General features: G+C 35.9%; 53 protein-coding genes, 1 pseudogene and 2 other annotated features (1 of these 56 running past the window's edge). Of the genes and pseudogenes, 49 read left to right on the top strand and 5 right to left on the bottom strand.

Annotated elements, in window-relative coordinates; genetic code table 11:
* The first annotated feature begins 140 nt into the window (after positions 1 to 140).
* The 8 genes and pseudogenes from CCC20_RS01700 (at position 141) to rpsU (ending at position 9,595) form a co-directional block, all read left to right on the top strand.
* On the top strand, positions 141 to 1,166 hold the full coding sequence (locus CCC20_RS01700) for a LacI family DNA-binding transcriptional regulator (protein ID WP_058692324.1): 1,026 nt from the start codon (positions 141 to 143) through the stop codon (positions 1,164 to 1,166).
* A gap of 165 nt (positions 1,167 to 1,331) precedes the next feature.
* Positions 1,332 to 2,873 carry a 4-alpha-glucanotransferase gene (malQ, locus tag CCC20_RS01695; protein ID WP_003065475.1) on the top strand — a complete coding sequence of 514 codons (1,542 nt, stop codon included), beginning with the start codon at positions 1,332 to 1,334 and terminating at the stop codon, positions 2,871 to 2,873.
* Positions 2,863 to 5,127: a glycogen/starch/alpha-glucan family phosphorylase gene (gene glgP / locus CCC20_RS01690; protein WP_058692323.1), complete on the top strand. Its 2,265-nt coding sequence runs from the start codon at positions 2,863 to 2,865 to the stop codon at positions 5,125 to 5,127. Before malQ ends, glgP begins: the two co-directional genes overlap by 11 nt.
* Before the next feature lie 168 nt (positions 5,128 to 5,295).
* Positions 5,296 to 6,135, top strand: coding sequence for an ABC transporter substrate-binding protein (locus tag CCC20_RS01685; RefSeq protein WP_390578204.1), 840 nt, complete (start codon positions 5,296 to 5,298; stop codon positions 6,133 to 6,135).
* A 6-nt stretch (positions 6,136 to 6,141) separates the two neighbouring features.
* Positions 6,142 to 6,734, top strand: a pseudogene (locus CCC20_RS01680) (transporter substrate-binding domain-containing protein); the annotation flags it as partial.
* 85 nt (positions 6,735 to 6,819) lie between these two features.
* Positions 6,820 to 7,932, top strand: coding sequence for an aminotransferase (locus tag CCC20_RS01675; protein WP_003065464.1), 1,113 nt, complete (start codon positions 6,820 to 6,822; stop codon positions 7,930 to 7,932).
* Between the two features lie 115 nt (positions 7,933 to 8,047).
* On the top strand, positions 8,048 to 8,869 hold the full coding sequence (locus CCC20_RS01670) for an ABC transporter substrate-binding protein (RefSeq protein WP_013852026.1): 822 nt from the start codon (positions 8,048 to 8,050) through the stop codon (positions 8,867 to 8,869).
* A gap of 549 nt (positions 8,870 to 9,418) precedes the next feature.
* Positions 9,419 to 9,595 carry a 30S ribosomal protein S21 gene (gene rpsU / locus CCC20_RS01665; RefSeq protein ID WP_000048058.1) on the top strand — a complete coding sequence of 59 codons (177 nt, stop codon included), beginning with the start codon at positions 9,419 to 9,421 and terminating at the stop codon, positions 9,593 to 9,595.
* Between the two features lie 62 nt (positions 9,596 to 9,657).
* Here the strand turns inward: rpsU and mscL are convergent, their stop codons facing one another.
* The gene (gene mscL / locus CCC20_RS01660) at positions 9,658 to 10,035 is read right to left on the bottom strand and encodes a large conductance mechanosensitive channel protein MscL (protein ID WP_003065458.1); all 378 of its coding nucleotides are present in this window, start codon (positions 10,033 to 10,035) and stop codon (positions 9,658 to 9,660) included.
* Positions 10,036 to 10,352: 317 nt separating this feature from the next.
* Between mscL and dnaG the strand changes: the two genes are divergently transcribed.
* The 19 genes from dnaG (at position 10,353) to CCC20_RS01565 (ending at position 36,032) form a co-directional block, all read left to right on the top strand.
* Complete coding sequence (gene dnaG, locus CCC20_RS01655; protein WP_069788994.1) at positions 10,353 to 12,161, top strand: DNA primase; 1,809 nt, start codon at positions 10,353 to 10,355, stop codon at positions 12,159 to 12,161.
* An 8-nt stretch (positions 12,162 to 12,169) separates the two neighbouring features.
* Positions 12,170 to 13,279, top strand: coding sequence for an RNA polymerase sigma factor RpoD (gene rpoD, locus CCC20_RS01650; protein WP_003065454.1), 1,110 nt, complete (start codon positions 12,170 to 12,172; stop codon positions 13,277 to 13,279).
* A 22-nt stretch (positions 13,280 to 13,301) separates the two neighbouring features.
* Positions 13,302 to 13,637, top strand: a complete 336-nt coding sequence (locus tag CCC20_RS01645) for a metal-sulfur cluster assembly factor (RefSeq protein WP_003065452.1) — start codon at positions 13,302 to 13,304, stop codon at positions 13,635 to 13,637.
* 310 nt (positions 13,638 to 13,947) lie between these two features.
* Positions 13,948 to 14,802, top strand: a complete 855-nt coding sequence (rfbD, locus tag CCC20_RS01640; protein WP_270619522.1) for a dTDP-4-dehydrorhamnose reductase — start codon at positions 13,948 to 13,950, stop codon at positions 14,800 to 14,802.
* A gap of 210 nt (positions 14,803 to 15,012) precedes the next feature.
* The gene (cps2T, locus tag CCC20_RS01635; protein WP_013852023.1) at positions 15,013 to 16,167 is read left to right on the top strand and encodes a beta 1-4 rhamnosyltransferase Cps2T; all 1,155 of its coding nucleotides are present in this window, start codon (positions 15,013 to 15,015) and stop codon (positions 16,165 to 16,167) included.
* On the top strand, positions 16,157 to 17,092 hold the full coding sequence (locus CCC20_RS01630) for a glycosyltransferase family 2 protein (RefSeq protein ID WP_069788906.1): 936 nt from the start codon (positions 16,157 to 16,159) through the stop codon (positions 17,090 to 17,092). The genes cps2T and CCC20_RS01630 overlap by 11 nt, the downstream gene beginning before the upstream one ends.
* Positions 17,089 to 17,895 carry an ABC transporter permease gene (locus tag CCC20_RS01625; protein WP_069788907.1) on the top strand — a complete coding sequence of 269 codons (807 nt, stop codon included), beginning with the start codon at positions 17,089 to 17,091 and terminating at the stop codon, positions 17,893 to 17,895. Before CCC20_RS01630 ends, CCC20_RS01625 begins: the two co-directional genes overlap by 4 nt.
* Positions 17,895 to 19,124, top strand: a complete 1,230-nt coding sequence (locus CCC20_RS01620; protein ID WP_069788908.1) for an ABC transporter ATP-binding protein — start codon at positions 17,895 to 17,897, stop codon at positions 19,122 to 19,124. The genes CCC20_RS01625 and CCC20_RS01620 overlap by 1 nt, the downstream gene beginning before the upstream one ends.
* Positions 19,125 to 19,159: 35 nt before the next feature.
* Entirely contained in the window at positions 19,160 to 20,575 is a 1,416-nt protein-coding gene (locus tag CCC20_RS01615) for a glycosyltransferase family 2 protein (RefSeq protein ID WP_069788995.1), read from the top strand.
* Positions 20,575 to 22,353, top strand: coding sequence for a rhamnan synthesis F family protein (locus tag CCC20_RS01610; protein ID WP_117566897.1), 1,779 nt, complete (start codon positions 20,575 to 20,577; stop codon positions 22,351 to 22,353). Before CCC20_RS01615 ends, CCC20_RS01610 begins: the two co-directional genes overlap by 1 nt.
* Positions 22,337 to 24,826, top strand: coding sequence for an LTA synthase family protein (locus CCC20_RS01605; RefSeq protein ID WP_069788910.1), 2,490 nt, complete (start codon positions 22,337 to 22,339; stop codon positions 24,824 to 24,826). Before CCC20_RS01610 ends, CCC20_RS01605 begins: the two co-directional genes overlap by 17 nt.
* Positions 24,827 to 24,828: 2 nt before the next feature.
* Positions 24,829 to 26,094: a hypothetical protein gene (locus CCC20_RS01600; protein ID WP_069788911.1), complete on the top strand. Its 1,266-nt coding sequence runs from the start codon at positions 24,829 to 24,831 to the stop codon at positions 26,092 to 26,094.
* Between the two features lie 31 nt (positions 26,095 to 26,125).
* Positions 26,126 to 27,658: a glycosyltransferase family protein gene (locus CCC20_RS01595; RefSeq protein ID WP_117566899.1), complete on the top strand. Its 1,533-nt coding sequence runs from the start codon at positions 26,126 to 26,128 to the stop codon at positions 27,656 to 27,658.
* 117 nt (positions 27,659 to 27,775) lie between these two features.
* Entirely contained in the window at positions 27,776 to 28,702 is a 927-nt protein-coding gene (locus tag CCC20_RS01590; protein ID WP_003065433.1) for a glycosyltransferase family 2 protein, read from the top strand.
* 83 nt (positions 28,703 to 28,785) lie between these two features.
* Positions 28,786 to 30,426, top strand: a complete 1,641-nt coding sequence (locus CCC20_RS01585) for a GBS Bsp-like repeat-containing protein (protein ID WP_069788913.1) — start codon at positions 28,786 to 28,788, stop codon at positions 30,424 to 30,426.
* Between the two features lie 115 nt (positions 30,427 to 30,541).
* Positions 30,542 to 33,514 (top strand): GBS Bsp-like repeat-containing protein, encoded by a 2,973-nt coding sequence (locus CCC20_RS01580; protein ID WP_270619525.1) that lies wholly within the window; start codon positions 30,542 to 30,544, stop codon positions 33,512 to 33,514.
* A gap of 12 nt (positions 33,515 to 33,526) precedes the next feature.
* A complete protein-coding gene (locus tag CCC20_RS01575) occupies positions 33,527 to 34,108 on the top strand; it encodes a DUF6287 domain-containing protein (RefSeq protein ID WP_003065429.1) in 582 nt (193 codons plus the stop codon).
* A 161-nt stretch (positions 34,109 to 34,269) separates the two neighbouring features.
* Complete coding sequence (gene pepT, locus CCC20_RS01570) at positions 34,270 to 35,487, top strand: peptidase T (RefSeq protein WP_270619527.1); 1,218 nt, start codon at positions 34,270 to 34,272, stop codon at positions 35,485 to 35,487.
* 53 nt (positions 35,488 to 35,540) lie between these two features.
* Positions 35,541 to 36,032 carry an EbsA family protein gene (locus tag CCC20_RS01565; RefSeq protein ID WP_003065427.1) on the top strand — a complete coding sequence of 164 codons (492 nt, stop codon included), beginning with the start codon at positions 35,541 to 35,543 and terminating at the stop codon, positions 36,030 to 36,032.
* Here CCC20_RS01565 and CCC20_RS01560 read toward each other — a convergent pair.
* On the bottom strand, positions 36,019 to 36,216 hold the full coding sequence (locus tag CCC20_RS01560; RefSeq protein WP_003065426.1) for a ferredoxin: 198 nt from the start codon (positions 36,214 to 36,216) through the stop codon (positions 36,019 to 36,021). The two genes, CCC20_RS01565 and CCC20_RS01560, sit on opposite strands and share 14 nt — an antisense overlap.
* Positions 36,217 to 36,260: 44 nt before the next feature.
* Between CCC20_RS01560 and CCC20_RS01555 the strand changes: the two genes are divergently transcribed.
* The 5 genes from CCC20_RS01555 to rplT all read left to right on the top strand — a co-directional run bounded on the left by CCC20_RS01555 (position 36,261) and on the right by rplT (position 38,784).
* Positions 36,261 to 36,743, top strand: a complete 483-nt coding sequence (locus CCC20_RS01555; RefSeq protein ID WP_003065425.1) for an SAG1386/EF1546 family surface-associated protein — start codon at positions 36,261 to 36,263, stop codon at positions 36,741 to 36,743.
* 15 nt (positions 36,744 to 36,758) lie between these two features.
* Positions 36,759 to 37,439, top strand: coding sequence for a (d)CMP kinase (gene cmk / locus CCC20_RS01550; protein ID WP_003065424.1), 681 nt, complete (start codon positions 36,759 to 36,761; stop codon positions 37,437 to 37,439).
* 23 nt (positions 37,440 to 37,462) lie between these two features.
* Positions 37,463 to 37,590, top strand: a sequence feature (ribosomal protein L20 leader region).
* Between the two features lie 14 nt (positions 37,591 to 37,604).
* The gene (infC, locus tag CCC20_RS01545; RefSeq protein ID WP_003065423.1) at positions 37,605 to 38,135 is read left to right on the top strand and encodes a translation initiation factor IF-3; all 531 of its coding nucleotides are present in this window, start codon (positions 37,605 to 37,607) and stop codon (positions 38,133 to 38,135) included.
* A gap of 37 nt (positions 38,136 to 38,172) precedes the next feature.
* The gene (gene rpmI, locus CCC20_RS01540) at positions 38,173 to 38,373 is read left to right on the top strand and encodes a 50S ribosomal protein L35 (RefSeq protein WP_003065422.1); all 201 of its coding nucleotides are present in this window, start codon (positions 38,173 to 38,175) and stop codon (positions 38,371 to 38,373) included.
* A 51-nt stretch (positions 38,374 to 38,424) separates the two neighbouring features.
* The gene (gene rplT, locus CCC20_RS01535; RefSeq protein WP_000124839.1) at positions 38,425 to 38,784 is read left to right on the top strand and encodes a 50S ribosomal protein L20; all 360 of its coding nucleotides are present in this window, start codon (positions 38,425 to 38,427) and stop codon (positions 38,782 to 38,784) included.
* A gap of 368 nt (positions 38,785 to 39,152) precedes the next feature.
* On the opposite strand, the gene CCC20_RS01530 is transcribed toward rplT, so the two are convergent.
* Positions 39,153 to 41,297 carry an LTA synthase family protein gene (locus tag CCC20_RS01530; RefSeq protein ID WP_041973134.1) on the bottom strand — a complete coding sequence of 715 codons (2,145 nt, stop codon included), beginning with the start codon at positions 41,295 to 41,297 and terminating at the stop codon, positions 39,153 to 39,155.
* A gap of 134 nt (positions 41,298 to 41,431) precedes the next feature.
* On the opposite strand from CCC20_RS01530, the gene CCC20_RS01525 reads away from it, so the two are divergent.
* The 8 genes from CCC20_RS01525 (at position 41,432) to CCC20_RS01490 (ending at position 48,938) form a co-directional block, all read left to right on the top strand.
* On the top strand, positions 41,432 to 42,595 hold the full coding sequence (locus CCC20_RS01525; protein ID WP_117567038.1) for a class I SAM-dependent rRNA methyltransferase: 1,164 nt from the start codon (positions 41,432 to 41,434) through the stop codon (positions 42,593 to 42,595).
* A complete protein-coding gene (aroD, locus tag CCC20_RS01520; RefSeq protein WP_003065401.1) occupies positions 42,592 to 43,269 on the top strand; it encodes a type I 3-dehydroquinate dehydratase in 678 nt (225 codons plus the stop codon). The genes CCC20_RS01525 and aroD overlap by 4 nt, the downstream gene beginning before the upstream one ends.
* Positions 43,259 to 44,128 (top strand): shikimate dehydrogenase, encoded by an 870-nt coding sequence (locus tag CCC20_RS01515; RefSeq protein ID WP_003065398.1) that lies wholly within the window; start codon positions 43,259 to 43,261, stop codon positions 44,126 to 44,128. Before aroD ends, CCC20_RS01515 begins: the two co-directional genes overlap by 11 nt.
* Before the next feature lie 22 nt (positions 44,129 to 44,150).
* The gene (gene aroB, locus CCC20_RS01510) at positions 44,151 to 45,218 is read left to right on the top strand and encodes a 3-dehydroquinate synthase (protein ID WP_003065397.1); all 1,068 of its coding nucleotides are present in this window, start codon (positions 44,151 to 44,153) and stop codon (positions 45,216 to 45,218) included.
* Position 45,219: 1 nt separating this feature from the next.
* On the top strand, positions 45,220 to 46,386 hold the full coding sequence (gene aroC / locus CCC20_RS01505) for a chorismate synthase (RefSeq protein WP_003065395.1): 1,167 nt from the start codon (positions 45,220 to 45,222) through the stop codon (positions 46,384 to 46,386).
* 80 nt (positions 46,387 to 46,466) lie between these two features.
* On the top strand, positions 46,467 to 47,573 hold the full coding sequence (locus tag CCC20_RS01500; protein ID WP_058692178.1) for a prephenate dehydrogenase: 1,107 nt from the start codon (positions 46,467 to 46,469) through the stop codon (positions 47,571 to 47,573).
* 11 nt (positions 47,574 to 47,584) lie between these two features.
* On the top strand, positions 47,585 to 47,923 hold the full coding sequence (locus tag CCC20_RS01495; protein ID WP_003065391.1) for a YlbF/YmcA family competence regulator: 339 nt from the start codon (positions 47,585 to 47,587) through the stop codon (positions 47,921 to 47,923).
* Positions 47,924 to 48,020: 97 nt separating this feature from the next.
* A complete protein-coding gene (locus tag CCC20_RS01490; protein WP_003065389.1) occupies positions 48,021 to 48,938 on the top strand; it encodes an L-lactate dehydrogenase in 918 nt (305 codons plus the stop codon).
* 37 nt (positions 48,939 to 48,975) lie between these two features.
* Here CCC20_RS01490 and CCC20_RS01485 read toward each other — a convergent pair whose 3' ends face one another.
* Positions 48,976 to 50,220 (bottom strand): bifunctional folylpolyglutamate synthase/dihydrofolate synthase, encoded by a 1,245-nt coding sequence (locus CCC20_RS01485; RefSeq protein WP_048791411.1) that lies wholly within the window; start codon positions 50,218 to 50,220, stop codon positions 48,976 to 48,978.
* A 132-nt stretch (positions 50,221 to 50,352) separates the two neighbouring features.
* Positions 50,353 to 50,820 (bottom strand): DUF6556 family protein, encoded by a 468-nt coding sequence (locus CCC20_RS01480; RefSeq protein WP_003065386.1) that lies wholly within the window; start codon positions 50,818 to 50,820, stop codon positions 50,353 to 50,355.
* A gap of 196 nt (positions 50,821 to 51,016) precedes the next feature.
* On the opposite strand from CCC20_RS01480, the gene CCC20_RS01475 reads away from it, so the two are divergent.
* From CCC20_RS01475 to lspA, 9 genes are all read left to right on the top strand, one after another.
* The gene (locus tag CCC20_RS01475; protein WP_041973141.1) at positions 51,017 to 52,162 is read left to right on the top strand and encodes a cysteine desulfurase family protein; all 1,146 of its coding nucleotides are present in this window, start codon (positions 51,017 to 51,019) and stop codon (positions 52,160 to 52,162) included.
* A gap of 37 nt (positions 52,163 to 52,199) precedes the next feature.
* On the top strand, positions 52,200 to 53,414 hold the full coding sequence (gene thiI / locus CCC20_RS01470) for a tRNA uracil 4-sulfurtransferase ThiI (protein WP_041973144.1): 1,215 nt from the start codon (positions 52,200 to 52,202) through the stop codon (positions 53,412 to 53,414).
* Positions 53,415 to 53,506: 92 nt separating this feature from the next.
* Positions 53,507 to 54,721, top strand: a complete 1,215-nt coding sequence (locus CCC20_RS01465) for a CapA family protein (protein ID WP_003065378.1) — start codon at positions 53,507 to 53,509, stop codon at positions 54,719 to 54,721.
* A complete protein-coding gene (locus CCC20_RS01460) occupies positions 54,712 to 55,257 on the top strand; it encodes a GNAT family N-acetyltransferase (RefSeq protein ID WP_003065374.1) in 546 nt (181 codons plus the stop codon). The genes CCC20_RS01465 and CCC20_RS01460 overlap by 10 nt, the downstream gene beginning before the upstream one ends.
* An 84-nt stretch (positions 55,258 to 55,341) precedes the next feature.
* Positions 55,342 to 55,417 (top strand) — a sequence feature (ribosomal protein L21 leader region).
* A gap of 34 nt (positions 55,418 to 55,451) precedes the next feature.
* Entirely contained in the window at positions 55,452 to 55,766 is a 315-nt protein-coding gene (gene rplU, locus CCC20_RS01455; RefSeq protein ID WP_003065371.1) for a 50S ribosomal protein L21, read from the top strand.
* A gap of 12 nt (positions 55,767 to 55,778) precedes the next feature.
* Complete coding sequence (locus CCC20_RS01450; RefSeq protein WP_003065368.1) at positions 55,779 to 56,114, top strand: ribosomal-processing cysteine protease Prp; 336 nt, start codon at positions 55,779 to 55,781, stop codon at positions 56,112 to 56,114.
* A 21-nt stretch (positions 56,115 to 56,135) separates the two neighbouring features.
* Positions 56,136 to 56,429 (top strand): 50S ribosomal protein L27, encoded by a 294-nt coding sequence (gene rpmA, locus CCC20_RS01445; RefSeq protein ID WP_003065365.1) that lies wholly within the window; start codon positions 56,136 to 56,138, stop codon positions 56,427 to 56,429.
* Between the two features lie 221 nt (positions 56,430 to 56,650).
* Entirely contained in the window at positions 56,651 to 57,568 is a 918-nt protein-coding gene (locus tag CCC20_RS01440; protein ID WP_048791322.1) for a LysR family transcriptional regulator, read from the top strand.
* Positions 57,565 to 57,671: the start of a signal peptidase II gene (gene lspA / locus CCC20_RS01435; protein ID WP_003065359.1), read on the top strand. The gene runs 367 nt beyond the window's last position; the window shows 107 of its 474 coding nt (coding positions 1–107); its start codon is at positions 57,565 to 57,567; its stop codon lies beyond the right edge, outside the window. Before CCC20_RS01440 ends, lspA begins: the two co-directional genes overlap by 4 nt.

Here is a 57,671-nt window from a genome sequence, read left to right as displayed (position 1 = left end):
AAAAAGTTGTAAGATATAAAGGCAAACAATTGCAGAAAATCTGCTTTTATGTATAATAGGGAGTAAAATAAGATTTTACAAGTAAAATCTTGTCAGTACTGTAAATCTATTATAAAATGAAAAGTGAAAAGGAGACATAAATGGTTACAATAAAAGATGTAGCGGCTGAAGCTGGCGTGAATCCTTCAACAGTTAGCCGCGTTTTAAAAGATAATAAATCCATTTCTCAGAAAACAAAAGATAAAGTTCGGAAAGCGATGGCAGATCTTGGTTATGTGCCCAATGTTGCCGCGCAAATGTTAGCAAGCGGTTTAACTTATAACGTTGGTTTGATTTTTCCACCATTAATTACTCCAGATCGTTTGAATGAACCTTTCTTTATGCAAATTTTGTCAACAATTACAAGTGAAGCAAAGCTAAATGATTTTACGGTATCAATCGCAACAGGGATGACGGTTGATGAACTTGAAGAACAGGTTAAATTGATGTATCGTCAGAAGCGTGTTGATGGTTTTATTATCCTTTACTCTGACCCTGATGATCCTGTTCGTAAGTATTTAATGGACAATGACGTGCCATTTGTTATCGTAGGAGCACCAGAAGGTTTTGAAAACGACATTACTTATATTGATAATGATAACCAATTAATGGGGAAAAAAGCAGTAGAATACCTTTACCAAAAAGGACATCGTGAGGTTCTTTTTGTAACAGATGATTTAAAATCTGAAGTGTCATCAGAACGTTATTTTGGTTACCTACGTGGCATGGAGAAATTAGAGCTTGATAGCAATCCTGCACTCTTATTTGACCGTAGAGATCCTATGGTATTAGAAGAACTAATTCAAAAAATCGAAGAGAGCAAAGCAACCGCTTTAATTGTTATTGCAGATACGATTTCGGTTAGAATTACGCAGTTTTTATCTTATTATCAATTGAGTGTACCTGATGATATTTCGATTATTACTTTCAATAACTCAGCATATTCAACCCTAGTTCACCCGTATTTAACAACCTTTGATATTAATGTTTCAAATCTTGGACGAATAAGTTTTAGAAGATTGGTAGAGTTGATTAAATCGCCTAAAACAGCTATTACTGAAAAAATTATTGTTCCATTTACGCTTAGAGAACGTGAAAGTGTACGCCAATTACACGTTGATGATTAACTAAAAAGGGTTTAACAGCTTTTTAGCTTTGTTTTAATACCCTATATCGCCTTATTAGCTAATAAGGCGATTTTTTTGTGAAAATTTTTTAAGAAAATAGTTGACTAGCGCAAACGGTTGCGTTATAATTTGCAATGTAAAGATAGTTGATAAAGGAGAAAACGTATGAAAAAACGTGCAAGTGGTGTATTGATGCATATCACATCGCTACCTGGAAAGCAAGGGGTGGGAACATTCGGACAAGAAGCCTATGACTTTGTTGATTTCTTAGTTGAAACTGACCAAACATACTGGCAAATTTTACCACTAACAACGACAAGTTATGGTGATTCCCCTTATCAATCGTTCTCAGCTACTGCGGGAAATACGCATCTGATTGACCTTGAACTCCTTAGTGAACAAGGTTACCTTGATAAAAAAGATTTTGAAACCGTTAATTTTGGTGATGATTTAGAGTCTGTTGACTACGCTCGTATTTTTGAATTGCGCCGTCCTATTTTGGAAAAAGCAGTTAAAGCCTTCTTGAGTCAAAAGGAAAATATTGAAGCCTTAGCTGAATTTGAAAAAGATACGAGTTGGCTACAAGATTTTGCAGACTTCATAGCAATTAAAGAATTCTTTGATAACAAAGCTCTACAAGAATGGGACGATAAAGCGGTTGTTAGACGAGAAGAAAAGGCTCTTGAAACTTACCGTGCTAAATTAAAAGACGCTATTCTTTACCATAAAGTCACTCAATATTTCTTCTATCAACAATGGGCTAAACTCAAAGCTTATGCTAATGAAAATGGTATTGAAATTATTGGTGATATGCCAATTTATGTTTCAGCTGATAGTGTTGAAGTATGGACAATGCCTGAACTCTTCAAAGTAGATAGTGATAAAAATCCAATTTGCATTGCCGGTGTTCCTGCGGATGAATTCAGTGATGATGGTCAGCTCTGGGGAAATCCAATTTATGATTGGAAAAATCATGCTAAGACAAATTACGCTTGGTGGGTTTACCGTATTCAAGAAGGCTTCAAATTGTATGACCTTCTTCGTATTGACCATTTCAAAGGCTTCTCAGATTATTGGGAAATCCGTGGTGACTACGAAACAGCAAATGACGGTAGTTGGGAACCAGGTCCAGGACGTGCTTTATTTGATGTTGTCAAAGACAAACTTGGTGACCTTCCGATTATCGCTGAAAACCTTGGTTACATCGACGAAAAAGCTGAACAGTTATTGACAGATACAGCTTTCCCAGGCATGAAAATTCTTGAATTTGGCTTCTATGACACCGAAGGAAAGAGTATTGATGCTCCTCATAACTGTAATAAAAATAGCGTTGCTTATACAGGAACACACGATAATGAAGTTATCAACGGTTGGTATGACAACTTGACTGCCGAGCAAAAAGCATTTGTGAATGCTTACACTCACCGTAGTGACGATGAACCGATTACACAAGCTATGCTTCGGACATTGTTTGTGACTGTTAGTGATGTTGCGATTGCGACAATGCAAGATCTACTTGATAAACCAGCTGATAGCCGTATGAATATTCCAAATACTGTTGGTGGCAACTGGCAATGGCGTATGCTTAAAGAAGATTTGACAGATGAGCGCAAAGCTTTCTTGAAAGATATTACAGCACTTTACTGCCGCAAAAATACATTTAAAACGATAACTAAAGAAGAAAAGGCGACTAAAAATGACAACTAATTTCATAAACTATCTCCAATCAAAAGGGCAAATACTTGCTGAATTGAGCAATGAAGATATTTACGTAGCACTTTTACATTACGTTAAAGACTTGGCAGCTGAAAAACCAAAAAACACAGCAAAACGCAAAGTTTACTACATTTCTGCTGAATTCCTTATCGGAAAACTATTGTCAAACAACCTTATCAACCTTGGCATCTACAAAGATGTTAAAGCTGAATTAGCAGCAGCTGGTAAATCAATTGCCGAAGTAGAAGATGTTGAACTTGAACCATCTCTTGGTAACGGTGGACTTGGTCGTTTAGCATCATGTTTCATTGATTCGATGTCAACACTTGGTATTAACGGTGAAGGTGTTGGTCTTAACTATCACTGCGGACTTTTTAAACAAGTTTTCGTTGATAACCAACAAGAAGCAGAAGCTAACTACTGGATTGAAAAAGATTCATGGCTTGTTCCAACTGATATCAGTTATGATGTGCCATTTAAAGATTTCACACTTAAATCTCGTCTTGACCGTATCGATGTTTTGGGTTATAAACGTGACACTAAAAACTATTTGAACTTGTTTGATATTGACGGTCTTGATTATGGTTTGATTCATGATGGTATTTCATTTGATAAGACGGAAATCAGGCAAAACTTGACACTTTTCCTTTATCCAGATGATTCAGATAAGAACGGTGAATTGCTTCGTATTTACCAACAATATTTCATGGTTTCAAATGCGGCACAGTTATTGATTGATGAAGCTATCGAACGTGGGTCAAACTTGCATGACTTGGCTGATTATGCTTATGTGCAAATCAATGATACTCACCCATCAATGGTCATTCCAGAACTTATCCGTCTTTTGACTGAAAAACATGACATTGACTTTGACGAAGCTGTTTCAATCGTGAAAAATATGGTTGGTTACACTAACCACACTATCTTGGCAGAAGCGCTTGAAAAATGGCCTCTTGACTACCTTAACGAAGTTGTTCCTCATTTGGTAACAATCATTGAAAAATTGAATACATTGATTGCTAGCGAATACTCTGATCCAGCTGTTCAAATTATTGACGAAGCTGACCGTGTTCACATGGCACATATGGATATTCATTTCTCAACATCTGTCAATGGGGTAGCTGCGCTTCACACTGAAATCCTTAAAAACAGTGAGTTGAAACCGTTCTATGATATTTATCCTGAAAAATTCAACAACAAAACAAACGGTATCACATTCCGTCGCTGGCTTGAATTTGCCAACCAAGATTTGGCTGACTATATCAAAGAACTTATCGGCGATGACTACTTGACTGATGCGACTAAGCTTGAAAAATTACTTGCTTTTGCTGATGATGAAGCTGTTCATGCTGAATTGGCTGAAATCAAGCACAATAATAAACTTGCTCTTAAACGTTACCTCAAAGAAAATAAAGGTATTGAACTTGACGAAAACTCAATTATTGATACACAAATCAAACGTTTCCACGAGTACAAACGTCAACAAATGAATGCTCTTTATATTATTCATAAATACCTTGAAATTAAACGTGGTAATTTGCCAGAACGTAAGATTACTGTTATCTTTGGTGGTAAAGCAGCACCTGCTTACATCATTGCCCAAGATATCATTCACTTGATTCTTTGCTTGTCAGAAGTGATTAACAACGACCCAGAAGTTAACCAATACCTAAATGTTCACTTGGTTGAAAACTATAACGTTACCGTTGCTGAACACTTAATTCCTGCGACAGATATTTCTGAACAAATCTCTCTAGCATCAAAAGAAGCTTCAGGGACTGGTAATATGAAATTCATGCTCAACGGTGCATTGACTCTTGGTACAATGGACGGTGCCAATGTTGAAATTGCTGAATTAGCAGGAATGGATAATATTTATACATTTGGTAAAGATTCTGATACTATCATTGATCTTTATGCAACGGAAGGTTATATATCAACTGATTACTATGAAAATGACCCAGTTATCAAAGAAGCTGTTGACTTCATCGTTAGTGATGAATTAGTGAAACATGGTAACGCAGAACGTCTTGAGCGTCTTTACAATGAATTGATTAACAAAGACTGGTTTATGACTTTGATTGACCTGAAAGAATACATTGCTGTTAAAGAACAAATGCTTGCTGATTACGAAGACCAAAAAGTTTGGATGACAAAAGTCGTTAAAAATATTGCCAAAGCTGGTTTCTTCTCATCAGACCGTACAATTGAACAATACAACGGCGAAATCTGGCACAGCAACTAAGACAATAACGCGCAATGTGAAAATACAAAAAAGGCTGATTTCTCAGCCTTTTTGCTATTTTATACAGAAATAATGTAAAAATGTTGAATTTTTATAAATTTACAGGTTGACAAATGTATAAATATTAAATATAATGTATTTATATCAAAAAGAAAAGAGAAAATGATTATGAAGGTAAGTAAATTATTTGGTGGTTTAGCAGTAGCGGCGGCTTCGCTTTTCCTATTGTCAGCTTGTGGTTCTAGCAGTTCAGAAGATACATCAGTATCAGATATCAAAGACAAAGGAATACTTGTTGTTGCGTTGAACCCAGAGTTCGCTCCGTTTGAATTTAAAACATTGGTGGACGGCAAAGATACTATTGTTGGGGCTGATGTTGAGATTGCTAAAGCTATTGCAGAAGAACTTGGTGTGGATGTCAAATTTTCATCAATGTCATTTAATAACGTTCTTGCGAGTCTTCAATCTGGCAAAGCAGACATTGCCATCTCAGGAATTTCAGCAACAGAAGAACGTAAGAAAGCTTATGATTTCTCAGATCCTTATTATGAAGCTGAGAATGTTGTTCTTATCAGAAAAACAGATGTTGATAAATATACAGATACAGACTCTTTAGACGGTCTATCAGTTGGTACTCAAAAAGGAAGTATCCAAGAAACAGTTGCTTCTGAACAATTAGCAGGTGCAAAAGTCGTTTCATTGACACAAAACAGTGAAATGATTAACGAATTAAAAAATTCACAAATTGAAGCAGTTGTCCTTGAAAAACCAATTGCCGAAGGTTATGTGGCAAATAACAGTGACCTTACTATTTCAGGTATCACGTTAACGTCAGATGATGCTGATGCCTACGCTGTTGCTCTTCCTAAAGGCAGTACAAAATTAACTAAGAAAGTTAATAAAGTTATCAAGGAATTAAAAGAATCTGGAAAAATTGATCAGTTCATTCAAAATGCTTATGAATTATCAGTAAGTGACTCTAGCGATTCTAGTGCTTCTGACGACTAAGATACTCTTGGTGTAGATGTAGATTTTTCGCTAATGTCATTTAACAATGTATTGGCTTCGGTGACTTCTGGGAAAGCAGATATTGCAATCGCAAGAGTTTCAGTAACGGACGAACGTAAGAAAGCTTATGATTTTTCGGACGCTTACTATGAGGCTGAAAATGTTGTCATCATCAAAAAATCGGACGAGGCAACCTATACCACACTTGAAAGTTTGGCAGGAAAAGCAGTTGGTGCGCAAAAAGGTTCAATCCAAGAAAACATTGCGAAAGACCAATTGCCAGATTCGAGCCTCGTTTCCTTAACATCAAACGGCGAAATGATTAATGAATTGAAAAATAATCAGCTTCAAGCAGTTGTTTTGGAGAAAGCTATTGCTGAAGGCTACGTTTTACAAAATGATGATTTGATGATTGCAGATATGACCTTGAAATCAAACGATATAGATGCTTATGCGGTCGCATTGCCGAAGGAACAGGCCAAGATTTAATTGATACCGTCAATAACGTTGTCAAAAAAGCCAAAGGTTCTGGTGATTTTGATGCTTGGCTTGAAAAAGTAGCGACTTACACACAAAGTAGTTCAAGTTCAGATGAATAATGTCAAGACTGAGAGTTTTTTACTCCCAGTTTTTATGTCATCATGGTAAAATGATGATAGTAATAGAAAGTTCGTGAGGTTTGAGATGAAATTACCACGTTTTGGCGTTGAAGAATGGCTCAATGTCCATGAAAAGGAAGCAGTCTATGATATTGCAGGCGTTTCGATTGAGGCGCTAACCTTGCAGGAATTATTTGAATTGACTGGCGTTTCGCAAGAAGAATTTTACCAAGAATTATTAACTAAAAAGTTAAATTATGGTTGGATTGAAGGCTCACCTGACTTTAAAAAAGCAGTTAGTAATCTCTACCATTCTGTATCAGAAAGTCAGATTCTTCAGACGAATGGGGCGACGGGAGCGAACATGTTGGTTTTATATGGATTGATTGAACCGAAAGACCATGTGATTTCTATCTATCCAACTTACCAGCAGTTGTACGATATTCCGAAATCATTGGGAGCCGAAGTTGACCTTTGGCAAGTCAAAGAGGAAAATGATTGGTTGCCTGATTTAGATGAGTTGCGCCAGTTGATTCGCCCAAATACTAAAATGATTTGCATTAATAATGCCAATAATCCAACAGGAGCTGTTATGGACGATGAGTATCTGCAGGAGTTAGTTGCGATTGCTAAATCGTGTGGTGCTTATATTTTGGCAGATGAGGTTTATTGTTCGTTTACGACTAAAAGAGTTTCCTCTATTGTAGATTTATATGATAAGGGAATCTCGGTTAATAGTCTCTCAAAAACATTTTCACTACCTGGCATTCGTGTTGGTTGGGTAGCAGCTTGTGGTGAGGTGACTGATATTTTACGAGGGTATCGAGATTACACCATGATTTGTGCGGGTATTTTTGATGATATGGTAGCTAGTTTAGCGCTCAAACATAGGGAAGCTATTTTGGCACGAAATCGCCATATTATCAGAGAAAATTTGGCAATTCTTGACCAATGGATTGCCTCAGAACCCAAAGCGTCTTACATTCGTCCTGCTGAAGTGCCGACATCTTTTGTTAAGCTTGATGTTAATGTTCCAATCGAAGCATTTTGCTTAACGTTATTGCAAAAATATGGTGTTCTATTGGTTCCAGGAAATCGTTTTGACAGAGAAGGCTATGTTCGTTTAGGCTATTCTTGCCAGCAAGAAACACTAAAACAAGGCTTGCAGTTATTATCTGCATGTTTGAAAGAATTTTAAGGAAATGCCGTAAAATACGAGCAATTCACAAAATGAATTTTTATTCAAAAAATCGTTGACGTATTGCAAAAAAATAGCTAAAATAGAGATAAGTTTAAGAGAAAAGAGAATAAATATGAAAATCAAAAAAATATTTTTAGGGATTCTTGCGCTTATTTCTGTGCTGACGTTAGCTGCTTGTGGCTCGTCATCAAATGAAAATTTACAAGAAAAAATTGTCAAAAAAGGAAAATTAGTCGTGGCTATCAGCCCAGACTACGCCCCGTTTGAGTTCAAGGCTTTGGTTGATGGCAAAGATACCATTGTTGGTGCTGATGTGGAATTGGCACAAGCTATTGCTGATGAACTTGGTGTCGAGTTAGAACTATCATCAATGAGTTTTGATAATGTTCTTTCAAGTCTTCAAACAGGAAAAGCTGACATGGCAATCTCTGGTTTGTCTTATACTGAAGAACGTGCCAAAGTCTATGACTTTTCAGATGCCTATTATGAGACTGAAAATGCTATCTTAGTTAAAGCGAGTGATGTTGATACTTATACATCAGTTGACAGTTTGTCAGGTTTAAAAGTGGCAGTTCAAAAAGGAACGATTGAAGAAGGTTTGGCAAAAGATCAACTATCAGATTCTAACATTGTTTCGTTAACAGCTATGGGCGAAGCTATTAATGAATTAAAATCTGGTCAAGTTCAAGCTGTCGATTTGGAAAAACCAGTCGCAGAAGGTTACCTTTCACAAAATTCTGACTTAGCCCTAGCAAGCTTTGCTCTTGAAACAGGCGAAGGTGATGCCAAAGCAGTAGCTATGCCAAAAGATAGCGGCGAATTGGTAAAAACGGTTAACAAAGTCATCAAAAAATTAGCCAAAGAAGATAAATACAAACAATTCATTTCAGATGCAGCTCAACTCACAGGTGATGCGGTTGATGAAGACGAATAAGAAAGGGAGTGAGACAGAAATCAGTAGTTTCGTAGAAACTTGATTTTCAGCAAGTCTTAATTTCTTATTGCTGAGTAAAACAATTCATTGAATTGTTTTACTCTCACCCTCCGAATAGCTTAAAAGGGTGGGGAAACTTTTGAGGTGGAAGATAAAGTCAAGTGAAGCTTGACATCCAAAAAGAGGGTTATAAAAGCTGATTTGTCAGCGTGTTAGAATCTACTTAGTCGCTGCGCTTTGCAATTGTGACTCAATAATAGAGGAGGGTGGGAACTTTTTGTCTCAACCTCTTTTATATCCCTCCCCCCAAAAAAAACGACCGCCATTGGCAGTCGTCTTTTAGGAGATTATGAAAAAGAAAAGTTTTAGAATTGTTAATATATGGCGAGAAAGCCTTAAAAAATCATAAGCATGGTGAAAATTTTACCGAAAATATTTTTTAAAATTTTTATGGCATTTTAATGCGTGTAAGGATTGACTTTTTTTGATAAATTAGGTATCCTATTAGGGAACGTGTAAATGTTACAATATCTTGAGGAGGTGAAACATATGTCAAAAACAGTAGTACGTAAAAACGAATCGCTTGACGATGCACTTCGTCGTTTCAAACGTTCTGTGACTAAAGCTGGGACTCTTCAAGAATCACGTAAGCGTGAATTCTACGAAAAACCTTCTGTAAAACGTAAACGCAAATCAGAAGCAGCTCGCAAACGTAAAAAATTCTAATTAAATTTAGATACAAGAAAAGAGGCGCCAAGCGTCTCTTTTTATTACTCTAGATTGAAAAATTATTTTTCTTTCAACAAATCGCGGATTTCTGTAAGAAGTTCTTCTTGTGTAGGTGCAGTTTCTTCTTCCACTTCATCGTATTTTTTACCAAAATCAGAAGCAGCCTTAGCGGCTTTGACGATGAAGAAGAGGGTTGTACCAACAATTAGAAAATTAATAATAGCGCTTAAGAAACTACCATAGGCAACACCATGCCAAGAAAGCTCTGCAATTTTTTCCACACCAGCAGCTTTCAAAGCAGGGTTAAGAAAAAGTGGAGTGATAACATCTTCAACAAGCGATGTTACAATAGCGTTGAAAGCTGCACCAATAACAACAGCGACAGCAAGGTCAAGGACATTGGCCTTGAACAAAAACTTTTTGAGTTCTTTAATCATAGAAAACCTCCTAAATGAAACATTAACAGCACTATTCTATCAAAAAAAGTATACAAAAAGCAGTTATTTGTCTGGAAATTTGAATAAATCTATTATTTATTTAGAGAAATATTCAAAATTGATATTCTTATTCATTAAATACTAATTTTGAGCACTTCAGTAAAAATACTTTTTATACTGGAAATAGTTTTGTTGAAATGAAAATATCAAGAAACTAAAGTGAAAAAAGATTTCGATTTTCTAAAATCATTGCAACTATTCGGAGCTTTAGATTTACAAATGCTGCTCAAAATGTTATAATGAAATACAAAACTAAAATGGGGTTAGTGCGTGGAGGTGATCTTTTGGCAATTGACAAAGAATTAATTTCCGAGATAAAAAATAGCGTTAATATTGTTGATGTTATTGGCGAGGTGGTTAGTCTTACACGTGCTGGTCGCAACTATATTGGGCTTTGTCCATTTCACAAGGAAAAAACGCCATCTTTTAATGTCATAGAAGACAAGCAATTTTTTCATTGTTTTGGTTGCGGAAAATCTGGTGATGTTTATAAGTTTTTGGAAGAATATCGTCAGGTTAGCTTTTTAGAAAGTGTTCATCTGGTAGCTGAGCGCGCTGGAATCTCTTTGAAAATTGATGTTCAACAGACGCAAACAAAGCCACAAAATCCTAATCAGATATTGATTGACATTCATAAAGATGCGGCTAAGTTTTACAATGCTGTTTTAAAGACAACAAAAGAAGGGCAAGAAGCAAAAAGATATCTAGCGCAACGTGGTTTGACAGATGAGCTGATTGATTATTTTAATATTGGATTGTCGCCAAACGAACCTGATTTTTTATATCAATCTCTAGCGAAACGCTATGATGAGAATGTTTTGATGGGTTCAGGTCTTTTTAATTTGTCCGAAAGAACAAATCATGTTTATGATGCTTTTCAAAATCGGATTATGTTTCCGTTGACCGATGACAGTGGCCAGATTGTTGCATTTTCGGGACGGATTTGGACCAAAGAGGACCTTGAAAATAAGCAAGCAAAGTATAAGAATACTCGTTCTACAGCGCTGTTCAATAAGTCGTATGAACTTTATCATTTAGATAAAGCTCGTCCAGTAATGTCGAAAAAACATGAAGTCTATTTGATGGAAGGTTTTATGGACGTTATTGCTGCCTACCGTGCTGGTATTGAAAATGCTGTCGCTTCTATGGGAACGGCATTGACCCCAGATCATGTTAGACATCTGAAGCGTTACACCAAAAAAGTGATTTTGACTTATGATGGTGATAACGCTGGTCAAAATGCGATTGCCAAGTCTTTGGAACTTCTAAAAGACTTTAATGTTGAGATTGTGCGTGTTCCTGAGCAAATGGATCCTGATGAATTTATCAAAAAAAATTCACCACAAGCTTTGGCAAATTTGCTTGAGAATAACAGGATAAGTAGTACAGAATTTTTTATTCATTATTTGAAACCTGAAAATAACGATAATCTCCAAGCTGAGATTGCTTATGTCGAGCAAATTTCAAAAATTATTGCGCAATCGCCGTCAATTACAGCACAAAATTCGTATATTAATATGGTCGCTGATTTATTGCCTGACTTTGATTACTATCAAGTCGAGCAATCGGTAAATAGTGAACGTCTGCAAAATCGCTCAAATATGCAAGCAGAAGTAGTTAAGCAACGAGCGACTGTTGTAGAATTACCTATGTCTAAGAATATATCTGCAATTATCAAAGCAGAAAGTCAGTTAATGCACCGACTTTTGACACACGATTATCTCCTCAATGAATTTAGAAATCGTGGCGAATTTATCTTTGATACCCAAGAGTTGCAAGCTTTGTATGATTTATTAGTGCAGCAAGGTGAGGTGAATTCCTATGATTTGGCGCAACTTGATGACCAAACGTGCCAGATGTATTATCGCGTGTTGGAGGAAAATTTACCAGACGAAATTGCGAATAATGAAATAGAGGAAATTATTGACAAGCGTGATCAGCTTCTTCAAGAAAGAGATTTGCAAAAGCAAAGTAAACTCATTCGTGAGTCTAGCAATCTTGGAGATGTTGATGCAGCTTTAGCGGCTTTGGAAAATCTCATTGCCCAAAAAAGAAATATGGAATAGAGGAAAATATGGCAAAAGAAAAAGAAATTACAACCTTTAATGTTCAAGTTGCAGAATTTATTCGTAATCACAAAAAGAACGGCACTGCCGTCGATGATGAAGTAACTGAAAAATTAGTTATTCCATTTTCATTAGATGCCGATCAAATAGATGACCTTTTGGAACGTTTGACAGATGGTGGTATTTCAATCACGGACAAAGAAGGAAATCCATCAACAAAATACATCGTTGAAGAACCAAAACCAGAAGAATTGACAGACGAAGAATTGCTTGGTAGTAATTCCGCCAAGGTTAATGATCCAGTTCGTATGTACCTCAAAGAAATTGGTGTTGTGCCATTGCTCACTAGCGAGGAAGAAAAAGAATTGGCTGTTGCCGTTGCTACTGGTGACCTTCAAGCAAAACAACGTTTGGCTGAAGCTAACTTGCGTTTGGTTGTTTCAATTGCAAAACGTTACGTTGGGCGGGGTATGCAATTTCTTGACCTTATTCAAGAAGGAAACATGGGATTGATGAAAGCTGTTGATAAATTTGACTACTCAAAAGGATTCAAATTCTCGACCTATGCAACATGGTGGATTCGTCAGGCTATCACACGTGCTATTGCTGACCAAGCTCGTACGATTCGTATTCCTGTTCACATGGTTGAAACTATTAATAAACTTGTTCGTGAACAACGTAATCTCCTTCAAGAACTTGGTCAAGACCCAACACCTGAACAAATTGCGGAGCGTATGGATATGACACCTGACAAAGTTCGTGAAATTTTGAAAATTGCTCAAGAACCTGTTTCATTGGAAACACCAATTGGTGAAGAAGATGACAGTCATCTTGGTGATTTCATTGAAGATGAAGTTATTGAAAATCCAGTAGATTACACAACTCGTGTCGTGCTTCGTGAACAATTGGACGAAGTTTTGGATACGTTGACAGACCGTGAAGAGAATGTTTTACGTTTGCGTTTTGGTCTTGATGATGGTAAAATGCGTACATTAGAAGATGTTGGTAAAGTTTTCAATGTGACGCGTGAACGTATTCGTCAAATTGAAGCCAAAGCTCTTCGTAAACTACGCCACCCAAGCCGTAGTAAACAACTCCGTGATTTTATCGAAGATTAATTATTAATTGTGAGGTTCGCTTGTGTCAGGACAAAAATATACTGAAGAAGAAGTAGCAAAAATTAAAGACCGTATTCTTGAAGCTTTGGAAATGGTTATTGACCCAGAATTGGGCATTGATATTGTCAATCTAGGTCTTGTTTATGAAATACGTTTTGAGCAAAATGGTCATACTGAAATTGATATGACATTGACGACAATGGGGTGTCCACTCGCTGACCTTCTTACAGATCAAATTCATGATGTGATGCGTGAAATTCCAGAGGTAACAAATACCGAAGTGAAGTTGGTTTGGTACCCAGCTTGGACGGTAGATAAGATGAGCCGCTACGCTCGCATTGCTTTAGGGATTAGATAACTATTAACAAACAGTAAAAGACCGGCAATCGTTAGATTGTTGGTCTTTTTTATAAATAAATATAATTTTTTATTGAATATGAATTAGTGGAAATTCGGATGTTTATTGGTATCATATCGAAAATATGCCTAGTAATACAAACTTTAATAATGTTCTTAAAATGAAAGAGCAAACAGCTATTTCGTGTGGAAAACATGATTCTGAAAAAGAAAAATATAATTAAGGAGGAGTGAAGCTATCCTCTTTTTCTAGTGCTTTTTCTGAAAAAATAGTGTAAAATATTAGGGAATGAATTTAAAGGAGTTCTAACATGATTTTAGTTACAGGTGCCAATGGGCAATTAGGAACAGAATTACGCTATTTATTAGATGAACGTGGTGAAGAGTACGTGGCGGTTGATGTTGCGGAAATGGACATCACAAACGCTGAAAAAGTTGATGAAGTATTTGCGCAAGTAAAACCCACACTTGTTTACCATTGCGCGGCTTATACAGCCGTTGATGCTGCCGAAGATGAAGGTAAAGAACTTGACTATGCTATCAACGTAACAGGTACAGAAATTGTTGCCAAAGCAGCTGCTAAATATGGTGCAACTCTTGTTTACATTTCAACTGACTACGTTTTTGACGGAAAGAAACCAGTTGATCAAGAATGGGAAGTTGATGATACACCAGACCCTCAAACAGAATACGGACGTACAAAACGTCTTGGTGAAGAAGCTGTTGAAAAATACACTGATAGATTCTACATCATCCGTACAGCTTGGGTATTTGGTAATTATGGTAAGAACTTTGTTTTCACAATGCAAAACCTTGCCAAAACACATGATACATTAACTGTTGTCAATGACCAACATGGTCGTCCAACATGGACTCGTACTTTAGCTGAATTTATGACTTATTTGACAGAAAATCAAAAAGAGTTTGGTTATTATCATTTGTCAAATGATGCTGCCGAAGATACAACTTGGTATGATTTCGCAGTGGAAATCTTGAAAGATACTGACGTTGTGGTGAAACCAGTTGATTCAAGTCAGTTCCCAGCTAAAGCAAAACGCCCACTTAACTCAACAATGAGCCTTGCTAAAGCTAAAGCAACTGGTTTTGTTATCCCAACATGGCAAGAAGCTTTGCAGGAATTTTACAAACAAGACGTTAAAAAATAATAATTGTTCATCGCAGTTCCAAAACATGATTATGGGGTTAGGAGATTTTCTAACCTCATTTTTGATTGTGACGCCCTAGCTGCTTTTGCAGTATTAAAAATTGTACAATTAATCACATTCTGTTGCTTTGACTTTCCTTTTTTCTTTCGCCAGCTTATGTAAATTATGGTATAATAAAAGCGATTGTATTTTAGAATGGAGAAGTGTGCCATGCAACATGTATTCATCATCGGAAGTCGTGGATTACCAGCAAAATACGGTGGTTTCGAGACTTTTGTTGAGGAGTTGGTAAAAAATAAGCAGAGCGCAGACATTGTTTATCATGTGGCTTGTTTGAGTGACGATAAGCATCAAACGCACTTTAGCTATGAAGGCGCGGATTGCTTTACCATCAAGGCACCTAAGATTGGTCCTGCTCGGGTCATCGCTTATGATATGATGGCTATTAAGTATGGACTTCAAATGGTAAAAAAAGAGCGTATTGAACACCCTATTTTTTATATTTTGGGAAATACGATTGGTGCTTTTATCGTGCCCTTTGCTAAGAAAATTCACGCTGTCGGTGGTAAAGTTTTTGTCAATCCCGATGGTTTGGAATGGAAACGATCTAAATGGTCAAAACCTGTTCAAGCTTATTTAAAATATGCTGAAAAATCAATGGCTAAAACGGCTGATTTGGTGATTTCAGATAATGTCGGTATTGAAACTTATATTCAGGAGTCTTATCCAGAAGCTAAGACACGATTTATTGCTTATGGAACCGACTTGACAAAGTCAAGTTTGACTGCTGATGATTATAAGGTTAGAAAATGCTTTGAAAACTGGCAAACAAAGGAAAATGGCTATTACTTGATTGTCGGACGATTTGTTCCAGAAAATAACTACGAAACAGCAATCCGAGAATTTATGAAATCAAATACTAAGCGTGATTTGATTATCATTTGTAACCATAAGAACAACCCTTATTTTGACAAATTGAAACGGTTGACAAATTTTGAAAGAGATAAACGTGTGAAGTTTGTTGGAACAGTTTATGACCGTGATTTGTTAAATTATATCCGAGAAAATGCATTTGCCTACATTCATGGACATGAAGTTGGAGGAACAAATCCAGGTCTGCTTGAAGCTCTAGGACATACTAAACTTAATCTTGTCCTTGATGTTGATTTCAATAAATCAGTAGCTGATGCAAGTGCTTTTTATTGGAATAAAACCTCTGGTAATTTATCATGTTTGATAAATGATGCAGATGGTCATTATGATTTTACAGAATATGGAAACCGTGCCCGTGCGATTGTTAAACAAAATTACACATGGGAAAAAATAGTAGGAGAGTATGAGGAACTGTTTTTAAATGAAAATTAATATTCTCATGTCCACCTACAATGGTGAACAATTTTTGGCTGAGCAGATTAAAAGTATTCAAAAACAAATAGTCAAAGACTGGACATTATATATCCGAGACGACGGCTCTAGCGACCGCACACCAGAAATTATTCAGCAATATGCTCAAAAGGATTCACGTATTGTCTTTATCAATGCTGATAATCGTGAAAATTTTGGTGTCATTAAAAACTTTTATACGCTTTTAAAACATAGCAAAGCTGACTATTATTTCTTTTCTGACCAAGATGATATTTGGTTGGAAGATAAATTAGCAGTGACTTTAGCTGAAGCTGAAAAATATAGCAATGACAAACCGTTACTCGTTTATACGGATTTAAAAATTGTTGATAGAGAGCTAAACGTTTTGCATGAAAGCATGATTAAAACACAGTCTGACCATGCCAATACTACGCTAGTTCAAGAATTAACCGAAAATACGGTAACTGGTGGAACAGCGATGATCAATCATGCTCTTGCCGAGCTTTGGACAACAACGGATAATCTCTTAATGCATGACTGGTATTTAGCATTGATTGCTAGTGCCTTGGGACATTTGGTTTACCTTGATTACCCAACAGAATTGTATCGTCAGCATGACGCTAATGTTCTTGGAGCAAGAACATGGTCCAAACGGATGAAAAACTGGTTAAAACCACATAAACTCGTTGAAAAATATTGGTGGTTAATTGATGCCAGTCAAACACAAGCGCGTTTTCTGCTAGACTTAAATTTATCACCAGAAAACAGAGAATTAGTTGAAAACTTTACAACTATTATGGATAAATCATTGTCTCAGCGTATTCACACTTTAAACAAATATGGCTTACGTAAGAACAGAAACTTCCATACGCTTGTCTTTAAAACACTAATTATTACCAAATTTGGTTATAGGAGAAATAAATGAAATTCTTTAGTAAAGAAAATAAAATCTTATTAAAAGAGATGGTAAAAACAGATTTTAAACTTCGTTACCAAGGAAGTTTAATTGGGCACTTATGGTCAATCTTAAAACCATTGATGCTCTTCACAATCATGTATCTAGTTTTTATTCGTTTTTTACGTTTGGATGATGGAACACCACATTATGCTATTGGGGTACTTCTCGGTATGGTGACATGGTCATTCTTCCAAGAAGCTACAAATATGGGAATGGTGTCCATTGTTACTCGTGGCGATTTATTACGTAAAATGAACTTTTCCAAAGAAATCATTGTTGTTTCATCAGTAGTAGGAGCAGCGATTAACTACGGCATTAATCTTTTGGTGGTTTTTGTTTTTGCTCTTATTAACGGTGTTCATCTTAGTTGGAGTTTTCTAATTATTATTCCACTATTTATTGAGTTAGCAATGATATCAGCAGGAATTGCTTTTATTCTTGCGGCTTTATTTGTTAAATATCGTGACTTGGGTCCAATTTGGGAAGTTGTTATGCAGGCAGGTATGTATGCGACACCTGTTATTTATTCATTGACTTTTATTATTCAAAAAAATCAAGTTACTGTGGCAAAATTGATGATGTTAAATCCATTAGCACAAATTATTCAAGATTTGCGTCATTATATTGTTTATTCAGGTAGTATGCGTGGCTGGGATCTTTATAATAATCATATTTGGGGAGTAATTCCTTATATCCTTCCAGTCTTAATTCTTATTATTGGATATACTATTTTCCATAAAAATGCTAAGAAGTTTGCGGAGATTTTATAATGTCAGATAAAGAAATTGCAGTAAAAGTTGACCACGTTAGTAAGTATTTTAAATTGCCAACGGAAGCAACACATAGTTTGCGTACAGCGCTAGTTAATCGTTTTAAAGGAATTAAAGGGTACCGAGAACAACATGTTTTGAAAGATATTTCATTTGATGTTTACAAGGGAGATTTCTTTGGAATTGTTGGACGAAATGGTTCAGGAAAATCAACCCTTTTGAAAATCATCTCTCAAATCTATGTTCCCGAAAAAGGGAAAGTTACCGTAGATGGTAAAATGGTATCTTTTATTGAACTTGGTGTTGGATTTAATCCAGAGCTAACAGGACGTGAAAATATTTATATGAATGGCGCTATGCTTGGTTTTACGACCGAAGAAATAGATGCTATGTATGATGATATCGTTGAATTTGCAGAACTTGAAGAATTTATGAATCAAAAACTCAAAAATTACTCAAGTGGTATGCAAGTTCGTCTAGCCTTTTCAGTAGCCATCAAAGCTCAAGGTGACGTGCTTATCCTTGATGAAGTCCTTGCAGTTGGTGATGAAGCTTTCCAACGTAAATGTAATGATTACTTTATGGAACGCAAAGCTTCAGGAAAAACGACTATTCTTGTAACCCATGATATGGGCGCAGTTAAAAAATATTGTAATCGTGCTGTTTTGATTGAAGATGGTTTGGTTAAATCTTATGGTGACCCAGAAGATGTTGCCAATCAATATAGCTTTGATAATGCGGTTTCATCAGCACCACAAGATGCTCAAACAGATGACAAAGAAGACGATGAAAAAAATGTTGAGCGTTATGTTGATAATTTAAAAGTAGAATTAATATCTCCAAACAAAATTACGCCGAAAGAAAAAATCGAATTCAAAATTTCATACGATGTTCTTCAAGATGTTGAAACTCATATTGTATTCTCGTTGACGGATATTGATAGAAAAATCTGGATGTATAATGATAATGCTACCGATATTCCTACAACTGGTCTTGGTTATAAATCATATTCATATTCATGTTCACTAAATCAAGTAAACGATATGAAATTGAAGTTGGAAGTTACTATTCTTGGAAAATCTAAGGAAATGTATGCTTTTGCTAACTCTGATAATTCACCTATTATCGTCATTAATCGAGATGATATAGCTTTAGATGATTTATCAGCATTAGATTCTGCATCAGGTATTATCCAGAGAAATGGTAATTGGAACATTTTATCAGAATAAATAGTCAGGTTTTTAGAAAGGATGAGAGACATCAGATGTCAGTAGAAAATGCTCCAACAGTTTCTGTTATCTGTACGGTTTACAATAAGGGAAAATGGCTAAATCAAGCAATTGAAAGTTTTCTAAAGCAGAAAAATGTTACTTTGGAAATTATCCTTATTGATGATGCTTCAACAGACAATTCAAAAGAGATTATTCAGGAATTCGCCAAAAATTATCCTGATAAAATCGTTGCAATATATAACGACAGAAACCTAGGGATTGCAGAAACTTGGATAAAAGCATGTTTAGCTGCTCGTGGGGAGTATATCGCTCGTTGTGATGGGGATGATTACTGGATAGATGATTACAAATTAAAAAAACAATTGGAGTTTTTACAAGAACATCCCAACTCACAGTGGTGTGGAACTGATGTTGATTTTGTTGATGTAAATGGTGTTACTACTGAAAAACACGTTTTTACTCGGCAGATTATTGAACTCTCTGATTCTTATGAAAAAATGATGGCAACACGTGGTTTTACAGCGCCATCTACATGGTTGGTAAAACGTGAGTTAATGTTGCTTGCAAATGAAATGTTAAAAGCTGATGTTGACACAGCTGATGACACTTTTAATTTGCAACTTGATTTATTTAATCATACTCAATTTAGTTTTTTACCAGAAGCAACAGTAGCCTATCGTGTTAATCAAGGTTCAGATTCACGTCCAAAAAGTAAGGAAGCCTTGGATAAAAGGTTTGATAAATTATTAGAAACTCAGTTAGCTTACCTCGAAAAGTATCCTAATACTAACTATAAAGAAATCCTTTGTATCTTATTGGAACGACATAATAATTTTGAAAAGGAACTATCTCAGTGGGATTATTTTCATTCTCGAGTAAGTTCACAAAAAGTGACTATTTATTATGCCACTTTGGAAGAAGGGTTTTCTCAGGATAAAACACTAGAGTTTCAATTACAGTATCAAGATACTATCCACTTTGAACTTCCAAAAGAGGCAACTAGCCTACGGATAGATTTATCCGAACTACCTAGTTTCTATCAGCGAGTGTCTCTTTCTACAACGGGATATCAAACAGAACTATTACCTAGTTTTTCAAATGGGGACATTATCGGAAACTATGTTATGTTCAGAAATTCTGATCCTCAATTAATTTATGATATTTCAATACTAAATCAGAGATCATTCACATTAGAGTATGTTATGTTTAATGTTGATGATATTAATCGTGAGGATTATATTGCTAAAGTTCTCTCTCAAGATTTGTCACATTTACAAAAAGAAGTTAGAGAATTGGAAGCGTATAGAGTAAAATTTAAACAAGTAAATGATGAAAGACACTATTATAAGCGAGAATTAGAGAAAATGGTTGTCGCCTATAACTCTGTTACGCATTCACGTCGTTGGAAAATCCCAACAGCAATCATCAACTTTTTTAGGAGAAAATAATGAAACGTTTATTATTGTACGTCCATTTTAATAAGTACAATCGTGTTAGTTCGCATGTTTATTATCAATTGACAAAAATGCGTCCACTTTTTTCTAAAGTAGTATTCATCTCAAATAGTTCAATTAATGAGCAAGATTATCATAAAATAGTCGAACTTCGATTAATGGATCAGTTTATTCAAAGAGAAAATATTGGTTTTGATTTTGCTGCTTGGCGAGATGGAATGACAGAAGTTGGTTTTGAAACATTAGACTCTTATGATTCCATCACTATTATGAATGACACTTGTTTTGGACCATTATGGGATATCAAAGAACATTATTTAAAATACGAAGCAGATGAAAATGTGGATTTTTGGGGGTTAACAAATAACCGTGAGACTCCAAAATCTCGTTATACACAAGGTTTTCGTGAACATATCCAAAGTTATTTCATTACTTTTAAAAGATCTGTAATTACTTCCCACACATTTAGAGAATTTTGGGAGAATATAAAAAATTATACAAATGTTCAAGATGTTATCAACAATTATGAAACACAAGTGACAACTAAATTTTTAGATGCTGGCTTCAAGTATGATGTTATTTTTAATACCGTAAACGAAGATGCTAGTCACATGTTGCATGCTGATTTTTCATTTTATCATCCAACAGCAATTTTGGACCATAAAGTTCCTTTTATAAAGGTTAAAGCAATCGATAATAATCAGCATATAGCGCCATATCTCTTAGAAGAAATTGCTAAGAAATCAGATTATCCAGTAGACTTGATTATTTCACACATGTCTGAAATTAATTTTCCTGATTTTAAATATCTTTTAGCGCGAAAATATGTTCAGACAGCAGCACCTGTTTCTTTATCAGATAAGAAAATAGCGGTGCATCTTCATGTCTTTTATGTTGATTTGTTAGAAGATTTCTTAGGAGCATTTAAAAATTTCCATTTTGCCTATGATTTATTCATTACAACTGATAATGATACTAAAAAATCGGAAATTGAAGCTATTTTAAATCAGAATGCTAAAAATGCTCGTATTTTTGTAACAGGTAATATTGGTCGTGATGTTTTGCCAATGTTGAAATTAAAAGAGTATTTGTCAGAGTACGATTATATTGGACATTTCCATACTAAAAAATCTAAAGAAGCTGATTTTTGGGCAGGAGAATCATGGCGCAATGAATTAATTGATATGCTTATCAAGCCAGCTGATAATATTCTTGCTAATTTTGCAAATGATAAATTAGGTCTTGTTATTGCAGATATCCCAACTTTCTTTAGATACAATAAAATTGTAGATGCTTGGAATGAGCATTTAATTGCACCTGAAATGAATGATTTGTGGCAAAAAATGGGTATGACGAAAACTATTGATTTTAATAATTTCCATACCTTTGTCATGAGCTATGGTACTTTTGTTTGGTTTAAGTACGATGCTTTGAAACCACTATTTGAGTTGAATCTAACGGATAATGATGTTCCAGCTGAACCATTACCTCAAAATTCTATTTTACATGCTATCGAACGCCTTCTTGTCTATATTGCCTGGAATGAACACTATGATTTTAGAATTTCTCAAAATCCAATTGATATAACACCGTTTGTGGATAATAAACTCTATAACGAGCGCGGAGATAGTGCACCACATACCTATGTTGATTTCACACATATGGGTGGTATAAAAGGTGCTTTCAAATATATTTTTGTCGGACCAGCTAGAGCTGTTAAATATATTATAAAAAGAACTCTGGAGAAAATGACGCATGAAAGAAAAGGTTAAGAATGCTTTTTTAGAGGTTAATTGGCTAAAAATTCTACATTTCATACTTTTATTCATCTTTTTATTTTATATCAATTTTTCCCTTATTAATTTTTCCTTGTTAAGGGAACAAATTAGCAACTTACCAAATCAATTTGTTACACTTAACATTTTTAATGTTATAGCATATATTATATCTATTTTAGGAGTAGCAATCTATTTATCAAATTATATTAAGAAACGCTTCTTTGTTGAATTAATAAGTGGTTATGTGATTTATTCGTTAGTCTCTTATTTTTTAGTTGTTACAAGAAATTTAAATAATGATGGATTTATTTGGTGGCATTTTTTTAAGAATGATTTTTTACAATACTCTTTTTTGCCAACAATCATCCTCATTGTAGGTCTAGCGACTCTGATTTTTCATATTTCTAATAGACTACAATTAAAAGAAAAGATAGATGGTTTCTTAGTTGAATTTGACTACTATCCAGCGATTTCTATTGGTCTTATCGCTTCACTAGCACTTAATGATAATCTATTTTTGGATATGATGTCAGAGAAAGTCGCAGATTTCATAGAAAAAGGAAACTACATTGATTATCTTTTAAATGTTGCAGGAAGTGTAGCGATAACATTAATTTTGAGTTGTCTTTTGGTTTATTTTGTTTTAAATTCATATACACCGTTGAAAGAAAATAGACCTAATTATGCTATTGTTGTTGTGCTAAGTTTCTTTTTAGCTCTAGTGTTTAATTATTTATTTCAATATGGTATCAAAAGTGATGGCGCAGTACTAGATCGCTATATTTTTCCTTCAGCAACGCTATTTCAGATAGTAGTTATTGCTTTATTTAATTTGCTCCTTTATATGATTGTTAATCATATTTTACGTACAACGACTTTTATTATTATTTTAGATATTATAATTACTGTTGCAAATAGTATAAAATTTAGTATGCGTAATGAGCCATTGTTGTTCAGCGATTTAAGTTGGATAAAAGAGATTAGACTGGTAATTTCTTATATTGATGTGACTCTAATTTTTTATTCTTTAATTGGTTTGGCAATAACAGTAGTGATCTTCTACATATTTAGAAATCAATTACTTAGAGGAGTGATTACAAAAAAATGGAAGGTGCGTTTAGCAACTATTGTCGGTATTTTAGCACTTTTTAGCTATGTATTTGCTGTATTTCTTCAACAAGAAGATGGTGATATAGCTGAAAATATACCAGTATTATCTAAATTAAATAACTATGAAAATATAGAATGGATGGGGCAAGGAACGGTTGCACGTGAGCGTTCTTTAACATTTGTTTGGCTTAAACAACTCACTTCGAAAACAATGGACAAGCCAGAGGGATATAGCCAAGAAGCTATTAAAAATATTGTTGAAAAATATACAGAAGAAGCACAGACAATAAATGCAACGCGATCAAACGATATTTCAGATCAAACAGTTATTTATGTATTAAGCGAAAGTTTTTCTGACCCTACTCGTATTTCAAATGTGAATCTGACAACTGACCCTATTCCTGTAATTCGTTCTGTAAAAGAATCTACGACCAGTGGATTAATGAAATCAGACGGTTATGGTGGTGGAACAGCTAATATGGAGTTTGAGACATTGACTGGGTTGCCAATGTATAACCTTTCAGCATCAGTTTCAACGTTATATACTGATGTTGTTCCTCAAATGACTTATTTCCCATCTATTAGTGATTTTTATAGTTCTGAAGATAAGTATGTCATTCATTTAGGTGATGCAACTACCTATTCGCGTAAGGAAGTGTATCGTGAATTAGGCTTTGATACTTTTATTGCTGCAAGTAACGGTACTGAAGATGCTACACATTTGGAACATTATGGTGTATATCCTAGTGATGCTTCAACTTATCAGATAGTGCTAGACAATATCGATCCCAATAAAAATCAATTTTTCTCGGTTATTACATATCAGAATCATGCTCCGTGGAATTTAGATGAAGAATCTGAAGTAGGGGGATCTGGTGAAGGATTTTCACCTGGTGAGAATTATTACATGGATAATTATGCCAAATTACTGTATCAAACAGACCAAGCTACTCAAGAGTGGCTACAAGAATTATCGCAAATTGACCAAAAAATTACAGTTGTTTTCTATGGTGACCACTTACCTGGTTTCTATCCTCAAGATTCTTTTGCTGACAATCTTGCTGGGCAATATCAGACAGATTATTTTATTTGGAGTAATTATCCGACAGAAGTGTTATCATACCCACTAGTTAATTCTAGTGATTTTCCAGCTGAGTTATTAGCTGGAACTAATTCTAAGGTTTCTCCATACTATGCTTTATTGACAGATGTTCTAAACAATGCCAGTGTTGATAAAGAAGAATTGACTGATGAACAAGAAGAAATTGCGAATGATTTAAAACTTGTTGAGTACGATATGGTTTCAGGGAAGGGATACCTGAAACCATATGAAGATTTTTTTAAAGTGAGTAATTAATTATGAAAAAGAAAAAATTTATTTTACCAATCTATTATGCTTTTATTAGCTTCCTGTTTACATTGGAGTCTATTATTTATATTAATGACGCTGGTGATCAGACTAGCTTTGCACATATGGCTAAAAAATATGGCTTCTTTGAGTTTGCCATTTATCGTTATAAAACTTGGTCAAGTAGGTTATTAATTGAATCAACAACTATGTTTATGTCAAATCATTACCTATTTTTTGATTTGACAATGTTGATTTCTTTAGTAATTTTCTTCTACTGCTTTAATGGAATCTTTTTAAATAAAGAAAAATATTGGAAATTGCAGTTTGTATCACCAGTTATTTTTCTTCTTTCTTTTCCTAGCTTATTTTTCACAAGTGCAGGATTGATTGCAACTGTTACTAACTATCTTTTTCCAATGATTTCTTTTGTTATTGCATGGTATTGTATTTTACAAAAGAAACGCTTATATACTTTGGTATCTCTACCATTTCTTATTTTTGCTTGCATGCAAGAACAGTTTACTGTTTATGGATTTATTTTATTTATCTATTTATTCATTAAGTCATATTTAGATAATCGAAGAGTAGATAAAAATTATTTGATTGCAACCATTGTATCTTTTGTAGGGATTGTTTCTGGTTTACTATCACCAGGATCTGATAATCGTGTATTTTATGAATCAAAACTATGGTATCCTGACTTTGAAAATCTATCTTTTCCTATAAAGGTTATCAAAGGATATTTAGAGACTAATCGTGTATTATTTGTTACTTCTGAGTTGAATATTGTTTTTCTTTTCCTTTGTTTGCTTATTGTGGCTACTATTGTTAAAAAACAATATTTTTCAGCTTTTATTTCAGGAACAATTATTTACACTATTATTATTCATAGATTTGGTATAAGTAATTTGTTGACTGCTGTTCAAAGAATTATTGATGACCAAAATGATAGGTCTGATACAAGTTACTTTAGTATAAAAGAAAATCTTTATTTATTAGTCCTATACACTTTAATTTTATGTGTAATCGGAGTGATTGTATTCTTAATTTTTAAAGAGTGGAAAGATGGTTTGACGGCTATTGTTATTTTAGCAGCTGGATATGCTGCACGAATGACAGTATCATTATCACCAACTATTTATGCTTCAGGTGTTAGAACATATACTCCTCTAATTTTTTCATTATTAATTGTTATTTTAATGATTGTGAAGGAAATATATTTTGATTTTAAAAAATATAATTCAATTAGAGAGAAGGAAAATGTAGCAATTTGAAGTTTTTAACCTTTTTATAAGGAGAAGTCTTTTGAAATTTCTTGCCTTTTTAGGAGAAAAAGCCATCCTTGTGTGGTCATTCTTGTTATTTTTACTTTTAGGAATATCAAGTATTTTAGTAAGAACTAATATGCCGATGGATGGTTCTGAACTATCAAATATGCAAACAAATGGAATAGTTTTTTTCATTAGCTTAGCTATTTTTCTTGTTTTGTTGTATTTTTGTGTTCGTTCGTTAGTTTTTATTAAAGAATCTTACTTATTTATTTTTGGAACTATTTTTTATCTTATCTTTGGGATTTATTTGATTCTTCATCAAAACGATGTGCTTCGCCATGATGCTTTAGCTGTTTTAGAGGCGGCTAAAGCATTGAATAATGGTGATTTTCAAATTTTGACGGATGTTTCGGGGTATCTTCACAAATATCCCCATCAACTTGGTTTGGTTAGCTTTGAACGTTTAATTTTGACGCTGTTTGGTGAGGCGAATGTTAAGGTATTTTTCATTTTAAATTTACTGATGGCAATAGCTGATAATTTCTTTCTTTGGAAAATAACTCAGCGTTTATTTAAAAAAGAAAGTATTTCAAAATTAGTTATTCTATTATCATTCGTCTTTTTCTCACACCTTTTCAATATTTTATTTGTTTATGGATTAACTTATGGTCTTTTCTTTGCAATTATAGGACTTTATTTTTTACAAATTTACTTTGAAAAAAGAACATGGATCACGTTAATATTAAGCATTGTTTTTTTGACACTATCAGATATTATTAGGAATAATTATATTATTTTAATAGCATCTATCCTTATTGTTTTAACATTAGATTTTCTTCGCAATAAAGCTAAGAAGAATTTAGCGTTTATAGTTATTCTGTTATTTTCAATTTTTGCAAGTAATCATGCGATATCTGGTTATTATAAAAATTTAGCTAACACATCAAATCTAGAAGGAGAACCCAAAATAGCTTGGATAGCAATGGGATTGAATGACACTCCGCTTTATAATCGTGTTGCTGGTTGGTACGATGCGTATGTTGAAAATGTTTATAATGAGTATAATGGAGATAGTGAAGATATCGAAAAGGCAAGTGAAGAACAGATTACTAGCCGAATCAATTACATGATTAAGCATCCTAAATACGCATGGAATTTCTTCAAGAATAAATTTCTTTCAACGTGGACAGATAGTCTGTTTGAATCTATTTGGTCTGGTCCAGTTACTAAGATGCCTGTTGAAGGTCAGAAAATTACTGGGCGTTTAATGGACAGTATTTATCATGGGAAAACAATCTATAAGCTACTGTATTATTTTTCCGCATTATTATTGGTTGTGATATATTTGAGTGTTATTCCAAGCATTTTTAGTCAATTCATTCAAAAGAAGTCGGTCAATCTTTATCTTTTAATTCCTTTAATTTATCTATCTGGTGGTTTTATTTTTCACCTTATTTGGGAAACGAAGAGTCAGTATGTGTACCCATATGTATATCTATTGTTACCATTATCTGCTTTTGGACTAGATTATATTACAACATATGTAAAGGAATTAAGAACTTCTTAATTTATAGTAGTAAAAAATGATGGAAATATACTTTCCTCATTTTTTTTGTAAAAACTTTATGATATACTAGGAAACGTAAGAAGTGTAAAACTAGCTTGTGAAAGGCTTATTATTAAGATGAAAAAACTATCTATCGTTGTTCCTTGTTACAATGAGCAAGAAACAATTTACCCATTTTTGGAAGAAACTCAAAAAGTCGAGCAAAAGTTAAAAAATCATTTGGTATTTGATTATATTTTTGTTAATGACGGTTCAAAAGATGAGACATTGAACGTATTGCGTGATGTTGCAAGTCGTTTTCCTAACGTTCATTATCTGTCTTTCTCACGTAACTTTGGGAAAGAAGCAGGGCTTTTAGCAGGGCTTGAGGCAGCTGATGGTGATTTAATTACTGTTATGGATGCGGACTTACAAGATCCACCTGAGCTTTTGATTAATATGTATCAGAAGATTTTAGAAGGCTATGATGTTGTTGGAACACGTCGCGCCGACCGTAAAGGTGAACCAGTCATTCGTTCTTTCTTTTCTAAGATGTTTTATAAAATAATAAATGCTGTTTCAGATACTGAGATGGTAGACGGTGCGCGTGATTTCCGTCTGATGACTAGACAAGTTGTTGATAGCATTTTAGAACTTGGTGAAGTCAATCGTTTTTCAAAGGGAATTTTCTCATGGGTTGGTTACAATGTGACTTACATTGCTTATGAAAATCGTGAGCGTGTCGCTGGTGAAACGTCATGGAACTTTTGGAGTTTATTAAAATACTCAATGGAAGGGTTCATCAACTTTTCTGAAGCGCCATTGAATCTTTCTTTGTGGGCTGGTGCGGTATCATTTTTAGCATCAATTTTAGGAATTTTATTTATTATTGTTCGAAAATTGACTATCGGTGGTAGCGTCACTGGTTGGGCTAGTCTAGTTTGTATCATCTTGTTCATTGGTGGTATTCAACTGCTTGCTCTCGGAATCATTGGAAAATACATTTCCAAAATTTTCCTTGAAACCAAAAAACGCCCAGCTTACATTGTAAAAGAAAAAGGGTAAATTATTAAATAATACCAGATTTTATAGCTGTTTTTCCGAATTATATAGTGTAAACACATTATACAAAGGAGGAGAACAGCTTTTTGAGTAAACTTAAAACAGCTTTATTGTCAACGGTTGTACTAGGTGCAACTTGTCTTTCACATCCAGTTTTTGCTGATCAGCAAGGAAATGCCATTATTTCTAAAACTAATTATGATTCAGTGAGTAAAACTTTTGAAGTTATTGCTCAACAATCAAGTAATGGTAAGACTATAAAACAAGTAGATGCAGCTGTATGGTCGGAAGAAAATGGTCAGGATGATATTAAGTGGTATTCAACTTCCGATATTTCGAATGGTCAAGCTAGGGTTCGGTTTAATTTAGCTAATCATGGTAATCGTGCTGGAAATTATATCACGCATGTTTATACCACTTATTCAGATGGTAGCCGTTTAGGAGTTGCTTTGGAGAATATTAAGATTAATCCTAATATGCCACAAGTTTCTGTAAAAGATGGAGCCATTCAAATGGCAACGGACGTTTACGCCCCATCAAACGGTATCATTTATTATGCGGTGTGGTCAGAGGAGGATGGTCAAGATGATATTAAATGGTATCCAGATACTGGAACAGGGATTACATCAGCAGATTTGAAAAATCATAGCGGATATGGAAAGTATAATATACACACTTACTTATTTCAAAACGGAAAGATGACTGGAATAAGCGGTCAAGATATTACAATTAATAGACAAAATATTTCTTATCAAATTACTCCAGTTGATGATAAAAATTATGATGTTTTAATAACTAATGTTCCAAATTATATGTCATCTATCTCGGTGCCGACATGGTCTAATGTAAATGGTCAAGATGATGTTAAGTGGTACACGGCAAGTAAAATTTCAGAGAATACTTATAAAGTAAGGGTTCAACTGGCTAATCATGGTTTTGCTTTAGGAGATTATAGTGTCCATATCTATGGTCAAAATGCAATCAGCAATAGCTTTGAAGGTTTAGCTGTAACAACAGGTTTTAAAGTAGAACAAATTAGTGGCTTGGTAAGTCCGGATGTTAACATTAGTGATAGCAATGTTACAGCAGGAACATTTAAAGTTAATGTTTCTGAAAAAGCCATGTCAAAAAGAGTTACAACTTTACGCGTTCAGGTAACATCTAATTCAAATTCTCAAAAATCAAAAACATATGAAGCCAAGACAACTACTTATGGTAAAATCAGTCAGGTAGTGGATTTGAAATCTATTAATTCCCAAGCGGATACTTTTTCTGTATCTGCAACGGTAATCTACTCTGATAATTCAACAGCTAATTTTGCACTTTCTAATCAGTCGTATAAACCACAAGCTACCCCAACCCCTCGTATCACGACTTACATCAATGAAACGAATACTTACCCTGTTGGTCAGTGTACTTGGGCGGTGAAATCATTAGCACCATGGATTCCGAATTGGCTTGGAAATGCTGGTGGCTGGGCTACAAATGCCAGAGCTAAGGGATTTAGGACTGGTTCAACGCCACGTGTGGGGGCGATTGCAGTTTGGCCCAATGATGGAGACGGTTACGGTCACGTAGCTTATGTGACAGATGTAGCTAGTAATACACGTATTCAAGTTAAAGAATCTAATTACGCTGGAAATCAATACATAGCGAATTTCCGTGGTTGGTTTAATCCACTTGATTCATTTTGGGGTGGAAGTGTAACCTACATTTATCCAGATTAATCATAAGGCGGCGATTTTGAAGTCGCTATTTGTTATACTGCATTTATATGCGCTTGAATGCCATAAAGATTCATGTTACAATGGTGAAAAGGAAGTAAGAAAGAGGAGGAAGCATTTGAAAAAGAATGTCCTGCGAAGTTGTCTTTTATCGCCAGTGATTATCGGAGCTTTTCTAAGCTCAGGTTTAGTTTTGGCAGATGAAAATACAACGATTTCTACAACAGCTGAGAATATTCAAGCGGAGCAAGTTTCATCAACGACAGAAAACAATTTTGCAGATACATCTGTATCCGAAGTAGAACAAGCAACGGAATCGTTATCTGAACAGTCGCTTGTAGAAGATAGCGGTAACGAAACAACGGTTTCTGAAAATAATTCTTCAATAGATTCAGCAACTACAGACACAACAGATGCGACAGTAGTAGCTAATGAGTCAGGGTTGTCTGATATGTCAGATAACCCTAGTGCTAATAAAAAAGCAGAAGAAGTCAGTGAGGATTCTCAAACAGCAGAAGTGGTAGAAACAAGCACTACAATCACTAGTGCTGTGGATGAAGAAGCTACGGAAGATGACAATGAGACTTTAACCGTGAATACTGATACTGTTTCTGAAGTCAACACAACAAGTCTTGCGACGTCATTGGTGCAATCAACAGCAAAGAAAGTGACTTCAACCCAGACTCAAAAATCATTAGTAGAGGCTTCTGTTTCTGGAAATACGCTTTCCATTCAATATAATGGAATTATCACAGCAGGAGAATCTCTAAAATTTGCGGTTTGGTCTGACAATAATGACCAAGATGATTTGGTTTGGTATGATGCAGATGCTTCTGGGGCAGCTTATATTGATTTATCAAATCATAAAGATTATGGTGTTTATAATATTCACACCTATTCTTTCCAAGATGGTCAAGCTACTGGTTTGAATGCTATGACTGTAACGGTGGCACGTCCAGAAGTCACAACAAATATTACACAAACGAGCAATGGCAATTTCACCATTACAATTAGTAATGTGCCTGATAGCATTACTAGTATTTTAGTACCTGTTTGGTCTGATAAAAATGGCCAAGATGATATAAAATGGTATTCTGCTACACAAACTGGGACAGGAACTTATCAAGCTACAATTTCAGTTGCCAATCATAATAGTAACAATGGTCATTATAGCGCCCATATTTATGGACAAAGCAGTATCACAGGTGGCTTAATTGGTTTGGCAGTAACGTCTGGTTTTGATAATGTAGATACTCGTCCTAATGCCACAGTTTCAGTTGTTAATTATTCTGAGAATAAAACAACATTTGATGTCGTTGTCACTGGTAGCTCTGCAACAAAAACAATCACATCAGTTGCTATCGCTGTCTGGTCAGAGGATAAAGGGCAGGACGACCTTATCTGGTATACACCAACGATTACCAATAATTCTGCGCGTGTAACGATTGATATTGCTAATCATTCTAACACATCAGATATTTACAATGTTCACGTTTATACTGACTACGCTGACGGTACACGTGTGGGGCAAGTTTTGGGAGCTTATCAAATTACAAAACCAACGCCTAAAAACGATGTGACGGCAACCCTGACAAGTGATGGTATTGCTTTAACATTGGATTCTAATACCGTAACGGATTATAGCAAGGTTAAATTTGCGGTTTGGTCAGATGACAAAGGTCAAGATGATTTGGTTTGGTACGATGCAAGTTCTTCTGGAACAGCTTTAGCATCATATGAAAATCATTCAGGATATGGAACTTACCATATTCACACGTATTCATTTGAAACAGGTAAAGCTGTTGCTTTGGATGCGACAGATATTGTTATTGAAAAGCCAAATGTTCAAACAACTATTACTAAAGTTGATGACAATACCTACAAAGTCACGATGACAAATGTACCAATTTATATCAAATCAGTATCTTTACCAGTTTGGAGTACGGTAAACGGACAAGATGATATTGATTGGTTAATTGCGACTAAAGAAGATTCATCAACTTATACTGGTACCATTTCATTGAAAGATCATCATTATGATTCAGGTGACTACAATGTTCACGTTTATGGGCAAAGCAAACTCGGTAATCAGTTTATCGGCTTAGCTGTAACCAAAGGTTTTACAATCACAGAAACAAGTGCAACAGCACCAACAATAACTGTTTCAAATTATGATAAAGATAGTGGAGTATTGACTGTTACAGTCTCTGAGACAAGCACAAGTAAGCAATTGAAATTCATTCGTGTAGCGGCTTGGTCAGAAAGTGATCAATCTAACCTTTACTGGTATACAACAGCAGATATTACTAATGGCACAGCAAGCTTAACAGTAGATGAAAAGTATCATGATTACATCAAAGGTGATTATACGGTGCATGTCTATGTTGATTTTAGTGATGGGACAACATCAGGTTATAATCTAGGTAGCTATACTTTTAATGCAGACCAACCTGTTCAGCAAGAGTCGTCCTATTTCATTGACATCAGTAGTCATAATGGCGTTATTTCAGTTAGTGAATTCCTATCATTGAAGAGTCAAGGAATTACAGGTGTGGTTGTTAAATTGACAGAAGGAACAAGTTATACCAATCCATATGCAAGTTCTCAAATTAGCAACGCACAAGCAGCTGGTTTGAAAGTTTCAGCTTATCATTATTCACATTATGAAACGGCTGCGGAAGCTAAAGCCGAAGCGCAATACTTTGTTTCGGTTGCAAAATCATTAGGGCTTTCAAGTTCAACAGTTATGGTTAATGATATGGAAGCTTCAGAAATGCTAAATGGAGATATTAATGCTAACACGCAAGCTTGGAAAGAAGAAATGACTCGCCTTGGTTATGGTGACTTGGTTTACTATACAATGGCAAGTTGGTTGGATATCAAGGGCGGAAAAGTTAGCACATCAACATTTGGCATGTCTAATTTCTGGGTAGCTCACTATGTTTATGGATACACCTATTTAGATCAAGAAACGGCTAAATCCCTTGCTTATTATTCATCAGCAGCGGCATGGCAATATACAAGTGTATCACCTAAATTATCACATGCTTTAGATGAAAACATTGATTATACTGGTCGCTTCACATGGTAAAGGAGGTTACCAATGAAAAAGAAATTGAGATGTTACCTAACCTTACTTTTGTCTTTAGGATTGCTAGCGGCGTGTTCTACGCATTCGCAAAATAGTACCAATCAGAGTTCTTCGTCAACTACCGTAAGTAGTAGTGTTAAGAAATCGACAAGTTCAAGTGAGACAAGTACATCATTAACTGTTTCATCTGAATCAGAAGAAGCATCATCAACGGAAAGTTCATCATCAACAGAAGTTACGTTAGCTCCAATTAATACAGGTGCTATTTTGAAAGCAGACTATTCAACAATGGCTGGAACGTGGCAGAATGCTTCTGGGGAAACTTTGACGTTTAATGATGCAGGATTGGCAACAGAAGGGTTAACGGCTGATTTTCTGGATATTGATCAAAATGGAATCTTACTCTTAGATGTTCAAACAGGGTCAAAAACAAATGTGACACTTTACATTGTACCTGCTAATACTAGCTTTTCTAGTGATTATTTGAACGGACAAAGTGATAATTCTGAGGTATCAAAAGACCGTATAATTTCTTCTGCCGATATTAGTTCTGGAGATATCGCTAACAAAGCTTATTATCATGTATCAGAATAAAAGTCTTAAATTTTAAAACGAACTCGTTTATTAATTTTATGACTCGTTAAAAAACAGTCCACTGGACTGAACTCGTTCATTAATTTCAAGACTCATGAAAAAACAGTCCACTGGACTGTTTTTTTATGCTATAATGGTAATGAAAAAAATAGAGGTGAATAATGTCTTACGAAAATTTATTAAATCGTTTTTTAAGCTACGTGAAAGTGAATACGCGTAGTAATCCTGATAGTACTACAACACCTTCAACTCAGACTCAAGTTGACTTTGCATTAAACGTTTTGAAGCCTGAGATGGAGGTAGTTGGTTTGCAAGATGTGCACTATTTGACAAATGGCTATCTTGTTGGTACTCTACCAGCTAACGATGCAACAAAAACACGTAAAATTGGTTTTATCGCACACATGGATACAGCTGATTTCAACGCTGAAGGTATCAAACCACAAGTTATTGAAAATTATGCAGGTGGCGCTATTGAACTTGGTCAATCTGGTTATGCCCTCAATCCAGAAGAATTTCCTAATTTAAATAACTACCTTGGTCAAACCTTGGTAACAACTGACGGAACAACCCTTCTTGGTTCTGATGATAAATCAGGTATTGCTGAAATCATGACAGCCGTTGAATACTTGGTAGCTCATCCTGAAATCAAACATGGTGAGATTCGTGTTGGTTTTGGTCCTGACGAAGAAATCGGTGTGGGTGCTGATAAATTCGATGTTGATGATTTCAACGTTGACTTTGCTTACACGGTCGATGGTGGACCACTTGGCGAAATTCAATACGAAACATTTAGTGCAGCTGCTTTGGAAGTTGATTTCATGGGACGTAACGTTCACCCAGGAACAGCTAAAAATCAAATGATTAACGCTTTGCAACTAGCGATTGATTTCCATAATCAACTACCAAAAAATGAACGTCCTGAAAATACAGAAGGCTATGAAGGATTCTTCCATTTACATGGTACGGAAGGTACTGTGGAAAAAGCGCACAGCTCATATATTATCCGTGATTTTGAAGACGACTCATTTGAAAATCGTAAAAAATTGGTTCAAGAAATTGCTGATAAGATGAATGCTGAATTAGGTAAAGAAAGTGTCATTGTCAATCTTCATGACCAATACTACAATATGAAGAAAATCATTGAAAAAGACCTGACACCAGTTGAACTTGCTAAGGAAGTCATGGAAGATTTGGAAATCAAGCCAGTTATCGAGCCAATTCGTGGCGGAACAGATGGTTCAAAAATCTCATTTATGGGAATTCCTACACCAAATCTATTTGCAGGTGGTGAAAATATGCATGGCCGCTTTGAATTTGTCAGTCTTCAAACAATGGAAAAAGCTGTGGATGTTATTGTCGGCATTGTCCAAAAATAACCTTAAGCTTTACATAAGTATTGTTTGTTAGAATCGACTAATGGAGGACTGTTATGATTAAAATCTTTGGAAAGATGCGATACCATTGGCAACCTGAGTTATCTTGGTCAATTATCTATTGGTCAATTGCCGTAGCGCCAATGTTTATCGGCTTATCATTACTGTTTGAGCGGACAAAAATACCAAGTCAATTTTTTATCTTATTTGCTATCTTTATTGTGCTGGTTGGTCTTGGTTTTCATCGGTATTTCGTTATCGAAGACAATGGAAGATTACGGATTGTTTCTTTGAATCCTTTTAGAAAATCAAGCGTAGCGATTGCGCAGATTAAAAAGATTGAAGTCAACAAATCTGGGATTATCATAAAAATCAAAAATCAGCCAGATCGTATTTTTTATATGAGAAAATGGCCTAAGAAATATTTTTTAGATGCTTTGGCAGTTCATCCTGACTTTTTTGGCGAAGTAGAATTGATAGACAATTTTATCAAGCTAGATTACTTCGAAGTTTACAAGGCTAACGAAAAAGCTCCTACAAAATCGTAAGAGCCTTTGTTGGGCAGGACCTGATAGCAGTGAGGGCGTCTTGATCTGAGTTAGGAACAACTTTTTCTAAGTCCTCAGAATCAGAGAATTTTACGATACCGTCATCATGGTAATCAAAAAGTTTAGAATATGTCTGGCATAGGCCACAAGCAATACATTTTTGGGGAATTATTGATACTTTCATAGTATTATTGTAATATGAATTGATTTATTTAACAAGGGGACATTATGGCAAAACAACCGTGGGAAGAAAAAGTAGTTGATGACAACGAAATTAAAATTAGCCGTAAAACAAAAGGCTCTGCTATTAGTACGCCTTTGTTGACAGCGTTGCTTAGTATTTTCTTTGTCATTGTCGTTGCGATTTTGTTTGTTGTTTTTTACACTTCAAATCGTGGTAGTGATAAAGCATCAGAGACGTCGAATTTTTATGGTGCATCATCATCTAGTGTTGTTTCTTCATCGTCAGAGGCGTCATCATCAGAGACAACGACTGATGCGTCATCAACAGAAGCAAGTTCAGAGGATACAACCGACTCTTCAAGCTCTACTGGTAGTGGAGATACTATTACTGTTCTATCAGGAGAAGGTGCAGCTTCTATTGCAGCACGTGCAGGCATTTCAGTTGAAACACTCTATGAGCTTAACCCTGACCACATGACATCGGGTTATTGGTATGCTAACCCAGGAGATGAAGTTTACATTAATTAGGAAGAAAAGGAAATCATGAAATCAATTAGAATTGCGATTGATGGTCCTGCTTCAAGTGGAAAGAGTACTGTAGCCAAGATTATTGCTAAAAATCTTGGCTATACTTATCTTGATACTGGAGCAATGTATCGTTCAGCAACTTATCTAGCTTTGCAAAATGGATTAACAGAAAACAACGTCCAAGAAATTTTAGAAGCTTTGTCTAAGCACCCTATTTCTTTTGGACGTGCCGAAGATGGTAGTCAAACTGTTTTTGTTGGTGACAAAGATGTGACACTTGCTATTCGCCAAAATGATGTGACAAACAACGTTTCTTGGGTGGCAGCTATACCAGAAGTTCGCGAAGAACTGGTTGATCAACAACGTCGCATTGCTAAAAATGGCGCTATCATCATGGATGGTCGTGACATTGGAACGGTTGTTTTACCAGATGCAGAATTGAAAATTTTCTTGATTGCGTCGGTAGAAGAACGAGCAGAACGTCGTTTTAAAGAAAACCAAGAAAAAGGTATTGAAACGGATTTTGAAACATTGAAGCGTGAAATTGCAGAACGTGATTACAAAGATAGTCATCGTAAAGTTTCACCGTTGAAAGCTGCTGATGATGCCATTACTTTTGATACAACTGGTGTTGATATCGACGGTGTTGTCAAATTTATTCAAGAAAAAGCAGAAAAAATCATTGACATGAATTAGTCTATGTGATAGAATAGAAACAATGAGAAAAGCAGAAGTGAGAACTTCTCGCCTTGCGACTAAGGTTGTCTGGCCCAACATGTCAAAGATTCTTTCGGGAATACTATGTATGTACGGGCTTGATTTGTCAAGTCCGTTTTTGTTTTTCTCTAAAAAAATAAAGAGGTGAAAATCATAGCTAAGAAAGATCTATTCATTAACGATGAAATCCGCGTTCGCGAAGTTCGTCTCGTTGGTCTTGATGGTGAACAACTAGGAATTAAACCATTATCAGAAGCACAAGCTATTGCTGATGATGCTAATGTTGACTTGGTTTTAATTCAGCCACAAGCTACGCCACCTGTTGCAAAAATTATGGACTATGGAAAGTTCAAATTTGAGTATCAAAAGAAACGTAAGGAACAACGTAAAAAACAAAGCGTTGTGACTGTTAAAGAAGTTCGTCTTAGCCCAGTTATCGATAAAGGTGACTTTGAGACTAAACTTCGTAACGGCCGTAAATTCCTTGAAAAAGGAAACAAAGTGAAAGTCTCAATTCGCTTTAGAGGTCGTATGATTACTCACAAGGAAATTGGAGCAAAGGTATTGGCGGAATTTGCAGAAAGAACGCAAGATATTGCTATTATTGAGCAACGAGCTAAGATGGATGGACGTCAAATGTTCATGCAACTTGCTCCAATTCCTGACAAAAAATAATTGTCAATTTTAAATATTTTAAGAGGAGAATTCTAAAATGCCAAAACAAAAAACTCACCGCGCATCAGCTAAACGTTTCAAACGTACAGGTTCTGGTGGATTAAAACGCTTCCGTGCGTTTACTTCACACCGTTTCCACGGTAAAACTAAAAAACAACGTCGTCATCTTCGCAAAGCCGCTATGGTGCACTCAGGAGATTTCAAACGTATTAAAGCAATGCTTTCAGGTCTTAAATAAGAATAAAGCATTTACTCAATATTATTAAGAATTATTTGGAGGAGAATATAAATGGCTCGTGTTAAAGGTGGCGTTGTATCACGCAAACGTCGTAAACGTGTATTGAAACTTGCTAAAGGTTACTATGGTGCAAAACATATCTTGTTCCGTACTGCAAAAGAACAAGTAATGAACTCTTACTACTATGCATACCGTGACCGTCGTCAGAAAAAACGTGATTTCCGTAAACTTTGGATCACACGTATCAATGCGGCAGCTCGTATGAATGGTTTGTCATATTCACAATTGATGCACGGTTTGAAATTAGCTGAAATCGAAGTTAACCGTAAAATGCTTGCTGATTTAGCAGTTAACGATGCAGCAGCTTTCACAGCTCTTGCAGATGCAGCTAAAGCTAAACTTGGTAAATAAGAATTAAAACAAACGTAAGTTCTACTTACAATCAATTAAGAGTGCTAAGCTTACAGCTTAGTGCTTTTTTTATTCAATAGAATAAAACATGTGAACTATTTATATCGTTACCTAGTGCGCTATGATTTAGACGTTAAGAATTTTGAAATAGCGTGTTCGGGATTACCGTCGAAAAACGGTGATAAGATATTGTTTGCAAGACAGGATTTATTATTTACTTGTGAGTTCGATTTTGGGTCTGCTAGAGGAGAGTTAGGAGAAGTTAGAAGGTAACTTCGACTTTGGAGATAATGATAATATAGGAGTACAAGAAAAATCCCAATCACTAAATGTAATAGTGATTGGGATTTTTCTTGTACTAATTACGGTTAAGAGTCGTCATCACTTGAGCTTGATGAGCTACTGTGCAGTTGCATATAGCTTGGAGCTTTAAAGAGGTCAACGGTAGATTGGTTACCATTTTCGCTATATAAGCTTGTCGATTCATCACCTAGTTTTTTCTCTATCGATTTCAGGCTCTTCAAGGAGTTGGAGTAGGAAATCGACGAACTATCAACGGTTTCTAAACCAGTATCTGTGTCAAAGCGGAGTAAATCTCCCGTCTGGACTTCGTCACTAACGGAAAGCTGTTTAGCAACGGCATTGCGGATTTCTTTTGTTGCCGCAGTAGTGCTTTCATCTGGATTGGTGATTTCTTCACCAGTCGCTGTGTAGTAGAGATGTCCACTATAGCTTGTGTATGTAGGTGTGATATAATATCCAGCTGTTCTGAGAGCAACAGTTTGATCGTTATCCTCAGAAAGCAAATCTTGTCCAAGTTGAACATAGTTGCTAGTATCGACACCAAGCAAGTGAAGAAGTGTAGGTAAGGCATCAACCTCACCACCATAGGTGTCACTAATAAAGCCGTCTGTGTACCCTGGAATGTGAATCATAAATGGAACACGTTGGAGCATAGCATTATCGTACTCTGTCCAAGTTTCTGAATCTTTACCAAGTAGAGGAGCTAGGCTAGTATTTCTTGAATTTGAAATACCGTAGTGATCCCCATAAAGCACGATAATAGAATTGTCATATAAACCAGATTCTTTTAAGTAATTGAAGAAAGCCTCAATGGCAGAATCAAGGTAATTAGCTGTAGCGAAGTAACCATTAATGGTCTCATCATCAGTTTGAGCTAGTGGGAAACCTTCTTCATCAGATTCTCCGGCTAAGCTAGTGTAAGGATAGTGGTTACTTACTGTGATAAATTTCGTATAGAATGGTTGTTGAAGGTGTTCTAAATACTTAATAGAATCAGCAAACATGTATTTATCATTCAAACCATATTGGAATGAATTTTCATCAGTTTGCTCTTGGAAATATGATGAATCAAAGAAGTAGTCATATCCCCACTGTTTATAAGTATTGTTACGATTCCAGAACGAACCGACATTACCATGGAATACAGCGCTAGTATATCCGCCTGTTTGAGCAAGAATAGAAGGAGCAGCAAACGCTGTATTATCTCCACCATAGTTAACCATATATGATCCACTGCTAAGTCCGAAAAGCGATGTTTCCATTAATGTTTCGGCATCGGAAGTCTTACCAGCCTTAACTTGGTTAAAGAAGTTTGAAAAAGAAATAGTTGAGTTTGAGTGATATAGCGAATTAAGGAATGGTGTTACTTCATAAGATTGTCCATCAACTTCCAGTTTGTAGTCAATCAAGAATTGTTGGAAACTTTCCAAATGAATAACGATAACATTTTTCCCTTGAGCAATACCATAATACTTAGAGTTTGGTGCTGCATAATGTTCTGAGACGTATTCTTTAACCTCGGTCAAATCGTCAGCAGTTGCTTCACTACGTTCTTTTTCAGCTTGATAAGTTTGGTTAGCACTATAGACGGTGAAAGATGGTAAACCAAGCGCTCTAACGACATAGACATTTGAGAAACCACGAGTTAGCAACTCAGGTCTATCAATTTCCGCCATAAAAAGGTTGATAGAGAAAAGCAGAGCCGATAATGCTGTAAATGCAAAACTAGCACGTTTGTTGAAAGGACGTTTATCTGTTTTTATTTTTTTTGTAGCAAATAAAATAATTAAGATAATATAATCAAGGACATAGACAATATCCCAAACTCGCAGTAGATTTAAGGCAGAATCCCCTAAACCAGCAGAAACCTTACTACTTGCAAGCATTGCACTAACAGTAATAAAATCAGAAAACTCACGGAAATAAATGGCGTTAGCGATAAGTAGAATATTTAAAATAGTGTAAATAATCCAACTAACGGCATAAAAAACACGTGTCCTTTTAATATAAAGGCTTAATCCAAGTAAAAGCAAACCAATCGGAATGGGGTTAATTATTGAAAGGAAAACTTGATATAAATTTCCCAAATCAAGACTAAAATCAACATGGTAAGCCCACATGGTTTTTAGCCAATACATAAACAAAAGCGTCAAAATGAATCCCAAGCGTGTGTTTAGCACGTGTGAGATAACTTGTTTCAATTTCTTCACTGTAGGAACTTCCTTTATTTTTTTTCCTAAAGATAAAATCTCAGTTTCAATTATATCATAAAAACTTTTTTGTTATGTGTGAGAAATATAAAATTTAGTAGGAAAAATTCTGAATTTTTGATATAATAGGCTTCATGAACAAACTATACGTGGATTCTTTCGTTGAAAAGAAAATTAAGCGTGGCATTCAACTTTTGGATGGAAGAGATTTTCATCAACTTGATTTTGATAATCAGTCGGTTGCTGTTTACAATCATTCTCATCAATTTCTAGGAACGGCTTACTTGTCTCGACAAAATAAGGGAATCGGTTGGTTTTTAGGTCCAAGAAAAATTGAATTGACAGAATCTTATTTTGTGGACTTGTTTACAAAAGCTAAAAAACAACGCCAAAACTTTGAAAATTCAGATTTAACAACAGCTTATCGATTATTTAATCAAGATGGAGATAATTTTGGTGGTGTGACGATAGATCGTTATGCTGATTTTGTCGTATTTTCTTGGTATAATATGTTTATTTATCAGCATCGCGATGTTATTATAAATGCCTTCCAAAAAGTTTATCCAGCTATCAAAGGCGGTTATGAGAAAATTCGTTTTAAAGGACTTGATTACGAATCAGCTCATATTTATGGTCAAGAGGCACCAGCGTCATTTACCATTTTAGAAAATGGTGTCAAATACAGTGTTTTTATGAATGACGGGTTGATGACAGGAATTTTTCTAGACCAACATGACGTTCGTGATGCTTTGATTAATGAACTTGGACTTGGAAAACGTGTCCTTAATATGTTTTCATATACCGCGGCATTTTCAGTAGCAGCAGCAATGGGTGGCGCTACTGAAACAACATCTATTGACCTTGCAAAACGCTCACGTGAATTGTCACAAGCGCATTTTGAAGCGAATGGTCTTGATTTGAGTAATCACCATTTTGTGGTAATGGATGTTTTTGAGTATTTCAAATACGCAAAACGTAAACAATTGACTTTTGATTTGATTGTTATTGACCCACCAAGTTTTGCACGGAATAAAAAGCAAACATTTTCTGTCGCTAAAGACTACCACCGTTTGATTAGTCAAGCTTTGGAAGTTATGTCAGAAAATGGCACTATTATTGCTTCAACTAATGCAGCTAACTTGACGGTCGCACAATTTAAAAAGCAGTTAGAAAAAGGCTTTGCTTCTGTTAAACATGACTATGTCCGTTTGCAACAATTGCCAAGTGATTTCACGGTTAACAAAGCAGATGTCAACAGTAATTATTTGAAAGTATTTACAATAAAGGTTAAAAAATGAAAATAGTAGTACCTATAATGCCTAAAAATTTAGAAGAGGCACAGTCGATTGATATTTCGAAATTCGACGAAGTCGATATTATTGAGTGGCGAGCAGATTTCTTAGATAAGGATGACATTATGACTGTTGCGCCAGCTATTTTTGAAAAATTTTCAGGTCGAGAAATTATTTTTACCATTCGTACGGATAAGGAAGGTGGCAACATTAACTTATCTGACGATGACTATGTTGAGCTTTTGAAAAATATTAATGCTATTTACCACCCAGATTACGTTGATTTTGAATATTTTTCTCATAAAGAAGCTTTTCAACAAATGTTAGACTTCCCAAATCTTGTTTTGTCATATCATAATTTTGATGAAACCCCTGAGAATTTGATGGAGTCATTTTCTGAACTAACGGCCCTTGCTCCACGTGTGGTTAAAGTTGCTGTTATGCCACAGAGTAAACAAGATGTGTTGGATTTGATGAATTACACACGTGGTTTCAAAACATTAAATCCAGAACAAGAATACGCAACGATGTCTATGGGAAAACTTGGACGCGTTTCACGTTTTGCTGTTGATGTTTTTGGCGCTTCGTGGTCATTCGCTAGTTTGGATCAAGCAAGTGCGCCTGGACAGGTTGCTCTTGCAGATATGAAACATATTAGGGAGGTACTTGATGCAGATTAATGGATACACGCGCTTAGCTGCGGTTGTTGCAACACCGATTAAACATTCTATTTCACCATTTATTCATAACTATGCTTTTGATAAAACCGGTGTTAATGGTGTTTATGTCGCTTGGGATATTCCTGAAGAAGATTTGGCAATTACGTTAGAAAATGTAAAACGCTATGATATGTTTGGCGTGAACATTTCAATGCCTTACAAACAAAAAGTGATTCCTTACATGGATGAATTGACTGATTCTGCCCAATTGATTGGGGCTGTTAATACGGTTATCAATCGTGATGGCAAATTAATTGGTCACAATACAGATGGTATTGGTTTCTTCAGAAGTCTAGCGACATTTGCTGATTTTGATGTTAAAGATAAAACGATGACGATTCTTGGTGGCGGAGGAGCTGCCACAGCACTCATTGCGCAAGCTAGTCTTAATGGTGCTAGTCATATTAACATTTTTAACCAAACTCAGTTTTTAGAGGCGACACGTGAGAAAGCGCAAGAATTTTCCGATAAAACGGGTGTATCTATCGCTGTTTATCCAGTTGAAGATTTAAAAACAATTCAAGAAAAAGTCTTAGATTCACAACTTTTCGTCAATGCTACAAGCGTAGGTATGGACGGAAAATCAATGATTATTACAGAAAATTTTGAATTTCCAGCAGGTTTGTTGGTTGCTGATACGATTTATCAACCATTTGAAACACCATTTTTGAAATTAGTTCGTAGCAAAGGCTTAACAGCTTTTAATGGTTTAGGAATGCTTTTATTCCAAGCTGCTGAAGCTTTCGAAACCTGGACTGGTGAAACAATGCCTACAGCTGAAATCTGGTCAGCGCTTGAAGAAAAATATAACACGAAATAAGAACAACTGATAGGTGATGCGAATGAAATTGAATGTTAATCTCCCACAGACACCTTATGATATTGTGATTGAAAAAGGTATCTTATCAAAAGCTGGTGATTGGGTCAAAAAACTTTGGAAACCACAAAAAATCGCTATTATTACTGATAATCATGTTGGCAGTTTATATGCTGAAAAGATTAAGCGAAGCATTGAAAATGCTGGTTTTGAAGTGATTGTCTTTGGCTTTTTGGAAGGTGAAGCTTCTAAAAATTTAAAAACAGTTAACAAAGTTTATGAATTTCTTGTTAAAAATGGTATGACACGCAGTGACGGTATTGTTGCGCTTGGTGGTGGTGTCGTAGGAGATTTAGCAGGTTTTGTAGCCTCTACTTATATGCGTGGCATTCATTTCTTACAAATTCCGACGAGTTTAACAGCTCAAGTTGATTCATCTATTGGTGGTAAAACAGGGGTTAATACGCCATTTGCCAAAAATATGGTGGGGACATTTACCCAACCAGATGGTGTTTTAATTGATCCTGAAACTTTACAAAGTCTTGGCAAACGTGAACTCATTGAAGGTATGGGGGAAGTTATCAAATATGGTTTGATTGATGATGTTGAACTTTGGAAAGAATTATCTGCTATGGATGGCTCCCCTGAAAGCATTTTAGAGCATGCTGAGAGTATTATTTACCGTTCGTGCAATGTTAAACGTAAGGTTGTTGTTGAAGATGAACTTGATAATGGTGTTCGCCTTTATCTTAACTTTGGCCATACCATTGGTCATGCGGTTGAAGCGACTGCGGGCTATGGAAAAGTCATGCACGGTGAAGCTGTTGCCATTGGAATGGTACAAATTTCTCGTGTTGCTGAGAAAAAAGGCTTGATGCCTCAAGGTATTACGGAAGAAATTTTTGACATGTGCCAAAAATTTGGTTTACCTACAGATTACGAACCATGGCATGTTGACGAACTTTATAGTGCTTTAGTACATGATAAGAAAGCTCGCGGTAAAATGATTAAGACAGTTATTGTACCAGAGCTTGGTGGCGCAGCAATCAATCAGATTCCACTTGAAGAGATGAAAGAGTATTTGGAGAAGTAAGATGAGATATTTGACAGCTGGTGAATCCCATGGACCACGTTTGACAGCAATTATTGAAGGAATTCCTGCCGGGCTTCCTTTGACTGCTGAGGATATTAATGTTGACTTAAAGCGACGTCAAGGTGGTTATGGGCGTGGTGGACGTATGAAAATCGAATCAGATAAGGTTGAAATCACATCTGGTGTACGTCATGGAAAAACAACTGGTGCTCCAATTACCCTTCATGTCATCAATAAAGACCATGAAAAATGGCTTGATATTATGGCGGTTGAGGATATTGATGATAGCTTAAAAACAAAACGTAAAATTACTCATCCGCGTCCAGGGCATGCTGACCTTGTTGGTGGGATGAAATACCGTTTTGAAGATTTGCGTAATTCTCTTGAACGCTCATCTGCACGTGAAACAACAATGCGTGTAGCCGTTGGAGCGGTGGCAAAACGTATTTTAGCAGAGCTTGATATCGAAATTGCTAATCACGTTGTTGTTTTTGGTGGCAAAGAGATTGATGTTCCAGAGGGACTGACTGTTTCACAAATTAAAGAATTGGCTAGTCAATCAGAAGTTTCAATTGTCAATCAAGAGCGTGAACAAGAAATCAAAGATTATATTGACCAAATCAAAAAAGATGGTGATACTATTGGCGGTGTTGTTGAAACTGTTGTTGGTGGCGTTCCAGTTGGTCTTGGTTCTTATGTTCAATGGGACAAGAAACTTGATGCAAAAATTGCAGGTGCGGTCGTTTCAATCAATGCTTTCAAGGGAGTTGAATTTGGTTTAGGATTTAAAGATGGTTACCTCAAAGGAAGCCAAGTCATGGATGAAATTCTTTGGACCGAAGAAGATGGTTACACTCGTCGTACCAATAATCTTGGTGGTTTTGAAGGTGGTATGACTAATGGACAACCAATTGTTGTTCGAGGAGTCATGAAACCTATTCCAACACTTTATAAACCTTTGATGTCAGTTGATATTAAAACACATGAGCCATATAAAGCAACGGTTGAACGTTCAGACCCAACAGCTCTTCCAGCAGCAGGCGTCGTTATGGAAGCAGTTGTTGCAACTGTTGTGACAGATGAAATTCTTGAAAAATTCTCTTCTGATAATCTTGAAGAATTAAAAGAAGCTGTTGCTCGTCATCGTGATTATGTCAAACATTTTTAAAAACATAACATTTTGACAATAGGAGGGCATTGGCTCTCCAATATTGCTATAAAGATTAGCAAATCAGAAATGGAGTAACTATGGAAAATAAAGTGATTTATATTGCAGGTTTAGGTTTAATTGGCGGTTCCCTTGCCTTGGGAATCAGACGTGACCACCCTGATTATAAAATTCTTGGTTATAATCGCTCTGATAAATCACGCAACGTTGCCCTTGAACGTGGAATTGTGGATGAAGCGACTGCTGATTTTAAAGAATTTGCGCCCTTAGCCGATGTCATTGTATTAGCTGTGCCGATTAAGCAAACTATTGAATTTATTAAGGTTTTAGCTGATATGGATTTGAAAGACAATGTCATTATCACAGATGCAGGTTCTACAAAACGTGAAATTGTCGAAGCTGGTGAAAAATACCTTGCTGGACAAAGCGTTCGTTTTGTTGGCTCTCATCCTATGGCAGGTTCTCATAAATCTGGTGCCATTGCTGCTGAAGTCAATTTATTTGAAAATGCTTATTATATTTTCACGCCGTCAAGGCTGACAGATGCTAGTACAATTACTGACCTGAAAGTTATTTTGTCAGGGCTTCATGCGCGCTATATTGAAATTGATGCTGCTGAGCACGACCGTGTTACAAGTCAAATTTCGCATTTTCCACATATTTTGGCAGCTAGTTTAATGGAACAAGCTGGTGATTATGCTTTGGAACATGAGATGACTAACCACTTTGCAGCTGGAGGTTTTCGTGATATGACACGTATTGCGGAAAGTGAACCAGGTATGTGGACTAGTATCTTACTAACTAATAAAACTGCGGTTTTAGAACGTATTGATGATTTTAAAAACAGACTTGATGGCGTTGCGGAGCTTATTTCGCAAAATGATGCCGATGCTATTTGGAATTATTTTAACCATGCCAAAGAAACCCGCAAGGAAATGAACATTCACAAACGTGGTGGTGTCGAAAGCGGTTTTGATATTTTTGTTGATGTTCCTGATGAAGAAGATGTTATCTTGGAAATCTTGGAACTACTTCGTGGAACATCTTTGGTTAACATCCACATTAACGAAGAAAACCGTGAGGATATTAACGGCATTTTGCAAATTTCTCTTAAGAATATCAAAGATTTTGAACACGCTAAGAAAGTTATCAGTGAAAATACTGATTATAAAGTTTATGTTAATTAAGGAGAATTACTATGGCAAATATTTATGATTTAGCAAATGAATTAGAACGTGGCATCCGTGCCCTTCCAGAGTATAAAAAAGCTGAAGAAAGTCGTGCAGCGATTGAAGCAGATACGGCAGCTAAAGAACTTTTCAAAGAATTTACAGATTTCCAACAAGGGCTTTATGCTAAATTGCAATCTGGACAAATGCCTACTGGTGATGAACAGGCTAAAATGCAAGAATTAGGAGCTAAAATTGAAACTAATCCAGTTCTGAAAGCTTACCTCGATGCGCAACAAGCTTTGTCAGTTTATGTATCTGACATTGAAAAAATTGTCTTTGGACCTTTGCAAGACCTTTTGAAATAATGATATTTTACAACCTGACATTCTTTGTTAGGTTGTTTTCGTATTTTCTGAATCAAAGGTCTATAATGAGTGATAACTTTATAAGGGGGAATCTTGTATGTCACGTAAGGTCGGAATTATTGGAATGGGGCATGTTGGGTCAACAGTTGCTCATGGTTTGATTGCTCAAGGTGCATTTGATGATTATGTTTTGATAGATATTAACGAAAAGAAAGTTACGGCGGATGCTGTTGATTTTACAGATGCGGCAGCTAATCTCAATCAGCATGCTAATATCGTTGTTAATGATTATCAAGCGTTGGCAGATGCAGATGTTGTGATTTCAGCTTTGGGGAATATTGCTTTGCAGGACAATCCAGATGCGGACCGTTTTGCAGAATTGCCTTTTACAGCAAAACAAGTACCACTTGTTGCTAAAAAATTAAAAGAAGTTGGTTTTAAAGGTATTATTATCGCGATTTCTAATCCTGTTGATGTTGTGACTAGCCTTTATCAACATTATTCAGGGCTTCCTAAGGAACGCGTCATTGGTACGGGAACGTTGCTTGATACAGCACGTATGAAACGTGCAGTTTCAGAACGTTTCGGTGTAGATGCTCGTAGTGTTTATGGCTATAATTTAGGTGAGCATGGGAATTCTCAATTTACAGCATGGAGCCAAGTGCGTGTGAAGGGGCAACCTATTTCAACATTTACAGATGCTAAGACTTTGGACGAAATTGCTCATGAAGCGATGATTGGTGGGCATACTGTTTTCTACGGTAAAAAATACACTAGCTATGGCATTGCAAGTGCGGCAATCCGTTTAGCTTTGGCTATTGTGTCAGATAGCCACGAAGAATTACCAGTGTCAAATTATTATGAACCGCTTGATACTTATCTTAGCTATCCTGCCATTGTTGGACGTGAAGGAATTATCGAGCAAATAAAATTGACATTACCAGCAGAAGAAGAAGCAAAACTTGAAAAGTCTGCCAACTTTATTAAACGTAAATTTTCAGAAAGTCTAAATTAAAGAAAAAAAGAAATCCCATCTGGAAAATCAGGTGGGATTAGTGATTTAACAAGTGATTCCGAACTTCAGAAATGAAATAAAGTGACCCTGTCACAACAAATAAGTCTTCTGGATTGTCATCTACTCTTGAAAGCCAGTCTTTGTAATCAGCAACTTTTGGGTATTGTTCTGGGTAGTCTGACAATGCCTGCGCCTGATAGAAATCAAATGTTGTGACGGTTAAGTCATAGGTGGACAATTCTTCCAGCATTTGTGTTAAAGGCTTGCGATTTAGCCCTGCAAATAAAATGTGACTGTTTTGTTGAGCAAAGTCATTCTTTAGTAAGTCAACTAATTTGGCGATAGAATCTTCGTTATGAGCACCATCTAGCATTAGATTTGGCTTGATGAGTTCACAACGTCCTGCCCAAACAGTCTCTTCCAGACCAGTTTTGATTGTAATTGGTGTAATAGCTGGCAATTGTTTTTGAAGAATCAATGCAGTCATAGCTGCCAAAGAGGCGTTAGCTTTTTGGTGTTTACCAAGCATTTTAAGCTGAATATCTGGAATAATAGTCTGATGATAAATCATATCAAAAGCTCTGCCATTTTCCATAAACGAAAAATCTTTTCCTAACTCATAAATGCTGGACATTGTCTCTTCGGCTTTCTGATAAAAAACGCGGCGAACGGGCTCTGCCATTTTTCCAAAAATAAAGGGAACGTTTGTTTTTAAGACACCTGCTTTGTGCTGAGCAATCTCAGCTAGGGAATTGCCGAGTGTTTCTCGGTGGTCGATGCTGATTGAGGGGCAAATGACAGCTTTGGCTGTGAAAACATTGGTTGAATCGTAAGTGCCACCAATACCAGCTTCGATGACCGCAATATCGATAGGATTAATGACTGCAAAATAATAAAACATGAGAGCAGTGACTAATTCAAATTCGGTCACTTTGCCGACCTTGTCTTGAAATTTTGCGCTATCAACAAGTGGTTTAATAGCTTGAACTGTTTTTACCAAATCCTGGTCAGGGATTTCAATGCTATCAATAGCAATGCGCTCATTAAAACGAGTGATAAATGGCGATGTGAAAGTACCAGTCTTGTAACCAGAAGCAGTTAAAATATGTTGTAAAAAGCTTGTTGTTGAACCTTTGCCATTAGTTCCGACGACGTGAATCGCAGGAAATTTATCTTGCGGATTGTCGAGCAATGCTAGTAAATACTGCATCCGCTCAAGGCTCGGACGACGTCCGTTAGCTTTATGAGAATGAATCCAGTTTAACGTTTCAATATAATTCATAACTTTTTGATTAAATTCGTAAAAAAGAGGTGAGAACTTAGTGTACTCACCTCTTTTGAGTGTGATTGAGACGGTTGAAAATCAATAGAAGGAGCAAATAATCGCTGAAAACGATATTAGCACTAGTAACGATTACTCAGTTGTTTCGGTGTTGCTACCTGTAGTGGTATCGTCAGAAGTTGTATCTGAACTTGATGGTGTTGTTGAACTTTGGCTTGTAGCAGAGCTTGAACTATAAGTGGTATCTGAACTTGAACTGTAAGTATTGTTGTTACTGTTGTTAGAACCACTATTATAGTTATTATTAGCAGAAGCAGAACTTGAATAAGTTGTCGAAGCGGAAGTATCTGTTTTACTATCGCTGTCACTTTCTTTGATGATAACAGTTGTTGTCGTTGTTGATTTATCTGTTGTCTTTGAGTTTGACCCCTTTAAGGCATTGCTAATGGTAATACTTGCCACAATGATACTAAGAATAGAACCAATAAGAGCAACTGTTTTTTGAAGGGCAGAAAAACCTGTCTTAATGTGTTTTGTTGGGGCAGCTGACTTATCGTTTTTTGATGATGATTTTTGACGTCTTGAGTATTTTTGAGACATGATTAACTCCTTTTTCGCATATGACTCTATTATAAAATATTCTTTTTAAATGTCCAGCGTTAGAATTTTTTTGTTTCAAAAATTATTGTACGTCAAATTCTTAAAGTTAACCTTAAAAAAACTTAAAATTAAAACTTTCACACTCATAAAAGTCTGTGCTATAATGATAGTATTGATTTTTGTGAAGGAAGAAAAAATGATATATTTTGATAATTCAGCTACAACAATTCCCTATCCTGAAGTGTTACGCACTTATCAGGAAGTTGCTAGCAAGATATTTGGAAATCCCTCAAGTTTGCATAATTTAGGAACAAAGGCTAGTCGTATTTTAGAAGCTAGTCGCAAGCAAATTGCGGATTTATTAGGGGTTAAGAGTACTGAAATTATTTTTACGTCTGGTGGTACAGAAAGTGATAACTGGGTACTTAAAGGTGTTGCCTTTGAAAAAGAACGTTATGGCAAACACATCATCGTTTCAGATATTGAACACCCAGCGGTTAAAGAGTCGGCAAAATGGCTAAGCGAACACGGTTTTGATGTTTCATATGCACCTGTTAATGACCAAGGCTTTGTGGATATCAAAGCATTAGCTGCGCTTTTGCGACCAGATACAACTTTGGTATCAATCATGGCAGTGAATAATGAGATTGGCTCTATCCAACCGATTAAAGAAATTTCTGAATTATTAGCTGATAAGCAAGGCATTTCATTCCATGTGGATGCTGTTCAAGCTATTGGAAAAATTCCATCGGCGGATTATTTAACTGACCGTGTTGATTTTGCAAGCTTTTCAGGGCATAAATTCCACAGCGTTCGTGGGGTTGGTTTCATTTATAAAAAAGAAGGAAAAAAATTAACCCCATTATTAGCTGGTGGTGGTCAGGAAGGTGACCTTCGTTCTACAACTGAAAATGTAGCAGGAATTGCGGCTACGGCTAAAGCACTTCGCTTGGTGACTGATAAAGAAGCTTATGCTCTTCCGAAAATTGCCAAGATGAAAGAAGTTATCTATGACGAGCTAGCTAAGCATAAAGATATTGTTATTTTCTCAGGTAAAGATGATACATTTGCTCCAAATATTTTAACCTTTGGAATTAAAGGGGTTCGTGGTGAAGTTGTGGTTCATGCTTTCGAAGAACACGAAATTTACATTTCAACCACATCAGCTTGTTCATCAAAAGCTGGAAAACCTGCTGGAACATTGATTGCTATGGGCGTTCCAACGAAATTAGCACAATCAGCTGTCCGAATCAGTCTTGATGACGATAATGACATGGGACAAGTTGAGCAATTTCTAACGATTTTCAAACAAGTTTACGAAAAAACCAAAAAAGTAAGATAATAAGAAAGGATAAAGAGAGTTTTCTCTTTAATAAACTATGCAGTATTCAGAAATTATGGTTCGTTACGGCGAACTATCAACCAAAGGAAAGAACCGTATGCGTTTCATCAATAAATTGAAACATAACATGAAACACGTTCTTTCAATTTATCCAGATGTGCGTGTTGTTGCTGACCGTGACCGTGCTCACATTTATTTAAATGGCACAGATTACGTATCAGTTGCTGAATCATTGAAACAAATTTTTGGGATTCAAGGCTTCTCGCCATCATACAAAGTTGAGAAAAATCTTGAAACTATTAAGAAAGCAGTTCAAGATGTGATGAAAGATGTTTATCACGAAGGACTAACTTTTAAAATTACAAGTAAACGTAGCGACCATAACTTTGAAATGGATAGTCGCGAATTGAACCAATACCTTGGTTCTGCTGTATTTGAGGTTTTACCAGATATCCAAGCTCAAATGAAAGGTCCAGATGTCAACTTGAAAGTGGAAATTCGTGAAGAAGCAGCTTACCTTTCCTATGAAAATATCAAAGGTGCTGGTGGTCTCCCTGTCGGAACAGCAGGACGAGGAATGTTGATGCTTTCTGGCGGAATTGATTCACCAGTTGCAGGTTACCTTGCTCTTAAACGTGGGGTTGATATTGAGGCAGTTCACTTTGCTAGCCCACCTTATACAAGCCCAGGTGCTCTTAAAAAAGCCCAAGATTTGACACGTAAGTTGACTAAATTTGGTGGTAATATTGATTTCATCGAAGTGCCATTTACAGAAATTCAAGAAGAAATTAAAGAAAAAGCACCTGAAGCTTACTTGATGACTTTGACACGTCGTTTCATGATGCGTATTACTGACCTTATCCGTGAAGAACGTAATGGTTTAGTGATTATTAATGGTGAAAGTCTTGGACAAGTTGCCAGTCAAACACTTGAAAGCATGCGTGCCATTAATGCGGTAACCGCAACCCCAATTATTCGTCCAGTTGTCACAATGGATAAATTAGAAATCATTGATATTGCTCAAAAAATCGATACTTTCGACATTTCAATTCAACCATTTGAGGACTGCTGTACTATTTTTGCACCTGACCGCCCAAAAACAAATCCAAAAATCAAAAATGTTGAACAATACGAAAAACGTATGGACGTTGAAGGACTTGTTGAGCGTGCGGTTGCAGGCATTAAAGTAACAACAATCACTCCACAAGCAGACCACGATGAGGTTGATGACTTGATTGATGATTTATTATAGGAGACAAAAAGCTACCGTTGGTGGCTTTTTAGGTAAATTCTGACTCCTTTGCTAGAAAATGCTATAATAGTGTTTGGAGGTAAGATTAAGTGATGTTTGATAGGATTATTTATAAAAAAACAACGCTTGCTTGTTTGAGTTTTTTGGTGATTTCCTTGCTTGGTTCGGGTGTGTATAGTCTAGCTTTTGAAAAATCGAGCTCTAATACGACACAAACGACAGAAAAACAAGCACAAAACAAAAGCAATACGACGAAAACAGCGCGTGTCATGGCAAATGGTGATATTCTCATCCACAATGGGCTTTATGGAAGTGCTGAACAAGCTGACGGAAGCTATGATTTCACGCCGTTTTTTGAGTACGTCAAGGACTGGATTTCAAGTGCTGACTTGGCTATCGGTGATTACGAAGGAACGATTAGCCCTGATTACCCTTTGGGTGGTTATCCGCTTTTTAATGCACCAAGTGAAATCGCTGACGCTATGAAAGACACGGGGTATGATGTTGTTGATTTAGCGCATAATCACATTTTGGATTCTGGGCTTTCAGGTGCTATCAATACGGTTGAAACCTTTGAAAATTTTGGCTTGTCAACTATCGGTGTTTACAAAGAAAATCGTGATACGGAAGACATTCTCATTAAAAATATCAACGGCATCAAAATTGCGATTTTGGGTTATTCTTATGGCTATAATGGCATGGAAGCGAATGTGGCAGATGAAGATTACGAAAAACATATGTCAGATTTAGATGAAGATAAAATGAAATCAGAAATTCAAGAAGCTGAAAAGAAAGCTGATGTCACAATTGTCATGCCACAAATGGGAACAGAATACGCTCTTGAACCAACAGACGAACAAGTAACGCTTTATCATAAAATGATTGACTGGGGAGCAGATGTTGTGTTTGGTGGACATCCTCACGTTGCTGAGCCGTCTGAAACGCTTGAAAAAGACGGCGATAAAAAATTTATCATCTATTCAATGGGGAATTTTATCTCTAACCAGCGTTTAGAAACGGTTGATAATATCTGGACAGAACGTGGTCTCTTAATGGACGTCACTTTTGAAAAGAAAAATAATAAAACAACAATCAAGACCGTTGCCGCTCATCCGACAATGGTTTGGGTTTGGAGTAAGGGTGTGACGGGCTCAGAAGGCTTTGTGCTTTCCGATTATCGAACGCTTGTTTTGGAAGATTTTATTGAAGGTGGAAAGTATCGTGATATTCTTGATTCAACTATGCAAGAAAAAGTGGATACTGCCTACCAAGAAATGAATGAATTGGTGAATTTACAATGGGATTAAGTCGTCAAAAAGTTAACCTATTTTCAAAGAGTTATGAAGATGTTAAAAAATTATACCTAACTGCCTTTCCAGCAGTAGAACGGTTACCCTATTTGCCGTTAGTTTTGAATGCTTATCGGCGTTTAGCGAATTTTTATGCCTACTATGATAAGGATGACTTTGTTGGTTTAGTGTATTTGTTGGAGAATGAAGAAGTTATCTATCTGTTCTTTCTTGCGGTTAATCCAAATATTCGTTCACGTGGCTATGGCTCTGCCATTTTACAAGACATTAGAAATTTAGCAGGAAAACGTCCGATTATTCTTGCCATGGAACCATTAGATAAAACTGCTGAAAATTATCATCAACGTGTTAAACGAGTTGTTTTTTATGAAAAGAATGGCTTTAATATCACGGATTATTATTATCATGAAGGAACAGAAGTGTATCAAGTCATGGCAACAGATGCCTCACTTAACATTCAAGTAGTGGAAAAATTAACGAAAAAAGCGGTGCTAGGCTTAATTGCTATTTCATTTGAGAAAAAATCAGAATGAAAACGTAATATTGCTAAAAAAGCATAGCATATTCCTTGATTTAATCACTTTATCATGTTAAAATATGAATGTTGACTAAATGCACATCCTGTGCAACCGCACGAAAATCGTTCATAAGTAACTTTCGAAGTTCACGATTTAGGCGAGTCTTCACAAGCGGAAAATCCGCAACAAAAATTTATAGGAGGTGCACGATGAGCACATATGCAATCATCAAAACTGGTGGAAAACAAGTTAAAGTTGAAGTAGGTCAAGCTATCTATGTTGAAAAACTTGATGTTGAAGCTGGTTCAGAAGTAACATTTAACGAAGTTGTTCTTGTTGGTGGTGACAAAACTGTTGTTGGTACACCAGTTGTTGAAGGAGCTACTGTTGTTGGTACTGTTGAAAAACAAGGTAAACAAAAGAAAGTTGTTACTTTCAAATACAAACCTAAAAAAGGTAGCCACCGTAAACAAGGTCACCGTCAGCCTTACACAAAAGTTGTTATCAACGCTATCAACGCTTAATTTGGCAATATTATGATTCAAGCAACTTTTATTCGCCACAAGGGTAACTTAGAAAGTGTTGAACTGATTGGTCACGCTGGTAGTGGTGAGTATGGCTTTGATATCGTATGTGCAGCTGTCTCAACTTTATCAATTAACTTGGTTAATTCGTTAGAAGCTTTGGCAGATTGCAACGCTGATTTAGCTATCAATGAGATTGATGGTGGTTATATGAAGATTGATATCTCTCATGTAACTGAAAAGACAGATGAGAAAGTTCAACTTTTATTTGAAAGCTTTCTTTTAGGAATGACAAATTTGGCAGAAAACTCTCAAGAGTTTGTGTCAGTTCAAGTCATTGCAAACTAATTTGAAAAGAGGACACAACATATGTTAAAAATGAATCTTGCTAACTTGCAACTTTTCGCCCACAAAAAAGGTGGAGGTTCTACATCAAATGGTCGTGATTCACAAGCTAAACGTCTAGGTGCTAAAGCAGCTGACGGACAAACTGTTTCAGGTGGATCAATCCTTTACCGTCAACGCGGTACTCACATTTATCCAGGTGTAAACGTAGGTCGCGGTGGAGACGATACACTCTTCGCTAAAGTTGAAGGTGTTGTACGTTTCGAACGTAAAGGTCGCGATAAAAAACAAGTCTCTGTTTACCCTATCGCAAAATAATAGCGTAAATAGATTACTTGAAAGCTTTGTCAATCATGGCAAGGCTTTTTTGATTACCTGCCCCCCCTTGGAAGAGAGCGTTTCCTTGCCAAATTTTGAAACCAGTCTAAAAAGCTATTACAAGTTTGTTAACCATTTTGCAAAAAGAATTAGGAAAACAGGCAACAGTCTAGTTTTTTTGTTATAATAAAGTTGATTGATTTTTAGAAAGAATGATTGAAATGAACATACAACAATTGCGTTATGTCGTGGCGATTGCCAATAGTGGTACATTTCGTGAGGCGGCTTCTAAACTTTTTGTAAGCCAACCCAGTTTATCAGTAGCAATTAGAGATTTGGAAGACGAACTTGGCTTTCAAATCTTTACTCGAACAACAACTGGAGCGGTTTTGACAAGTCATGGGATGACTTTTTATGAGAAAGCTCTTGAGGTTGTGAAAAGTTTTGATTCCTTTGAAAAACAGTTTTCACAAGCAGCAGCGGATTCAGATGAATTTTCAATTGCCAGTCAGCACTATGATTTTTTGCCACCGTTAATTACCGCTTTTTCACAAGCTCATCCAGAACATAAAGATTTTCGTATTTTTGAATCAACGACGATTCAAATTTTAGATGAAATTGCTCAAGGTGATAGTGAGATTGGGATTATCTATTTAAATAACCAAAATCGTAAAGGGCTTTTGCAGCGTATGGAAAAGCTTGGCTTGGAATTTGTTGAGTTAATTCCATTTCAAACCCATATTTATCTTGCTAAAGAACATCCTTTAGCGAAAAAAGATAGCTTGGTTATGGCTGATTTATTAGGATTTCCGACTGTGCGATTTACCCAAGAAAAAGATGAGTACCTTTACTATTCTGAAAATTTTGTGGATACAACGGATAGTTCTCGTATCTTCAATGTTACTGACCGTGCTACTTTGAATGGTATTTTGGAAAGAACAGATGCCTATGCAACAGGCTCTGGTTTCTTAGATAGTCGTAGCGTAAACGGAATTACTGTCATTCCACTTGAAGATGATTTGGATAATAAAATGGTTTACATCAAACGCCGTGATAAGAATTTATCAGCTTGTGCGCTTAAATTTATCGCTGTTATGAAAGATTATTTTGCTAAATTCAGCCCAAAGGTGACTAAATGAAGACATTAAGAAAAGTTTATTTTCCACTTGCTGCTGTGGTTTTGATTGTTTTAGACCAGTTAAGTAAGCTATGGATTGTTAATCACATCACTTTGGACACCAT

It is taken from the genome of Streptococcus sp. LMAG:39 (assembly GCF_008680485.1).
Classification (GTDB): Bacteria; Bacillota; Bacilli; order Lactobacillales; family Streptococcaceae; genus Streptococcus; species Streptococcus pasteurianus.
The sequence above is the reverse complement of the archived record's forward strand: the minus strand, read 5'-3'. Positions and strand labels throughout refer to the sequence as shown.

Coding starts and splice junctions, on each gene's coding strand:
- CCC20_RS01700 (WP_058692324.1), top strand. CDS start 141: ATGGTTACAATAAAAGATGTAGCGGCTGAAGCTGGCGTGAATCCTTCA.
- malQ (WP_003065475.1), top strand. CDS start 1,332: ATGAAAAAACGTGCAAGTGGTGTATTGATGCATATCACATCGCTACCT.
- glgP (WP_058692323.1), top strand. CDS start 2,863: ATGACAACTAATTTCATAAACTATCTCCAATCAAAAGGGCAAATACTT.
- CCC20_RS01685 (WP_390578204.1), top strand. CDS start 5,296: ATGAAGGTAAGTAAATTATTTGGTGGTTTAGCAGTAGCGGCGGCTTCG.
- CCC20_RS01675 (WP_003065464.1), top strand. CDS start 6,820: ATGAAATTACCACGTTTTGGCGTTGAAGAATGGCTCAATGTCCATGAA.
- CCC20_RS01670 (WP_013852026.1), top strand. CDS start 8,048: ATGAAAATCAAAAAAATATTTTTAGGGATTCTTGCGCTTATTTCTGTG.
- rpsU (WP_000048058.1), top strand. CDS start 9,419: ATGTCAAAAACAGTAGTACGTAAAAACGAATCGCTTGACGATGCACTT.
- mscL (WP_003065458.1), bottom strand. CDS start 10,035: ATGATTAAAGAACTCAAAAAGTTTTTGTTCAAGGCCAATGTCCTTGAC.
- dnaG (WP_069788994.1), top strand. CDS start 10,353: ATGGGGTTAGTGCGTGGAGGTGATCTTTTGGCAATTGACAAAGAATTA.
- rpoD (WP_003065454.1), top strand. CDS start 12,170: ATGGCAAAAGAAAAAGAAATTACAACCTTTAATGTTCAAGTTGCAGAA.
- rfbD (WP_270619522.1), top strand. CDS start 13,948: ATGATTTTAGTTACAGGTGCCAATGGGCAATTAGGAACAGAATTACGC.
- cps2T (WP_013852023.1), top strand. CDS start 15,013: ATGCAACATGTATTCATCATCGGAAGTCGTGGATTACCAGCAAAATAC.
- CCC20_RS01630 (WP_069788906.1), top strand. CDS start 16,157: ATGAAAATTAATATTCTCATGTCCACCTACAATGGTGAACAATTTTTG.
- CCC20_RS01625 (WP_069788907.1), top strand. CDS start 17,089: ATGAAATTCTTTAGTAAAGAAAATAAAATCTTATTAAAAGAGATGGTA.
- CCC20_RS01620 (WP_069788908.1), top strand. CDS start 17,895: ATGTCAGATAAAGAAATTGCAGTAAAAGTTGACCACGTTAGTAAGTAT.
- CCC20_RS01615 (WP_069788995.1), top strand. CDS start 19,160: ATGTCAGTAGAAAATGCTCCAACAGTTTCTGTTATCTGTACGGTTTAC.
- CCC20_RS01610 (WP_117566897.1), top strand. CDS start 20,575: ATGAAACGTTTATTATTGTACGTCCATTTTAATAAGTACAATCGTGTT.
- CCC20_RS01605 (WP_069788910.1), top strand. CDS start 22,337: ATGAAAGAAAAGGTTAAGAATGCTTTTTTAGAGGTTAATTGGCTAAAA.
- CCC20_RS01600 (WP_069788911.1), top strand. CDS start 24,829: ATGAAAAAGAAAAAATTTATTTTACCAATCTATTATGCTTTTATTAGC.
- CCC20_RS01590 (WP_003065433.1), top strand. CDS start 27,776: ATGAAAAAACTATCTATCGTTGTTCCTTGTTACAATGAGCAAGAAACA.
- CCC20_RS01575 (WP_003065429.1), top strand. CDS start 33,527: ATGAAAAAGAAATTGAGATGTTACCTAACCTTACTTTTGTCTTTAGGA.
- pepT (WP_270619527.1), top strand. CDS start 34,270: ATGTCTTACGAAAATTTATTAAATCGTTTTTTAAGCTACGTGAAAGTG.
- CCC20_RS01565 (WP_003065427.1), top strand. CDS start 35,541: ATGATTAAAATCTTTGGAAAGATGCGATACCATTGGCAACCTGAGTTA.
- CCC20_RS01560 (WP_003065426.1), bottom strand. CDS start 36,216: ATGAAAGTATCAATAATTCCCCAAAAATGTATTGCTTGTGGCCTATGC.
- CCC20_RS01555 (WP_003065425.1), top strand. CDS start 36,261: ATGGCAAAACAACCGTGGGAAGAAAAAGTAGTTGATGACAACGAAATT.
- cmk (WP_003065424.1), top strand. CDS start 36,759: ATGAAATCAATTAGAATTGCGATTGATGGTCCTGCTTCAAGTGGAAAG.
- rpmI (WP_003065422.1), top strand. CDS start 38,173: ATGCCAAAACAAAAAACTCACCGCGCATCAGCTAAACGTTTCAAACGT.
- rplT (WP_000124839.1), top strand. CDS start 38,425: ATGGCTCGTGTTAAAGGTGGCGTTGTATCACGCAAACGTCGTAAACGT.
- CCC20_RS01525 (WP_117567038.1), top strand. CDS start 41,432: ATGAACAAACTATACGTGGATTCTTTCGTTGAAAAGAAAATTAAGCGT.
- aroD (WP_003065401.1), top strand. CDS start 42,592: ATGAAAATAGTAGTACCTATAATGCCTAAAAATTTAGAAGAGGCACAG.
- CCC20_RS01515 (WP_003065398.1), top strand. CDS start 43,259: ATGCAGATTAATGGATACACGCGCTTAGCTGCGGTTGTTGCAACACCG.
- aroB (WP_003065397.1), top strand. CDS start 44,151: ATGAAATTGAATGTTAATCTCCCACAGACACCTTATGATATTGTGATT.
- aroC (WP_003065395.1), top strand. CDS start 45,220: ATGAGATATTTGACAGCTGGTGAATCCCATGGACCACGTTTGACAGCA.
- CCC20_RS01500 (WP_058692178.1), top strand. CDS start 46,467: ATGGAAAATAAAGTGATTTATATTGCAGGTTTAGGTTTAATTGGCGGT.
- CCC20_RS01495 (WP_003065391.1), top strand. CDS start 47,585: ATGGCAAATATTTATGATTTAGCAAATGAATTAGAACGTGGCATCCGT.
- CCC20_RS01490 (WP_003065389.1), top strand. CDS start 48,021: ATGTCACGTAAGGTCGGAATTATTGGAATGGGGCATGTTGGGTCAACA.
- CCC20_RS01485 (WP_048791411.1), bottom strand. CDS start 50,220: ATGAATTATATTGAAACGTTAAACTGGATTCATTCTCATAAAGCTAAC.
- CCC20_RS01480 (WP_003065386.1), bottom strand. CDS start 50,820: ATGTCTCAAAAATACTCAAGACGTCAAAAATCATCATCAAAAAACGAT.
- CCC20_RS01475 (WP_041973141.1), top strand. CDS start 51,017: ATGATATATTTTGATAATTCAGCTACAACAATTCCCTATCCTGAAGTG.
- thiI (WP_041973144.1), top strand. CDS start 52,200: ATGCAGTATTCAGAAATTATGGTTCGTTACGGCGAACTATCAACCAAA.
- CCC20_RS01465 (WP_003065378.1), top strand. CDS start 53,507: ATGTTTGATAGGATTATTTATAAAAAAACAACGCTTGCTTGTTTGAGT.
- CCC20_RS01460 (WP_003065374.1), top strand. CDS start 54,712: ATGGGATTAAGTCGTCAAAAAGTTAACCTATTTTCAAAGAGTTATGAA.
- rplU (WP_003065371.1), top strand. CDS start 55,452: ATGAGCACATATGCAATCATCAAAACTGGTGGAAAACAAGTTAAAGTT.
- CCC20_RS01450 (WP_003065368.1), top strand. CDS start 55,779: ATGATTCAAGCAACTTTTATTCGCCACAAGGGTAACTTAGAAAGTGTT.
- rpmA (WP_003065365.1), top strand. CDS start 56,136: ATGTTAAAAATGAATCTTGCTAACTTGCAACTTTTCGCCCACAAAAAA.
- CCC20_RS01440 (WP_048791322.1), top strand. CDS start 56,651: ATGAACATACAACAATTGCGTTATGTCGTGGCGATTGCCAATAGTGGT.